This window comes from Parafrankia elaeagni, assembly GCF_000374165.1.
Lineage (GTDB): Bacteria > Actinomycetota > Actinomycetes > Frankiales > Frankiaceae > Parafrankia > Parafrankia elaeagni.
In genome coordinates this window covers 1-42,539 of sequence record NZ_KB893749.1, presented here as the reverse complement: position 1 = coordinate 42,539, position 42,539 = coordinate 1, and the positions used below count along the sequence as shown (strand labels likewise).

Sequence of the window (42,539 nt, the reverse complement as noted above, 5' to 3'; positions counted from 1 at the left end):
TCCACACCTGGACCGTCGCGGACGGCGACAACGCGCTGGCGCTGCTCGGCTTCGTCCTGGTCGCCGGCCTGGTCAGCCGGGTCGTGTCCACCTCCGCCCGGCGTTACGGACAGGCCGTGCGCGCCTCCGCCGAGGCCGCCACCCTCTCCATGCTCGCCGGCAGCGTGCTGCGCGGCGAGGACGCCCTGCCCGCCCTTCTCGGCCGTGCCCAGGAGACCTTCGGGATGACCTCGGTGACGCTGCTCGAACGTGTCGGCGACGAGCAGCCCACGGCCGGCTGGCGTCCGGTGATGACCGTCGGCACCGACCCGTCAGCCACGGGGAGCTCCCCCACCGGCGACCGGGTCACCGACCGGATCGCCGACCGGATCGCCGACCGGGTCGACATTCCCGTGCGCGACAACCTGTGCCTCTCGCTCACCGGGCGGTCGCTGCCCGCCGCGGACCGGCGGATCCTCACCGCGTTCGCCGCCCAGGCCGCCGTCGCCCTCGACCAGCACCGGCTGCGCGAGGCAGCCGCCGAAGCCGCCCCGATCGCCGAGGCCGACAAGGTCCGCACCGCGCTGCTCACCGCCGTCAGCCACGACCTGCGCACCCCGCTCGCCGCGGCCAGGGTCGCCGTCAGCGGGCTCCGTGAACCGGGTATCACCCTCACCGGGGAGGAACAGGCCGAACTCCTCGCCACCGCCGACGAGTCCCTCGACAGACTGACCCGCCTCGTCGAGAACCTGCTCGACATGTCCCGCCTGCAGGCAGGTGCCCTCAGCGTCTTCCCCCGCCCTGTCGGGCTGGACGACATCGTCCAGCCCGCCCTCGACGAGATCGGCCCGCCGGCCAGCCGGATCGACGTGCGGGTACCCGAGGACCTGCCCACCGTCACGGCCGACCCGGCGCTGCTCCAACGGGTCATCGTCAACCTCGTCAGCAACGCCCTGCGGCACGCGCCCGCCGAAACCCCGCCGACCATCACCGCCAGCGCCCTGGGAGGGCGCGTCGAACTGCGGGTGGTCGACCGTGGCCCCGGTATCCCCGCCGCCCGGCACGAGGACGTCTTCCAGCCGTTCCAGCGTCTCGGCGACCGCGACAACACCACCGGGGTCGGGCTGGGCCTGGCCCTGTCCCGGGGTCTCGCCGAGGCCATGGGCGGCACCCTCACCCCCGATGAGACACCCGGCGGCGGCCTGACCATGGTGCTGTCCCTGCCCGCGGCGTGACGGGCGCGCCATCGCCACCGCTTCCAGGTTCGGCCCGGTCAACCATTCGTGGGTCCTGGATGATGTGTGGATGCGCAGGGCAGTGGTCTGGGCGCAGCCCTGTTGCGGACCGCCGCTGCGTGGCTGCTGGCCGGACGTGCGGCCGATCCTCGACAAAGATCACCTGTGCGAACTCTGACCCGGGTGTCATCCACAGCCGAACGAGGCATGGGAGGGCATGTTCGGGGAAACTGACCGGCATGGATGTCCCCAGCCCGCACCGGTTCGCCTACACCGAGGCCTTGGATCGGATCCGCGTCGTGCTCAGCGAGCTGGCCAGCGAGACCCGTCAGATGGTGACCGACGCGACCACCGCCGTGGCCGGTCCCGGCGCCGGCAACACCGACACCGCTCCCCTCCACGCCACGGGGAAGCGGATCCGTGACCGATCCGACGCCCTTGACGACGACCTGGTCATGTTGCTGGCCCTGGAAGCCCCGGTGGCCGGAGATCTCCGCCTGATTCTGGGTGCCCTGCGGATCGCCGCGGCGATCGAACGGATGGCGGGGCTGGCCAGTCACATCGCCGCCGTCGCCGACCGGCGCGCCCCGGCCCCCGCCCTGCCCGCGCCGCTGCATCCCACCATCACCCGTCTCGGCGAGCTGTGCGCCCACCTCGTCGCGCAGCTCGTCACCGCCATCAACAGTCAGGACCCGGCCGCCCCCCAGCGCGTCGAGGACGCCGACGACCCGATCGACGAGACGCACCGGTCGCTCCTCGCCGCCGTGACCAGCCCCGACTGGCCCCACGGCATCGAAGCCGCCATCGACCTGGCCCTGCTCTCCCGCTTCTACGAACGGTTCGGCGACCAGGCCGTCACCGCGGCCCGCCAACTCGCCCGCATCGACAACCCCACCCCGGACGGCGCCTCCGCCACACCCGTGTGAGGACACTGGGCGCATGTTGCCCGACCTCACGGTCGCCGGGGCGGACCTGCCCGTCCGGGCCGCCCTGCCAGCCCTCGTCGCCGCGCTGACTGCCCGCGGCCCGCGCGTGCCGGGCGGGGCGACCAGCACCGCGGTGCTGGTCGCCCCGCCCGGCACAGGCAAGACGACGCTCGTCCCACTCGCGCTCGCCGACCATGTCCCCGGCCGGGTGCTGGTCGTCGAGCCGCGGCGGATCGCCGTCCGCGCCGCGGCCCGGCGGATGGCCAGCCTCGCCGGCGGTGGTGGGGGTGGCGGGAGTGGCGGGAGTGGCGGGAGTGGCGGCGAGGTCGGTGGAGCGGTCGGCTACACGATCCGCGGCGAGCGCAGGGCCGGGCCGTCCACCAGGGTTGAGGTGGTCACGACGGGAGTGCTCGTCCGACGGCTGCAACGCGACCCCGAGCTGCCCGGTGTCGACGCGGTCATCCTCGACGAGTGCCACGAGCGTCACCTCGACGCCGACCTGGCACTCGCGTTCCTGCTCGACGTCCGTGCCGCGCTGCGCCCCGACCTGCTCCTGCTCGCCGCCTCCGCGACAGCCGACACCCGGCGGCTGGCCGCGATGCTCGGCGCGCCCGGCCAGCCCGCGCCGGTCATCGGGACGGACGCCCCGATGTACGACGTCGAGATGGTCTGGGCGCCCCCACCAGGGGTGATCACCCCGGCGCACGGCCTGCGGGTCGACCCGAAGCTGCTCGACCACGTCGCCGCGACCGTCGGACGCGCGCTGCGGGAGACGTCCGGGGATGTGCTCGTCTTCCTGCCCGGGGCCGGTGAGATCGCCGCCGTCGCCGGCCGGCTCGCCGGGCACCGGGACGCGGTCGACGTGCTCACCCTGCACGGCCGCCAGACCGGCGGCGCGCAGGACGCGGTGCTGCGCGCCGGCCCGCGCCGCCGGGTCGTGCTGGCCACCGCGGTCGCGGAGAGCAGCCTCACGGTGCCCGGCGTGCGGGTCGTCGTCGACGCCGGTCTGGCCCGCTCCCCGCGGATGGACCACGCCCGCGGGCTGGGCTCGCTGGTCACCGTGCGGGTGTCGCAGTCGTCCGCCGGGCAGCGCGCGGGCCGGGCCGGCCGGGAGGCGCCGGGCCGGGTGTACCGCTGCTGGTCCGCCGCCGAGCACGACCGGCTTCCCGCCCAGCCGGAACCGGAGATCGCCGTCGCCGACCTCACCGCCTTCGCTCTCGAGCTGGCGGTCTGGGGCCATCCCGGCGGCGTGGGCCTGCCGCTGCCCAGCGAACCTCCTGTCGGTGCGATGGAGGCCGCCGGGGTCTCGCTGCGGGCCCTCGGCGCCGTCGACGAGACCGGCCGGGTCACCCCGCGAGGACGTTCGATCGCCCAGGTCGGAGCCCATCCGCGGCTCGCGCGGGCGCTGCTCGACGGCAGCCGGGCCGTCGGTGCCCGTCGCGCGGCGGAGGTCGTTGCGATGCTCTCCGGAGACGGCCCGGCAGGTGGCCCCGCAGGCGACCTCGTCGCCGCGTGGCGCCGCCTGCGCGACGGCACCGACCGGGCCGCGTCCGCCCGCTGGCGGGAGGAGGCCCGCCGGCTGCGCTCGGCCGCCGAAGCCACACCCGCTGGACCTGGTGAACCTGCTAGGCCTGCTGGGCCTGCTGGGCCTGCTGGGCGGGGAGCGGGTGGGATGACCGACGATCTCGCGGCGGGGCTGGTGGTCGGCCTCGCCTTCCCCGAGCGGCTCGCGCGGGCCCGCGACCCCGGCAGCTCGAACTACCTGATGGCCGGCGGGACCGGCGCCGAGCTCGCCGCGGGCTCGGCGCTGACCGGGGCGGAATGGCTCGCCATCGCGGTCGCCGACCGGGGGCCCGGCCGGACGTCCGCCCGGGTGCGCCTGGCCGTCACCCTCGACGCGGCCACCGCGCGGGAGGCCGGCGCGGCGCTGCTGCGCACCGAGGACGAGATCGCCTGGTCCGGCGGCGACATCGTCGCCCGCCGGCTCGAGCGCCTCGGCGCGATCATCCTCGCCGAACGCCCGGCGGCCAGGCCCGACCCGTCCCTGCTGCGGGCCGCGGTGCTCGACGGGCTGCGCGACGCGGGGCTCCCCGTGCTGCGCTGGAGCGCCGACGCGCTCGCCCTGCGCGACCGGCTCTCGTTCTGCCACCGGCTGCTCGGCGCCCCCTGGCCCGACGTCACCGACGCCGCCCTGCTGGACTCCGCCCCCGACTGGCTCGGGCCGGACCTCGACGGCGTGCGGCGCCGCGCCGACCTCGGGCGCATCGACGCCGGCCGCGCGTTGCGCCGGCTCCTGCCCTGGCCCCAGGCCACCCGGCTGGACGAGCTGGCGCCCGAGCGGGTGGCGGTGCCGAGCGGCTCCCGGGTACGCCTCGACTACAGCGGCACCAGCGGCGCGGCCGGCCCCGTCCTGGCTGTGAAGATCGCCGAGGTGTTCGGGTGGGAGCGGGTACCCGTCGTCGCCGACGGCCGTGCGCCCCTGGTGCTCCACCTGCTGTCGCCGGCGGGCCGCCCGGTGGCGGTGACGAGCGATCTGGCGTCGTTCTGGCGCACCGGCTACCCGCAGGTCCGCGCGGAGCTGCGGGGCCGCTACCCCCGCCACCCCTGGCCGGACGACCCCGCCACAGCCCCGCCGACCCGCCGCGTCGCCCCCCGCACCCGCGGCCGCTGACAGGTGTCGGCTGGCGCCGATGCCGGTCCGACCAGGCTCAGACGAAGCGCTCGACGTGTTCGGCCCGTGACCTCGTTGTAGTAGGTGTGGAGATGCCGAGGGTCGACCGAGATCCCCGACGGTCGGGCGCTGGTCATGGGCTACGTTCGGGGAGAACCCGAATCGGACGCCGCCTTGCGACCCTGCCGCCGCAGCACCGCCAGTGCGATGACGCTCGCCAGCGCAGACGCCACCAGAACCGCCGTCGCCGCGCTTTCCACTGACTCCTCGTCAGGCAGGGCCAACGACGCGATCAGCAGGCTGACGGTGTAGCCGATGCCGGCCAGCAGCCCGACGGGCATCACATCACGCCAGGCCAGACCAGTCGGCAGCCGTGCCAGGCCGACACGGACGGCCAGCCACGAGGCCCCGAGCACGCCAACGAACTTCCCGACGAGAAGACCCACGACGATCCCCTGGGTGATCGGTTCGGTCACCACGTCGCGCAACGCCGCCGGTGCCAACGACACCCCGGCCGCCGACACCGCGAAGATCGGCACCACGACGGCGACCGAGACCGGGTGGAGCCGGTGCTCGAGCCGGATGCCCGGTGCACACTCCTCCTCGGGGTCGGCCCGCACCCGGGTCGCCAGCGCCAGCGCGATCCCGGCGACGGTCGCGTGGACCCCGCTGGCGTGCACGGCGACCCACACCGCGACCGAGAGCGGCACGTAGAGCAGCGGCGACGTCCAGCGCCGCCGCTGCCCCCACGCGTACAGCCCGATCCCCACCGCCGCGACGAGCAGCCAGACGGCCTCGAGACTCGTCGTGAACAGAATCGCGATCAGCGCGATCGCGCCGAGGTCGTCGACGACGGCCAGCCCCAGCAGGAACGCCCGCACCGACGTCGGCACGTGCGCCCCGCCCAACGCCAGCACCCCGAGCGCGAAGGCGATGTCGGTCGCGACCGGAATCGCCCAGCCGTCCGAGGCCCCCGGGGCCCCCCGGGACACCGCCAGATAGATCACCGCCGGTGCCACCATGCCACCCAGCGCGGCCACCACCGGCAGCGTCGCCGAACGGCGGTCGCTGAGTTCACCGACCACCAGCTCGCGTTTGAGTTCGAGCCCCGCCACGAAGAAGAAGATCGCCAGCAGCCCGTCCGCCGCCCACTTGGCGGCAGTCAGCCCGTCCAGGTGCAACCACGACGGGCCGAACCCCAGGTCGGCGTGCCACACGTCGTCGTAGCTGCCACCCGCGACGTTCGCCCACACCAGCGCGAGAACGGTCGCGCCCAGCAGGAACACACCGCCGGTGGTCTCCTGTCGCAGGAACTCGGCGAACTCGTCACGACTGCGCAACGGCACGGGCGTGGTCCGACGCAACCGGGCAGGAACAAGGGCAGACAGTCGCGGCACTCGGGACCCCTTCTGGACATGCATCGACGGATGCCGACCAGACTTCCCGGCTCACCTGACCAGCATCGTCCCAGACATGCCGCACATCTGCAGGCCGCGGCGGCGGTGACCGCCGAGGGCTGCCTCACATCCTCACATCCGGACATCCGGACATCCGGTCACCGCCGGCGATGGCCCGGCGCCGTCAGGCCCAGCCGAGCGCGGAGGCGTCCCGGCTCGACACGGCCGCCGGTTGTCGCCGGCGTCCGCGAACGCCCGCAGAGCACCACCCAGGCTCGCTCGGACCGGCGGGCCGAGGATGGCGACGATCGCCGCGATCTCCGCCCGCCTGCGCGCCGAGACGTCCTCGACCAGACGCCGCCTGCGCCGTGAGCACGACGAGCAGGCGGGACGCGGTCAGCACGGCCTCGGTGACTTCGTCCGCATCCTCACCGGAGACCCGGTCGGCACCGGCGATCCGATCAACGCCGGGCGGGGCGGGCTGCTCCTCGGCCGCGTCCTGCTCGCCCTGCCCCAGATGTGCATCGGCATCGGCATCGGCGGCTCCGGCGGCGTGTTCGCGCCGTCGCTGTTCATCAGCGCCGCCACCGGTGCGTCCTTCGGTGCCCTCGCCCACGATCTCGCCCCGGGCCTCGTCGCCCCGGTCGGGGCCTACGCCCTGGTCGGGGCCTACGCCCTGGTCGGGGCCTACGCCCTGGTCGGCATGGGCGCCGTCTTCGCCGGCGCCGCCCGCGCCCCGATCACCGCCGTCCTCATCTTCTTCGAGCTCACCGGCGAGATCCTCTTCGAGCTCACCGGCGAGTACACGATCATCCTCCCGCTGATGTCCGCCGTGGTCGTGGCCACGCTGGTCAGCCGGGCCCTCAGCCCGGAGACCATCTACACGTTGAAACTGGCCCGCCGGGGCATCGACCTCGGCGCGTCCCACGAGAACCGCCGGCTGCGCGCGATTCCGGTCGCCCGGGCGATGCAACCCGCGCCACCAGCGATCCCGGCCGCCACCAGCGATCCCGGCCGCCACCAGCCTCGCCGAAGCCGCCCGCGCCTTCGCCCGATCCGCGAGTGCGGCCCTGCCTCTCGCCGAGGACCAGGACCGCTACCAGGGCATCGTCACGGCGCACGCCGTCGTCACCGCTCTCGACGGCAACGCGGGGAGCGACGGGATCCCGGCGACGAAGCCGCGTACGGTCGCCGATCTCGCCGTCGCCCCCCCGGCCTTCACCACCGGCACCTCCCTCGCGACCGCCTTGCACGCGCTCACCGGCTCCGGGGCCGACAGCATCCCGTCCTCACGGACGACGGCGAGAGGGCCATCGGCTGGATCACCCACCAGTCGATACACGCAACCACCTACCCGCACCCGGATCGCGTCGCGAGCCCGCCGGCGCGATCGGACTCGCCGCGACCCGAAATCGCGACAAAACCGGCAGTTTACCTGACGAAATCGTAAGGTTGGCGTTTCGCGAAATCCCTCAAGGTTCGCATATGAGGCCCTAAAGTTGCAGCAGATGCCGCGGACTCGCGACGAATGACAGCATGCTCATGCCGCGACGACAAGACGAGGAAGGCCTTCTACAGAACACAGACAACCGCTCGAACGGCTGCCACCAGAGGGGCATTTCACATGGACTTCGATACGACAGGAAAAGTCTGCCTCGACCACATCTACACCGCGCCCGACCCATGCGAATACTACTCGACGCTGGGCAGGCTCGACTACTGCATACCCCAGCTCGCGAAACCATACTTCGAGACTCTGCTCGATCGTTACCGACATTCCACCGGGACTCCGTCGCCGATGGTTCTCGACATTGGCTGCTCGTATGGAGTGAACGCCGCACTCCTCAAGCTCGATCTGTCGCTCGAAGAACTCTACGAACACTACTCCACGGTCACCGGCGCGGGCGGCCCGCGGCGGAACGAGCTGTTGGACCGGGACCGGGCACTGGCCCGTACTCGGCGTGTTCCCACCGGCCCCCGCGTCGTCGGGCTCGACAGTTCGGCGCCGGCCCTCTCCTACGCGGCCGCGGCCGGCTTCCTCGACGGCATCGTGCACGCCGACCTCGAGGCGCACGATCCCAGCCCCGCCCAGCGAACGGCTCTCTCCACCGCGGAAATAGTGATCTCCACCGGCTGCGTCGGCTACGTAACCGACCAGACGATCACCAGAATCATCGACGCGACCGACGGAAGAATGCCGTGGATGGCACATTTCGTGCTCCGGATGTTCCCGTTCGACGCGATCGGCGAGAGTCTGGCCGACCGCGGCTACGAGACGGTCCGGCTCGAGCGGCTGTTCCGTCAGCGCCGGTTCGCCTCGCCGGAGGAGCAGTCCCTCGTGCTCGACACACTGTCGGACATCGGCGTCGACCCGACCGGGACGGAGGACAGCGGCTGGCTCCACGCGGAGCTGTTCCTCTCCCGACCACCGGTCGGCGCGTCCCGCCACCTCGCCGACCTCGGCGCGACGGCCACGCCGTTTCGTGTCCGTTCCGGGTCCGGCGCCGGTTCTCCGCGAGGATGAACCGGCCGGTTCTCCCGGACCAACGTGCCACGCCTGCCTTACGAACGCCTGACGGCACTGGCCTGGCGCTCGCCGCCACCCCGTACGGCCGGTAGACATGTGCCAGCGGTCCGACCCGTGCGTCAGCCTCGCACCGTCCCGGAGGGGGGCGTTGAGGGCACCCCGCGTGCGGGCCGGATCGCTTCCCCAACCCGTCCGTCGTCAACCCCCGTGCGTCGTCAACCCGTGTGCCGTCTCGACGAGCCGAGCCCACTACTGACCGTACCGCCCCCGGGACGACACCTCCCCCAGGAAGACTCAGCTCGGACGGTCGGTTGCCTTCATCGTGATGACGATGTCCCGCGCGTCGCGCCGGACTTTCAGCGTCACCTCGTCGCCCGGCGCAATCTTCCGCAGCCGGCTCAGATACTCCTCGTTGGAGGCGATCGGTGTGCCGTCGAGGGCGCGGATGATGTCGCCGGGCAGGACACCCGCCTTGTCGGCGGGGCCGCTCGGCGCGGTCCGGAGAACAAGGACACCGCTGGTGACCTGGTCGCTGAGCTGCCGGGCGATCTCGGGGGTCATCGTGGTCACCTGGAGACCGAGATAGGCGTGACGCACCTTGCCGGTCCTCAGAAGCTGGTCAGCCGCATCGCTGGCGGTCGCCGAAGGGATCGCGAAGCCGAGGGAGACCGCCCCCTCCGCCGGCGGCACGTAGGCCTCGTTGATCCCGACCACACGTCCCTCGCCGTCCAGCAGCGCGCCGCCGGAATTGCCCGGGCTGATCGCGGCATCTGTCTGGATCACGTCGACTGCCGGGTACTTCTCCTCGCCCTGCTTCTGCTCGCCGGTCACCGGAAGCGTTCGGTTCAGGCCGGAGATGACCCCGACGGTGATGCTGTTCTCGAAGCCCAGCGGGCTGCCGATCGCGATGGCCAGGCTTCCCACCTCAGGAAGCTCCGTCTGGAAGTCGGCTGCCGGCAGGTCATCTCGGGCCACCTTGACGACCGCTATGTCGCTGACCGCATCCGAGGCCTTCACCTGCCCCTCCTCCTGCCGCCCGTCGGCGAAGACGACCTTCACCTTCCCGTCGGAGGCCGAGCGCACGACATGCTCGTTGGTGATGATGATTCCGTCCCGTTTGTAGATGACCCCACTGCCGAGTTGCTCACCGACCAGAATTGTCACGACAGAAGGTTCCACTCTGCGGACGATTCCGGGAACCGCGGGGAGTCCCGCGGGGCTGCTGGCCGCCGCCGCAGCCGCGTCGTGATGCCCACCCGGAAGGTCCGATCCTTTTCCTGGAATGAAGAAGAAAGCAGAGGCCACCATCGCTAGGATTGCTGCTAGGGTGACGACCAGCGCCCGTCCGCGTACCCGGGTGTTCGTGGGCCTCATGGGCTTCCTCCACGGTCACGGTGCTCCTCCGTCTGCCGCCCGGAGATACCCTGCCCGGTGTCCGTGAAAGCCTCGCGGAAACGAGAGGACGCTGCCAGCACGGCGATGACGACGGACATCTGCCGGAAAGCAGCGCTAATTCGGGTTCGCGAGTTCCCTGCCTCGAGGGAGGAAAGCAGCCGGATCGCACCGGCCGGGCCAGGTGCCGCAGGGGACGGCCCTGGGGTGGTCGTCCGGTCCGGCCGGCGACGCGGGCAGCGCCGGGGGCGCGCGGGCGGACCGGAGCCCGTGCTGTCACCCGCCGTAGCGCGGGTGGACGCCTGAACGGACGGGCCCGGCGGATGTCAGGGGGGACAAGGGTTCTGGCGGCGGTGGGCCGGCGCCGCGCTCAAGTTCCAGGCCCGCCGGCCCCAGCGGCCTCTCAGAAACGCCCAGCTCCTCCGACTCCGGCGGTGAGAGCTGGACTGATCAGGGTGACAGGGCGCGGGTCTCGTCCATCCACGTGCACGTCCTTCGCTACCCGCGCTGAACGCCGGCAGCCGAGTTCGGCATGCACCGCTCCCGCGGAAATCATGCACCGCTCCCGCGGATAATGACGTCGCCGTCCCGACACAGAGCCCTCCGATGGCATCCCGCCGATTCCTGTTTCCCTTGCTGTCGGTACGGTACGGTTCGGGGCACTGCCGCCAGCACCAGTTGAGCGGAGCGCGGAGGGCACGGCCGCCGCCAGCACAACGTGCTCGACGCCGTGCGCAAGGTACCAGTCGATGTCCTGGACGAGCTCGTCGTGGTAGGCGGCGACCAGGAGGTTGCCGACCAGGTGGCGCGGGTTGTTTCCGTTCCAGTCGAGCACGACCGTTTTCGGGTTTCCCGCGGCGTCGAGGTCCGCGGCCATGGACGCGTAGGTCGCGCCGCCGTACACCCGCGGCGTCCGGCCGGAGTACCCGACGAACCTGACGCCGCCGCCGTCGACTGGATCCCACAGGGCAGTCACAACGGCTGGCCACCGCCTCGGCCGGGGCGTCCTCTCATCAGCAGTCATCACTTTCGGGCAGACCCTCGAGGCGGACGAGAGCCAGGCGGCGGAGAAGAAGTCCACGGTGTTCCGGGCGGGCGGCCCCGTACAGGTCGAGAAGCATCGAACGCAGCCGACCGAGCACCCGGGGTGACGCAGTGGAATGTCGGTTGATTCCGTCGAAACCGATTCGCAGGAAATCGGCGAGTTCGCGTTCCGGTACGACCAGGCGGAGGCAGCCCGCCGAGTCGCGGTGGAGGCGCCGTTCCAGCGGCGCGGTCACGATCCGATGAAGTGTGTCGTGGATCTGGTCAATCGCCTGGACGGCCGTGGTCTCGTCGTTCATGGACGGTGAGAGGGCACGTTCGGCTATGTCGGCGAGCTGACGGAGACCGAACGCGACGTCCTGGTCCATCGTGCGTTCGACGGAAATACCCACGGCCCGCGTCAGCGCCTTGACGGGAAGATCATTGGCCGCTGGCGCTGTCCTGGATCCAGAACGCGCGGAAACGCCCGCCGGCTCGGCGGCCCCGCGTGCGGGCGGACAGACGTTGAGGAGCGGCGTCCCCTCGGCGACGAAGTCGCCCACCCTGGGCACGAGAACGAGGAGACAACCCGCCTCCCGGGCGGCACGGACTAGCGACTTCTCCCGCACCCAGACCACGTAGCCGCTGCGTGGCGCCCGGATGGTGTCGAGAACCGGCCCGGGAGCGAGAACACCGCGCTGCACCTCGACGGGGCCCGCCGAGCGTCGCTCTATCAGCGACCTTGTCTCGGCACCCACCGAGGCCAGAATGCACGCCACCCGAATCGAATTAGCAATATGATTTATATAGACGATGAAGACGGCGACGCTGAGCAGAACGAACAGAAAGGAGATGGTCACCGCCGTCTGCGGCACGAACTTCCCGCGCCCGGATTCGAGGCCCCGTACCGAGCGCAGAACCGTCAGCGCATAAACAAAGGTGGCGATGAAGACCCCGAGCGCGATCTGGGTCAACCGGTCACGCAGGAAGGTCCGCAGGACACGGGGGGAGAACTGGCTGCTGGTGAGCTGAAGCACGACGATGGTGATGGAGAAGACCAGGGCGGTAAATGTGATCATCGATGACGCTATCGTCGACAGCACCGCGCGTGCGCCGTCCGGCCCACCGCTGAACATCGATGGGAGGAGCCGCGTCAACGCCCACTCGTCCAGCCACGCGAGCAGGATGGCCAAGCCGATCGAACCGACGGCAAACAGTGTCGGTATTATCCAGAAGCTCGCCCATATCGCACCGATCCGTGACCGCCACATGTCTGCACCCGCGTGGAGGTCTGCCCCGCGGTACGCTCCTCAGGCCACACGCTATCCATTCAGGGTGCGTTGACGGGGCGTTCATCGCCGGCCGCCATTGAGTCGGGAAACGGTCTCGACGACATCTCCGATGGCGCTGAAGTTGACTGCCAGGAAGGTGGGACGGCGGTCACGGGCCTGCTCACGCGACCGCACGTGGGCTTCCAGTGACGCCCGCCGGTTGACGATGGTCGCGTCGTACCGGCTTGGCGCGGCGACGGTGACCCAGTGGTTGATGAGCGGCATCGGGGCGGTCGTGGAGCCCCGGTTGGGTTCACAGGCGAAACCGTCCGTGGTAGTCACGTCGTACGGGGTGTCCGAGGCGTAGCGGAACAGCCTTCGGTACCAGCTTCCTACTATGTCCGCCTGCTCGGCGAACACCACCAGCTTCCTGTCCTGCGCGACCATGTCGCCCAGCCGGGGCCAGCTACCGCTCGGGCTGTCGGGCGGGGTCAGGAGGTAACGCTCGAGCCCGGCCTGCCGGAAGGCGTCCATCACCTCACGAGCCGGGACTTCGTCCTGCACGACGAACGTGACGATCGCGGTGGGATTGGCCGCCAGCCAGCCCCGGACACGGGCCAGCTCGCCGGTCAGCTCCCGCCCACCGAGCTGGCAGAGATTGTGGCAGAGCCACAGTCCCGGCCGGGCCGACTGGGGACCCGCGGTGAAGGGCTCCACCGCGGCACGCTGGTCCGCCGGCAGAGAGTCGAGGAAGGCTCTCACCTCGGGCGGTGTCGTCCAGTGATGGACATCGATCAGTAGTGCGCGGATGCCGCTGTTCAGCTGGCCGATCATGTCAAGATCCTGGTCGGCACCCGGGGGACCCGGCATACGACCGGCTCGTGTTCGAGTTCGACGGTGGACTGCCTGGCTACGAACTCCGCTACGTTCCCGAGGTCCGCTCCCCAGGCCGCGGGGCGCCCATCGACCTGCGAGGCGCAGCGTTCGTCGAGGTCAGATTCCGCCCCGCCACGACCCACGACAGCAGCGGCGTCTCGACGCTGCGCACCGCCCGTGACGGCGGAGGCATGCCCGCTCTGTGCGACTACCAGTTCGCCGGCGGCTTCGAGGGCTACGTCCGCTACGGCCTGGGCCTCGAGGGCACCGTTCCCTACCGGGTGACCGAACTCGCGCACCCGTCGCGCATCGCCGTGGACATCGCGGCCTGACCCCGCCCGCCCTCCTGCCGGTGTCCAGCTGCCTGTGTCCAGGCCCGCGGAACGTCAGTAGACCAGGACTTCTGTGCCGATCGCGGCACTGTCGGACGACCAGAGCCAGTCCATCGCCGCGTTGGTCACCCGGACACAGCCGTGGGAGGCCGCACGGGCCGGCACCGACGCGTATCCGTGGATGGCGATGCCATCGGTATGGAAGTACTTCGGCCGGTAGAGATCGCCGAGACTGCCGTGGTCGACTCCGTTGACCTGCCGGAAGATGTGCCAGGCACCCGGCGGGGTGTCGGCCAGGTACTCGACACCGTCGTGCTGGTACACCTCCTCCGTGCCGCTCGAGGTGTTGAAGATGGTTTCGACCTGGCCGTCCCGCACCACCATCAGCAACTGCCGGCCCTTGTCGACCTCCAGGACCAGGCCCTGCGTACTACGTCCCTCCGGCCGTACGCCGCGGTCGATGACGGCGCGGGTCGCCGGCCCGACCAGTCCGTCCAGCCCGATACCGGCGGCTTTCTGCACCGCGAGCACCGCCTGCCGGGTGAGCTGCCCGTACGTCCCATCCGGGCTGCCCAGCCAGTAGCCGGCCGCAGCCAGCCGTCGCTGCAGCTCCTCCACCTGCGGCCCGGTCTCGCCCGGGCGCAGAACGGGCACGCCGCCTGGCGCCGGCCCGGACGGCTGGGACGGCCCGGACGGCCCGGACGGCTGGGAGGGCTGGGAGGGCTCGGACGACGGAACCGGTTCCTCGGTCGCTGAGGCGCTCGGCGTGTCCCGCGGGGAAGGCGGGCCGGCCGAGGTCGACGAGGACGGGAACACCGATGACGGCAGCGGCGGTGCTGCCCGGTCGTCCGCACCGCAGGCCACCAGCAGCACTCCGATCGACAGCGCCAGGAGAACCGGGAGAACCCTCCTCCACGCCGTCCGGGATCCACACGTGACGGACATGTCCACCACCTGCCCCGCGAGCGGCGCAGGCAACCAGATCCGAAACGGGCAGCCCGCGTTCCGGGCGACCCGGGGGATCCGCGGCTCGGCACAGGCCGGGCTGATGCCCGGGCCGAGGCGGCTGCCGCGACACGTGTCTTACGAACACCTGACGGCACGGGCCTGGCGCGTGCCCTCACGCCAGGGGGCCGGTAGACATGTCGAGAGCGATCTGGCCCGTGCGTCAGCCTCGCGATGCCTCGGAGGAGCGCTGAGGGCACCCCCGCGTGCGGGGCGGATCGCTCGCCAACACGTCGACACCAGGATGTGAGAAGAGCGGGAGCCGTAAGCGAAACAGCGGCCGGCGCCGAGATCCGGAAGACCGATACCGGGCAGCGGGCCCCCCGGCGAGGCCCGGGCCACGGTCACGGACCGCGGCGGGCCGCAGCCGCCCTCGGATGCGTCCTGCTCATGATGAGCACGGCGGGATGCGGTGTCCGGGTCAACGACGACGTGCGCCCCCTCCACGAGCCGAGCCCACTGCCGACCACGCCTCCCCCGGTGAGAACCAGTGGCACGATGACCGGGCCGGCCGCCTCCGCACCGGCCAGCCCCTCGTGCGCGCCGACGGAGCTGGCCCCGCCCCGCCTCGCCCCACCGGCATCACCATCCTGGAGCCCGTCAGGATCACCCCGCCCATGCTGACGGGTCGAGACGATCGCAGCCGGGCGGTAAAACCAGCGGCCGGGCTGAACTGAGGACAAGGTGATCTCATGACGGCGGAACTGCTCCTGGTCGAGGACGACAGTCGCATCCGCCAGGCGCTGCGCCTGGCACTGACCGACGAGGGCTACCGGGTTCGCGAGGCGACCGGCGGCGAACACGCCCTCCGGGAGATCACAGCCCGTCACGTCGACGTCGTCCTGCTCGACCTGATGCTGCCCGACCTCGACGGCCTGGAGGTCTGTCGGCGGCTGCGCGCCGGCGGCGATCTGCCGATCATCATCGTCAGTGCCCGGAGCGGCTCCGACGACATCATCGCCGGCCTCGAAGCCGGCGCCGACGACTATGTCACGAAGCCGCTGGTGGCCGCCGAGCTGTCGGCTCGCGTACGAGCCCTGCTGCGGCGTGCCCGCGCCCCTCATGGCGGCGCGTCACGGGTACTGGTCGTGGGTGACCTCGAGATCTTCCCCGAGGAGGGCCTGGTCAGACGCGGTGGAGCGGAGATCGGTCTGACCAGGACCGAGTTCCGTCTGTTCGCCGAGCTCGCGATGGCCGAGGGGCGGGTGGTCACCCGTGAGCAGCTCCTGGAACGGGTCTGGGGCTACGGCTACTTCGGCGACACCCGGCTCCTCGACGTCCACATCCGTCGGCTGCGACGGAAGATCGAACCCGATCCAGGGATGCCGTGCCGTGTCCTCACCGTGCGGGGAGTCGGCTACCGGGTCGGGGAGTGAGCCTCCGGCCGCGTGGCCGAACACGCCTGCGCACACGGATGGCCCGGTTCCCCGGATGGCGTCCCTCCCAGTACAGGCTCCAGACCAGGCTGATGGTGACCTTCAGCCTCATCTCGCTGGCGGTGACGGCGGCGGGCGCGGTCGCGACCTGGTACTTCGCCACCAACTACATGCTCGGCCAACGCGAACGCAGCGCGAACCGCCAGGCCACCGTCAACGCCCGTTTCGTCGAGGGTTCCCTGCGGACGGGGTCGGACGGCCTCGCCCAACTGGTGACCGGGCTGAGTGCCACCTCGGACTCCGCCGTCCTCGTGCTGCGTGACAACGCCTGGCTGACCAGCGGTACCGGCATCAGCCCCGGGCGGATCCCGGCGGAGATCCTCGGGCAGGTCGAGGCGGGGCGCGCCGCCACGCAGCACGTTCGCCTCAACGGGGGCCCCGTTCTGATCGCGGCGCGGCCGCTGCCGACGGTGCAGGCCAGCTACATCGAGGTGTTCCCGCTCCGTGAGCTCGACCGAGCCGTCCGCTTCCTGTCCCTCACCCTGCTGGCCACGACGATCATCAGCTGCCTGTGCGGCGCCGCGCTCGGTCTCCGCGCCAGCAGGCGCGCGCTGCGACCACTCGCCGAGCTGAACGCCGCGGTCCACCGGATCGCCCGCGGCACGCCCGACGTCCGGTTCCCGCCCACCCACGACCCCGATCTGGCAGCCCTGGCCGCGGCCTTCACCACCACAGCCGCGGACCTGCGACGCCGGGAGGAACGCGACGCGCGCTTCGCCGGCGACGTCAGCCACGAACTCCGTTCTCCCCTGACGACCATGGTCAACGCAATGGCCGTGCTGAGGCGCCGCAGGAGCGACATGCCGCCCAGCGCCGGTGAGGCCCTGGACCTTCTCTCCGGCGAGCTTCACCGCTTCGAGCGCCTCGTCGCCGACCTGCTCGAGATCTCCCGCAGCGATCACGGAGATGACACCTGGGAACCGGTTGACCTCGCCGAGCTGATCAGACACGCGGTTCCCAGCGCGAGGGAGGTGATGGAGCCCGCCGACCACACGCCGACGCCAGTGATCAACGGTGACCGGCGGCGACTCGAAAGAGTCATCGTCAACATCACCGACAACGCCCGAAGGCACGGCCAGGGCCTCGTCCGGCTCGCCATCACAGCGCCGGACGAGAAGGTGGTACGAGTCGAGGTCGACGACGCCGGTCCTGGAATTCCGGTGAACGACCGGACACGGGTGTTCGAAAGGTTCGCCCGAGGGTCGACGACTCCCCGGGACGCGGACGACAGCGGCGCGGGGCTCGGGCTCGCGCTCGCCGCGGAACACGTCCGCCGCCACCACGGGCAGATCTGGGTGGAGGAGCGGCCCGGTGGCGGGGCACGTTTCGTCATCGAGCTTCCCAGTGCCAGAGCCTGACCGCACGCCGCGACAGCCTGGTCGGCGGGAGCCGGGGCCGCCAAGCCTCAGCGAGCGAAGCCGGCGAGGACGCCCACGCCGGCTCGAGAACCGCCGGAGCTGGTGTGGCACGAAGCGCCTTCACCACGGCCGCATCCCCCGGCGGAGCCGAGCCCACGGAGCACGAGCGACCGTCCGTGGCACAACACGGCGCTGCACAGCTCCTCCAGCGCCGCGAGCCCGTGCGAATCGAAGAGCCGGGCCCGCTCGAGATCCACCTCCACCGACGGGACGTCGACCGCCAGCGCGGTCTCGAAAACGCTTCGGAGCAGTGGGCCGGTACCACCCACCACATCACCCGCGACTCGCACCACGACGATCGGATGCACCTGCACGATCGCCACCTCCAGATCGCCCCCGATCGGTTCGCCGGCATTCCTGGCCGTCACCAGCGTGCTCTCGGACACTGAACCTCCTCGCCGATAACGCCACACGTGCTCCGCTCGAGGATCCCCCTCCCCTCGGGCACCGACCAGAGAACTCTCTGACGATCTCCTTACCATCGCTTCCGATCATCACGCTGGGAACCTGGAGATTTCTCGGAACTATCTGAAATCGGGCGTCAGCGCCGCGGTGTCAACAAAACCGGGCAGGTCGACGCCAACCACTTTCATCGGGTTCCCGGTCTGACCTGGAATCCAGAGTTAACCGATATTGTCGCGCCCCCGTCGCGCCCCCGTCGCGCCCCCGTCGCCACCGCGGGGATTCCTCCGAAACGACTCGGTCACACATCAGGACCAGCCTCGCCCGCGCCCCCCGACGCTCCCCGGACAAGATCTTCGGCGTGCTGGGCCAGCTTGAGGAAACTCTCGTAGTCCACCGGTTTCGCGAAGTGCGTGACCCGTGGCTCCCCGGAACCAGGAAGATCGACCCCCGAGCGATGTGCGGTCAGGAGGACTATCGGGACCCACCGTAGATCGAGGTCCTTCCGCACGAGCTCCAGGAGTGAGCGGATATCTATGAGCGGGACATGGAGATCGACCACAAGGAGATCCGGGGTCGGGGCAGTGCCATCGCGCAGGTAACGAAATACCTGGTCGCCGTCAGAAATCCGGTGAAGATCAAAATTGTTGCCACGATCACGCAGAGCCTCGCCGAGAAGCGCGGCGTCCGTGACATCGTCGACGACAAGCAGCAGCCGGCGACTGGGAGTCGTTCCACGTCTCTGGGCGGCCGCGTGCACGACACTCCTGGATCCCGGCGCCCTCGCGCATCCCGGACGATGGTCTGAGCTGTGCGGAGACGACCCGAACCCGCCCCCCTGCTCCCCTCACGGCGCCCAGAGAGCTACCTCCGGAACGGAGGGGCCATACCGTGTCCTTTCGGGCGCTCCGAGCGGTGACCGAGCTGTCCGGGTCGGGCCGTCGGACTCAAGGTCTACCACCCTCCCGACGCATGTCGGCACCTCAGGCAGTTTCGTAAGAGGAACGCAAGGAACATCGATCGCACATCGCGCCGTACGCTGCGGCAGGGCACCGCGGCGGCGCCACACACTCCTGTGTCACATGCGCTCCTGTGTCACACGCGCGCCTGCGTCAGTGGCCGGCCGTGAGACTGCCGCTGAGCCTGCTGTGAAGTCGGGCGCTGGGATCGTTGAGGCCGGTGATCTCGACGGTCTTACCTCGTCTGGCGTACTTGTTCTCGATCGCGTCGAGCGCGGCGACGGAGGAGGCGTCCCAGATGTGCGCCGCGGAGAGATCGATGACGACCGTGTCGGGATCCCCCGCGTAGTCGAACTGGCCGACAAGGTCGTTGGACGAGGCGAAGAACAGCTCGCCGGTGACCCGGTAGATCACGGTCGTGCCGTCGGGGTCGTCGACGGGCGTGACCTCGGCGAGGTGAGCGACTCGTTTGGCGAAGATGACCATGGCGGTGATGGAACCGACGACGACGCCGATCGCGAGGTTGTCGGTGGCGACCACGACCACGACAGTGATCACCATGACGGTGATCTCGCCGGCGGGCATCCTCTTCAGGGTCCTCGGGGCGATGGAGTGCCAGTCGAAGGTCGCGAACGACACCATGATCATTACTGCGACGAGTGCGGCCATGGGGATGTCCGAGACGACGGGGCCGAAGGCGATGCACAACAGCATCAGGAAGACACCGGCGAGGAAAGTCGACAGGCGGGTACGGGCACCGGAGACCTTCACGTTGATCATTGTCTGCCCGATCATGGCGCAGCCGCCCATGCCGCCGAAGAAGCCGGTGACGATGTTGGCGATACCCTGCCCGACGGATTCGCGGGTCTTGTTGGACGGGGTGTCGGTGATGTCGTCGACGAGCCTGGCCGTCATCAGCGACTCCATCAGCCCGACCAGCGCCACCGCGAACGCGTAGGGGGCGAGGGTCGTCAGCGCGTCCAGGGTGAACGGAACGTCCGGCACTCCGGGCACGGGCAGCGAGGACGGCAGGGCCCCCTTGTCTCCGACAGTCGGAACGGCGATCCCGGCCGAGACGGTGATGACCGTGAGAATCACGATGGACACCAGTGGAGCGGGAACCACACTCGTGATCTTCGGAAAGAACACCATCAGGGCCAGCCCACCGATGATCATCGGATACACGCCCCAGGGAACGTCGCGCATCTCGGGGACCTGCGCCAGGAAGATCAGGATGGCCAGTGCGTTCACGAAACCGACCATGACCGAGCGGGGGATGAACCGCACGAGCTTCGCGACTCCCAGTGCGCCCAGGATGACCTGGAAAACGCCGGCGAGGACGACGGCGGCAGCGAGATAGCCGAGGCCGTGCTCACGGATGAGAGGCGCGATGACGAGGGCGACGGCACCGGTGGCGGCGGAGATCATCGCCGGGCGGCCGCCCGCGACCGAGATGACGACGGCCATGGTGAAGGAAGCGAACAGGCCGATCTCGGGGTCGACCCCGGCGATGATGGAGAAGGAGATCGCCTCGGGGATGAGTGCGAGCGCGACGACAAGGCCCGCGAGAACCTCGGTCCGCCAGACCTTCGGGTCAGTCAGCCATGCGGGCCTCAGGGGACGCAGGCGTGCGGCCATGGACGTGGTGGTAGCGACAGAAGACAAGAACCCAGCGACCCGTCCTACTCGGGCACGCCCGCCAGGCAGGGCCGGGCGTGCGGAGAGCGCAGAAACGACCGAGACGGCGCCCTGGCCGCGTCACGGGGTGGCTTGCGGCGCGCACCGGCACGGCGGCGGCACAGGGACCATCACACCCGAAACCTACCCTAACGTTAGGGTAGGTTTCGGGTCATCGTCCGATCGTCGGGGCGGGAAGGGCCGCGGATCCGCCGAACAGGTCGAGATAGCGCTGGGCGGCGTCGGGGTTGAGGTCGGGGGTGAGGGCCGACCGCACGTTCTCGACCTCCTGCGCCCCGGCGCTGTAGTACGCCTCGTAGGCGAGGATGTCCCGGTTGGCCACGAACAGTTCGTACATCTTCTCGATGTAGTAGGAGTTGTCTCCGCCGCCGCCTCTCCTGTGATCCATCCCCCATTCCGGCACCGCGAACTGCTTGCCGTGCTCCCGGGCGAACCTGGCGACGGTGCATGCGCCCGAGTCGCTTCTACCGTTACGTAAAGGTTGATCGAGATAGACGGTTGGCGGAACTGATGTGCTGCCCCGATCCACGAACCCGGTGTTCAAGGAACGGTCGATGAGCCGAGCCCAGTCAGCTCCGCCGCCGCAGGGGGCGTCGCGACAGCAGCGCCCGCGTCGTGATGGTCATGGTCGTGATGGTCATGGTCGTGATGGTCATGCCGGCCCGTTTCGTCCGTCCGGACGAGCGCGGCGGCAGACGGCGGAGCACCCGTCGCCTCGCCGCCGCGGAACGGGACATGGGTGCCCGACCGGGCGACTGGGATGGCCGTCCTCTCCGGCCCGGCGGCCAGTCCCAACGCGGCCTCGAGGACGGCCAGCTCCGCCAGCCATCGCGCAGCGAGATCAGTCGAGCCGCGCACGGAGTCGCTCGCCGCCGTGCCGACGCTGACGACGCTGTCGGTGCCGCCCAGGTGGAACGCGAGGCGCTGCCGGGCGAACAGCGACGGAATCGGCACGGCGCAGCGCAGCGAACGACCCGCCACGGTCAGCGGACCCGACGGAGCGAGCACGTTCGAGATCGACAGCGCGGCCGAGCGTGAGTCGAGCCCTCTGGTGAGCACCCGCTGACGCAGCCGAGCCGGCAGTGTGTCGAAAAGAAGCCGCTCCCCCGCTCCCAGCTGGCCGCCTCGCTTCAGGCGTGCCGTATGGGCCGGCATGACGGCCAGCCGCCGCGCGGGAGATTCGAGGGAGCAGGGAAGGACGACACGTGCCCCCGCCACGTAGTTGCCGAGCAGCCCCTGTTCGGCCGGCCGCCTGGTACTCACAGCCATCGTCGCGACGACATCGCCGCTCGGCACGCCGTCGTCCGAGGACCACGACCGCAGGACACCGGCGACAGCCGCCAGGAACACGTCGTTGACAGTCGCGCCGCTCGCGGCGGCCACCGCCTGGAGGCGCAACGGCGAGGTCGACGCCCAGGAGTGAACTACTCCACCGGCGGGCCCGGAGAGGGCTGCGGTGGTCGGCGCCGGCGCCAACCACCGCCCGCCTCGCAGGACCGCGGCGCCCAGCGCTCGCGGTGCGGGCCGCCGCGCCGGACGCCATCGCCGCGGGCCTGTTAGGTGGAACGGCGCCGCGTCGGCGCCGAACAACGCCGAGATCATCAGATTCTTCGCCGCGCCGTCCTGATGCACATGAGTGGCGCGGTACAACACGGCGAAGCCTTGGGTGTCCGGCTCGTGCAGCAACCACAGCCGCCAGGGCAGCGCGGACACAGGAACCGGAGTTCCGACGAGCTCCCGCAGGACTGGACGAAGACCGGTTCCCGCGCCGCCGCCGGCCGGCAGTCCGCGCTCACGAACAAGATCGTCTGCCGTGATGGCGTGATCGACGACCCAGCCCCACCTCGGGCGCCTGCCCGGCAGCCGGACGATGCGTCGTCGCAGAATTTCCGGAAAGACTTCAAGGCGTCGCGCCACGAAGTCCCTCAACTCCCGCAGCGTTGGCGGCGACTCCTCCGAGACAAGGAGCGTACACACGTTTACCGGCATTTTCGGATGTGCGGCCTGATAATCGAGGAGTGCGCGGTCCACCGCACTGAGCGGGAATGTCTGGGTCTTGTTCATATGAGCACGGTCCTCGCTGCCATCAGGAAAACGTGGAGCCGCCGGATGCGGACGGGGCGACGGATCAGAACCTGTCGGGCGATATCGGAGCCCGAGGATCGACCACGGGCGCGGATCGACCAGGCCGCGAACCTGGGCGAGCATCGGCGTTCGGGGCCACTCTTCCCTCGCGTAAGGGTCGAGGGCAGTATCAGGCACCCGGCGGAGCGACGGCAAATCCACGGCAGGCCGGGGGACGAAGTCCGGACATCAGGGCCGCGCGCCCCCCGCGGCGGACCGCGCGTCACGCCGCCATGGTCGTGGCCACGTCACGTTGGCTTTCTTCAACGCCAGCGCGGGGGCTTCGACGAGGTACCAGCTGGCGACGGCGGCGAGGGCCGACACGGCCGTCGAAGCGGCGACGTGGACAGCGACGTTGTCGTCGCCCACACCGGCCTCGAGCAGGACGAGCTGAAGTGGCCAGGAATAGATGTAGATGCCGTAGGAGAGGTCCCGGCGGGTTCCGACCCGCTCGAGGCGTCGACCGGTACCTCCCCACAGGAGAAGATAGGCCAGGGGCACCGGGCCGAGGACCAGGTAGGTCGAGGGCGCCACCAGAGTGATCGCGAACAGGGCGCAGCTTGTGGTGAGCAGCGGCCAGGTGACGGGAATGCGGTCGACGTAGAGGTACATGACCACACCGACAAGGAACACCGAGACATAGCGGATGGTGTAGGACTCGCCGAGCCACTGGGAGCCCGAGATGGTGTCCGCGGCCGCGAGAAACCAGCAGGAGAGAGCGGAGAGAACGACGAGCAGACGGCTCCGACGGAGGAGTCCGACTCCACCAAAAACGCCTATCATCAGGTAACACAGCACCTCGAAGAAAAGCGTGTGCAGAGAACCATCGAGCGGTTCTCCGCCATGGAGATCGCCGATGTTGAACTGGTTCATCCGGAGCAGCGAGTTGGCCATGACGTACGTCACTGCCGATTCGGGCCCCGTCCAGGGATAGCCTGCGAGTGCCTCTCGTTCGAGGCGCCACAGCAGGGGCCCGAACACGACAGCCGTGATCGCGAGACAGACCCAGAATCCGGGAAGGATCCGCAGGAACCGGTGCCACAGGTAGCGCGCGGTCGACGAAGCCTGAAGCCGACTTCGAGTGATCAGGAAGCCACTGATCAGGAAGAAGCCGTCAACGGCGATCGTTCCTGCCGCCGGCCCCCCGGTGAGGTTTTGCAGCGGGTCGTCCCCGTCGTGTACGAACACCCAGGAGTGCGAGACCAGGACGATCAACGCGAGAGCGAGGCGCAGCGCGTTCAGATTGTTGCGTCGAGGGTCGAACCTGTGGCCGAGAGTCAGGGCACCGCAGCGATGTGCACCTGGACCTGGGCCTGATCGTCGAGCACCGGGGCGGGCGAGCGGCGAGTTGTCATGGTCAGCTTCTGTCACGTGCCACTGCCCTCTCCCTCTGCACGGCTCCTGGCGAGGACCTGCCAAGCCATCTCATGACCATCCACTCCTCAGCGATCATGTCCTGTCGCGGGCAACCCAACCCTAACGTAAGGGTAGAGTTGTGGCTCTGTCCGAGCTACGCGGATACTCGGGCTGCGCCCTCAGCCAGCACCGAGCTGGTCTGGATCCAGGCTCACGCGGCGACGGCACGACGGAGACAGCACGACGGAGACAGGTGGCCGGATCAGGAGGGAGCGGAGGTGTGTGGGTGGGTGCGACATGGCGAGGCCGTCGGGTCCCGAGGCACATCCCCTCGGGACCCGACGGCAACCCGGCGCGTCCGCGTCAGAGACGGGCGAGTTCGTCCTCGCTCGAAGCCTGCCTGCTGACGGGAATAATCGGACCGGCCGCCATCTTCTCCAGCTTCTCCACCATTCCCAGAATACGAGTGAGACGCAGCGAGCAGATCCGCCAGCGACCGTCTGCACCTCTTCGGTACTCCTCGCGATAGTGGCCGTATCCGTCCAGTTCCAGATCCCCGTCAGGTCCCGTGAACTTCACATAGTCATACATGGCCCAGATTCCACGAGCCGTGTCGGGCCCGAGGATTTCGATCTCCGGCATGTGACCATGATGGATTGTCGTTGCCGCACCGATCGCCCGCCGAATGAACGAGATGAACACTTCGCGACTGTCGAGGACCTGGTCTGGAACGTCTCCGAGCCAGGCATGAAAATCCTCGGTGAAGACATCGACCCATTCGTCCCACTTCTTCTCGTCCACCAGCCTCAGGTAGCGGGCCTTGAGCTGCTTGATCTCCTCGATATCGCCGATATGACGGGCAGTGTTCACAAATCCCCCTCGTTTGGAGTTGGAAGCGGCGTCTGAAGTTGCCGGGCGTCGGACCTGCGCCAACCATCCCTGGGCCTGACGGGGCGCGCACGGTCCGGGTGCGGCTGTGGAGGTCAACGGCATGCATCGGCGCTGCACCAGTAGCCGGTGGTCGACCGTGGCCTGACCCGTGGTTTGACATGGAGCGGGCGCACGTCGGCACCGTGCGACCCCCGCCGGAAGATCGCCCGTCCGGTTCCTTCAGACGCCACCGTAACCGCTGTCGTGATCGCCATCCAACCCGGCTGTCGCATTACCGGGAGTGCACCGTCTGACCGCTGATGGCCCGCCGATCGAACAACGGGTATTTCGCGGATATTCTTCGAGGCTCAGGTTGCGACCTGCTCGTATCTTCGGCGTGCGCGGCCCGGTGATCTCCATGTAGCGTGCTCCACGTGCGAGTACTGGTCACTGGAGGTACGGGTAAGGTCGGCGGTGCGGTCGTCAGGGCGTCGTTGCGGGCCGGTCACAAGGTGAGAGCTGTCGTACGAGACGTCATCCGGGCCAGGGCCGCCCTTCCCCCGGAAGTCGAAGTTGTTCCCGGAGACGTCACGGACGCACCCTCGCTCACCGAGGCATGCGACGGCTGCGAGATCGTCTACAACGCGATGGGGGTGCCGGAACAATGGCTGGCTGATCCAGCTTTGTTCGTACAGATCAATGTGCAGGGATCGGTGAACATCACTCGTGCCGCCGTGGCGGCGGGGGTGAAGCGCCTGGTCCACACCAGCACCATCGACGTGTTCGCGGCACCCCCGGGCGGTCGCTTCGACGAGACGAACCTCGCAGGCCACGCCAAGGGAACCGCCTATGAGCGGTCGAAACAGCAGGCGGAACAAGCTGTGATCGAGACCGCCGGCACCATGGAGATCGTTTTTGTCAACTTGGCCACGGTTTACGGCCTCGGCCCCACTGGGAATGCATCGCTGGAATCACGGATGTTTCGTCCCGTGCTGCGGGGAACACTGCCTGCCGTTCCTGCGGGAGGATTCGGAGTGGTCTTCACCGAAGGCCAGGCCCTGGGGCATCTTCTCGCCGCCGAACGTGGCCGTCCTGGCGAGCGCTACATCCTCTGCGATGAATATGCGACTTTGATGCACATAGCGCGGACCCTCACCGAGGTCGCAGGTCGTGGTCGTGCTCCGCTCACAACCGTTCCAGCTCCGCTCATGAGTCTCGCGGCGACGGTGGGCGAGCTGACTGCGAAAGTCACTCATCGGCCACCCCCGATCGCCCGTTGCCAGCTTCAATATCTGCGATGGAACGCGGTTCCCGATTCCTCCAAGGCCCAGAAGGAACTCGACTGGCATCCCACACCATTGGCAGCGGGACTCCATCGCATCCTCACGGAGGCCGGGGGCAAGTCCGTTCTGTAGGGTGGCCTGCATGCGCAGGCCGTCCGTCCTGACAGGAGAGACAGCCTCCGGCAGTCCAATGTGATCAGGTCAGACGGGCTCTCCCTGTTCACGCAGCCAGCAGACAAAGCTCTCGGCGACATTCATCTTCTCGCGCATTTTTGCGATTTTCTCCTGCGCCCGTTCGGACCATTTTCGCAGCTGCTCCTGGAGATCTTCCTGCTGACCTTCGACCAGACCATGGCCGCGCGCCGCGTCGCGAAGAGTGAGAATCTCCCGGATTTCTTCCAGAGTAAAACCGAGAGGCTTCACGCTCTTGACCATGTCCAGCCTGTCGACGGCGTCTTCGTCGTAGAGCCGAAACCCGCGGATCGTGCGTCCGACCGGTGCGAGCAGCCCAGCCTCCTCGTAGAAGCGGACGGTGCGTAGCGAAAGACGGGCCCGCTCAGCGAGCTCGCCAATGTACATGAGAGGGGAAGTCGACCTGCCAGCAGCGACATCACAACCAGAATGATCTGTCGTCAACCTACCCCCTACCTGGTACCAGATTCGACTGGATACCATACCTCACTCCGAGAGCAGGCAGGCAGCCCCGGCCGCCCACGGTAAGGACTCGTCGGACTCGGACAACAGTTCCCAACCGGCAGGTTGGTGAGGCGAACAGCATGAAACCTCCCCATTTCCGGTGTTCTCCGCAGGACAGCCGACGTCGAGGTGGTGCCGAGCCCATGGCTCAGGCAGGGGGCGGAACTCGATGAGAAAAGTCCCGCCCCGCCGGGGTCGGCGCCGGTCACGGTGACCTGCACATCTGAGTTCATGAATACTGCCGCGCCGGTGGACCCGCCGACCGCTGGGATCTCGGCCGGGATCTCATATCCCAGTGCTGGCAGCACCCTCCGAACCACGTCGCGGGAACCATGGCTGTCCGTTCGCCAGGCCGACAGGAGCGATCGCGCCCGCGTGGAACAGATTCCCACGGGTAGAGCAGGCCATTGAAGGGCCTCGACGGGGCTCTCCCCTCCTCCCGGAGACACGGAAAGCACGACGACAAAAAGACGAAGACCGGGCACTCTGGCCGAGAACGAGGCGAGGCGATGCGGGTACTCCTGGTCCATCCGAGCGCTCTGATGTATTCCGAAATATTTCTCCGACTTGAGCCGATCGGTCTCGAAAGAGTGGGTGCGGCGCTTCTGCGGCATGGCCACGATGTCCGCATCATCGACCTGCAGACGGACCAGGCGAAGAGCTACCCTGACGCCCTTCGCCGCTTTCGGCCGGAATGTGTCATGTTCGGGCTGAACTACCTGGCCAACGTCCCCGAGGTCATCACCCTCGCAAAGCAGGCCAAGGCGGTGCTGCCCGGCTGCCTGGTGGTCGCCGGCGGCCACAGCGTCTCGTTCATCGCCAGGCACCTGCTCGACACCTGTCAGGAGGCGATCGACGCAGTCGCCCGCGGCGAGGGCGAGACGGTTGCCCCCCGTATCCTCGCCACCGACCGGGACAGCCTGCACGAGGTGCCCGGTGTGGTCACCCGCGCCGGCACAGGGCCGCCCCCGACCATGTTGCCCACGCTCGACGAGCCGCTGCCCGCCCGCCACCTGCTGCCCCACCGCAGCAGGTACTTCATCGGCGAACTCGACCCCTGTGCCTCGGTCGAGTTCACCCGCGGCTGCCCATGGGACTGCTCCTTCTGCAGTGCCTGGACCTTCTATGGCCGCAGCTACCGGCGGATGTCACCGGACGTCGCCGGGCACGAGCTCGCCACCATCCAGGAGCCCAACGTCTTCCTCGTCGACGACGTCGCGTTCATCAAACCCGACCACGGCATGGCCATCGCCGACCAGATCGAACGCCGCCGCATCCGCAAGCGCTACTACCTGGAGACCCGCGCCGACGTCCTGCTGCGCCATCCCGAGGTCTTCCAGCGCTGGCACCGGCTGGGCCTGACCTACATGTTCCTCGGCATGGAGGCACTCGACGCCGAGGGTCTCGACCTGTTCCACAAGCGCATCTCCCCCGACGAGAACATCAAAGCCCTTGAGATCGCCCGGAGGATCGGAATCACCGTCGCGGTGAACCTGATAGCCGACCCCGGCTGGGACACCGAACAGTTCCGGCTCGTGCGGGAGTGGGCTCTGTCGGTCCCGGAGATCGTCCACCTCACCGTCATCACGCCCTACCCGGGCACCGAGATCTGGCACACCCAGGCGCAGCAGCTCACCAGCCTTGATTACAGGCTCTTCGACATCCAGCACGCGGTGACCCCGACCCGGCTGCCCCTCGACGAGTTCTACCGCGAGCTCGTGGCGACCCAGGCGGTGCTCAACCGCAAACATCTCGGCGTACGGGCGCTGGCCGGCACCGCCCGCATCGTCGCCGGGCATCTCGCCCACGGCCAGACGAACTTCGTACGCATGCTCTGGAAGTTCCCTCGCGTCTACAACGCCGAGCGTCTGCACGCCGAGCACAGCCGCCCCGTGACATTCCGCCTGCCCGAGCCGTCCCGAGGACCGGGGCGCCCGCACCGCCGGGAGCTCTACGTGCACCAGCACCAGAACGTGCACCAGCACGACGGCAGCAGCACGCACAGCCACTCGGCCTGACCCGGACGCGGCCCCGCGCTGACGACATGCCGCAGGCGAGGGCCGCACACCTTGCCGATGCCGGGGATCGTTCGTGGTCGTCGGAGTGTGCGGCGTCCGCTGCTCGCTGCGCCGGGTGGTGTCATGGTGGTCGGCCGCCCCGTCCGGGCTGCCGACCATCCCGCGCAGCATGGGGAGGCCGCCGGTACGCACGAACCGGCGTACGAGCAACCCGGCCAGCGCGAGGAAGGCGATGTTCAGGAAGGTCGTGTAGTCCCAGGACAGGTGGGCCGTCGTGACCTGCGCGTCCCGCTGGTGGTGGCGCCGTACCCCGCGTCCGGTGCTCGCCGGCGCCCTGCTGGGCGGAGCGTTCGGCTTCGGACTGGACGGCGCTGTCACCGTCCTACCCGGCTCCGCCCAAGGGTGCCCTCGTGGTGTTCCGCGGGAAGCCGCATGCGCCCCCGTTCCATTTTTGAATGGGAGTCACAGGGATGCCCAACCAGGTTATTTCGATAATGTTCGCCGCGGCCTGGGCCCTGGCCGCCGCATACTTCCTGGCCGAGGTCGCGCGTAAGCGGCCGTTCCGGCATCAGCCGTTCGGGGGGCGAGCATCTCGTTCGCGGTCACTGGCCCTGGCGCTGCTGTTCACCGGCCTGTCTCTGAACCCGACCGCGGCCCTGCTGCGCGACCACCGTGCTCTCTCCATCCTCCATCGCGCTTTCCGCCCTCGGCCTGCTCTGCCTCGCCGCCATGATGGTCGTTTTCGCCGTCCAGGGCTGGAAACGTCCAGGGCTGGAAAACAGCATCGACACCTCGGGGCAGGACTGCTAACCCCGGCCACGGTCCAGTCGCCGGATGTCGTTCCAGGGTCGCGCCTCGAAGGCCTGGCCGACAGGCAGAACAAAAGCCGTTCATGACAGTTCCGCCGGCTCCGCCCCGGTCGACTCCCAGGTCGACTCCCAGGTCAGCCGCGACTGCGCGTTCACCGGCCCCACCGTGCACGCCCGGACGATCCGCGACCGCGACGTGACGTTCTGCGCGGACCTCACCGCCGCGCCCACCCCTGCGGCACATCCCGCTCCTCGCCGTAAAGCGCGATCGGTGCGGCACCCGGACCCGACACAGCCCCAGCCCCAGCCCCAGCCCAGGATCAGCAGGGAAACCTGAGGCCCAGAACATCGGCGCCTCGGTGACTAGCCGGCCTTGCGTTCGCCTTACGAACCAGATCGATGGTCCGTCACACGCCGGAGGGCTGGTAGACCTTAAGTCCGACTTCCCGACCTGTACGGCTTCAGCCAGGAAGATCGAGAAAGAGCGTGACGCGAACCTCACCGGTTCCCGAGGTGGATCTTCGGGACATCGAACAGGGGGACGAGAGGTTCGAGAGGGAGGCGGGACCCGTTCGCGGACAGAACGCGGACACTGATACATCGTGTTAACACGAGAAGCGGCCCAGCAAGCCTTCGGCGAATTCAAGGAAGCCTTGACTCTACTCGATATGGAAACGGCGACCAAACATCATCGCGGCACCAGTGGGGTAAGCAGGGGCCGGCAGGCGGACACGGCGGTCGTGCCCTTTCCCCGCTCGCGGCGGACGGTGCCACCTGTGCTCGCGGAGAGCACGGTCGCGAAGCTGGGAGACCGCGTGGAGAGGCCCGCCTACGACAGGCGCGCACTGACTCCATCCGTCGTTCATCTCAGCGTCGGAAGCTTCGCGCGCGCGCACCCCATCCTGTACTTCGACGACCTTGCCGCCACAGGCGAGACCGGCTGGGGCGTGGTCGGAGTCGGTATGCGCAGTCCGCAGATCGGCGAGGTGCTCCGTGACCAGGACGGGCTCTACACGGTCGTCGAGCGTGACCGTGACGGTGCCCGCGCCCGACTCGTCGGCGCCCTCGTCGACTACCTGTATCTCCCGGAGCAGCCCAAGCAGGTCGCCGACCTGCTGGCGTCCCCGACCACCCGGCTGGTCACGATGACCGTGACCAGTGAGGGCTACCAGGTGCGTTCCGATATCCCAGCGGTCCGTCACGATCTGGCGACTCCGGAAGACCCGGTGACCGCGACCGGGCTGCTCGTCGCCGCCCTGCGCCGGCGCCGGGCGGAGGGCACGGGCCCGTTCACGGTGCTGTCCTGTGACAACCTCGACGACTCGGGTGCCGCGGTTCGGCTTGCCGTTCTCGAGTTCGCGGGACTGCTCGACGCCCAGACCGGCGAGGACCTCACCTCCTGGGTCCGGGAGAACGTGGCTTTCCCCAGCGGCATGGTGGACCGCATCACCCCGACCACCAGCCCCCAGCTGCGCGACCAGATCGAGGGTGAGTTCGGGGTCCCCGACCGCTGGCCGGTGGTCACGGAGACGTTCCGGCAGTGGGTCGTCGAGGACGACTTCTGCGCCGAGCGGCCTCCGCTGGAGCGGGTCGGTGTGCAGGTGGTCGACGACGTCGCACCCTGGAAGTTCATGAAGGGCCGCCTGCTCAACGGCGGGCACTGCGCGCTTGGCTACCTGGGCGTGCTCGCTTCGTTGGAGACCACTGACCAGGCCATGGCCGAGCCTGTGCTGTCGGAGTACATGTCGCGCCTGCTGCGCGAGGAAATCGCCCCGCTGCTCCCGGAGCTGCCCGGCCAGGACACCGACGAGTACGTGACGACGACCCTCGACCGCATCGCGAACCCTGCCATCAGCGACAGTCTGCTGCGGCTGTGCCGGCGAGGATCGACGAAGGTCCCCCACCATCTGTTGTCCTCGCTGGGCGAGGCCCGCGTGGCGGGGAGGCCACACCGGCTGCTGCTGGCGGCGCTGGCGGGGTGGCTGCGCTTCCTGCGCGGTGAAGACCTGGATGGCCGCCCGCTGACCATCGAGGACTCGCGAGCCGAGGATCTCCGGCTCGCCGCGCAGGCCGGTGGCGACGATCCGACGGCGCTGCTGGAGCTTCGCGATATCTTCGGCGATCTGGTCGAGGACACCGACCTGGTCGCGGAGCTCGGCGAACTGCTCACACGCGCGTCCCACGACGGAGTTCGCGGCATGCTCGCGGCTCTGCTCGACTCCAACGAGGAGGTCCGGTGACAACGCTTCCGAAGGCTTCGGGAACCAGTGCTTCGAGAACCGCGGTGCCCGAGGGCCTGGACGCCTCCGCGGTCAGGATCGTGCTCTGCGACGCGGACGACAACCTGTTCCCCTCGGAGGCGCCCGCGTTCACCGCGTCGACCGAGGTCACCAATGACTTCCTGGAACGTATCGGGGTCGGTCACCGCTGGACGCCCGAGGATCTGCGCCGCGCCGCCATGGGCCGCAACTTCCGCTCCGTGGCCCTGCAGGCGGCGGCCGACGCCGGCGTCCCCGTGGAGACTTCGACGGATCCCGTCGAGCCGGTGGAACCGTCCGCGGGAGTCGCCGAGCGTGTGTCGGCCGCCGAGATGGAATGGTGGGTCGCCGAGGAGAAGCGCCGTGTGAGCAACCGGCTCCGCACGGTGCTGCGACCGGACCCCGAGGTGCTGGGCCCGCTCGCCAGCCTGGGTGCGAGATACCGCCTGGCGGCGGTCAGCTCGAGTGCACTGAGCCGCCTGGAGGCGTCTTTCACCGCGGCCGGCCTCACCGGGCTGCTTCCGCCCCAGGTGCGCTACAGCGCTGAGGACACCCCCCCGGTTCCGACCAGCAAGCCCGATCCGACCGTCTACCGGATCGCCTGTGAGCGCGAGGGTGTGGCACCGGCGGAGGCGGTGGCTGTCGAGGACTCCCTGACGGGGGCGACGGCGGCTGTCCGGGCGGGCATTCCCACCGTCGGCAATCTCCAGTTCGTCCTCCCGGCCGAACGCGAGGCACGGATCGCGGCTTTCCGCGAGGTCGGCGTGGCGGCTGTGGTGGAGAACTGGCAGCAGCTGGCATCGCTGCTGCTCGTCGGCGCGACTGCGGGATGAGCCCACATTCGCGGAAGCCGCCGTTCAGGTAGGGCCGGTATCGCGTTCGACTTCGCGTCCACTTCGCGTCCACTTCGCGTCCACCGCGCTGCTCAGCCGCCAGGCGTCACGGTGACTGGCGTGGAGAGCCTCGATTCACCAGAATAGTTGCTCGCGGTCAACCAGAACTCGTAGGTCTGCCCGTTGACCAGCTGCTGTGCGGTGTAACAGGTGCCCTGGATCGGATAGGGCAGCCGCTGTCGGCCCTGCCCGGCCGTCACATCACGGTAGAAAAGCGTGTACGCGTCAGCACCCGGCGACGCCACCCAGCACAGCCGCACCGTCGCATTGCCGGTTTCCGCCCGCAGATCCGAGGGGGCCGGCGGGGCCGACGGCGGCGGAATCTGGGGCGGACTCGTTGACCGATCCGGGGGCGTGGACCGGGCCGGAGCCGACAGCGGCGCCGGAGCCATCGGCTCGACCGCGACCGTGTTGGACGGATCCGATTCGCCGGCGCTGTTGCTGCCGGTGATCCGAAATCCATAGGTACGACCGTTGACCAGCTGCTGCGCGGTGTAACAGGTGCCCTGGATCGCATAGGGCATCCGCACCCAGCCCTGCCCGGCCGTCACATCACGGTAGAAAAGCGTGTACGCGTCAGCACCCGGCGACGCCACCCAGCACAGCCGTGCCGTCGCGTTTCCCGGCTCAGCGCTGAGAGCGGTCGGAGCCACGGGCACGCCGACCGCAGGCGCCCCGACCACGGGTGATTCGACCACAGACGCCCCGACCACGGGTGATTCGACCACAGGCGGTCGGCTGCGGGGTGGCTCCGGGTCGCCCGTGGGCCCGGGGGTCGGGCCGGTAGCCGCCGGCCCGACCACCTCGGAACCGGCCTGCGTGGAAGCAACGTCCCGCTCTTCCTCGGCGGCACCGTCCTGCGCTGTCCAGAGCCCCGCCGCTACCGCGACGAGGACCACAACCAGGCCGGTCAGGCTGGCACGGAGACCCGTGTCGACGGCGGCCCGCAGAAGCCACGCACCGCCGCGAATCCGGGATCTGACCTGGCGCAACGCCCGAACCGAAACGTGCGGCGTAGCCGGACCCGAGGCAGTCTCTTTCGATGCTGCCTGGCCCGGACTGGCCTGCGGGGCATCGACAACCATACTGGTCTCGTTTCTCGGGTCGACGGGACGATGGCACGCCTGACCACGAAAACTTAACACCGTCGGCCTTCGATCGACTCTGGTTCCAGCCGAAGTGGCCGGCGCATGGCGAACCACGGCCCCGATCACGCAAAGACGGTCGCGCCGACCTCCGCCTGACACTAGGATCGTGTTTTCCAGGCTCGGAGCACGCAAAGGGGATTCCGTGGCAGCGGAAACCGATGACGCCGTGGGCACCAGGATCGCCGGGCGGTACCAGCTCATCGAGCAGATAGGCGCCGGCGCCTATGGAACGGTCTGGCGGGCCGTCGACGAGGTCCTCAACGTCACCGTGGCGGCCAAACAGCTGCGAATTCCTGCGACGGTATCGCCGGGCCACACCTCGTTGCTGGTCACCCAGGTCATGCGTGAGGCACGGATGGTGGCGAAACTTCGCGACCATCCCAACGTAGTCACCGTGCTCGACGTGGTCGAGGAGAACAATCTCCCCTGGATCATCATGGAGTACGTGCCATCGGTGTCGTTGGCCGAGGCGATCCGTACCCGTGGCGTGTTCTCGGCCGACGAGGTCATCCGGATCGGCATCTCCATACTGGACGCACTCGTCGCAGCACACCAGCGCGGGATCAACCATCGGGACGTCAAGCCCGCGAACATTCTGATCGGCCACGACGGCCGCGTCATGCTCGTCGATTTCGGGGTCGCCGTCCACGGATCGGATCCCTCGATCAGCGAAGGTCCGATCGGCACCCTGACCTATATCGCTCCGGAACAGTTCGCGGGCATCCGCCGGTCCACGGCAGGCGACCTGTTCTCACTCGGGGCCACGCTGTACTACGCCGCCGAGGGAGCTTCGGCGTTCTCCCGTCCGACCCAGGCCGCAACGATCCAGGCTGTCCTGCACGACCATCCCCGCTTCGTGCGGACGCCCGCGTCGCTGGCGACCGTGATCGAGGGATTTCTCACCAAGGATCCAGCGGACCGCCTGACCGGCAGCGCGGGGCTGGCAGCCCTTCGTGGCGCACTGGCCGCACCGCACCGCGAGGAGCCAGGGCACGCAGGCGAACCGCTGGAGCGCCCGGAAGAACCGCCGAAGCACGTAGGCGAACAGCCGGAACACGCAGCCGAGCCACCCGTCGAACTACGCGAGTCCAGGCTGCGACGGGTGCTGGGGGGGATTCTCGCAGTCGTGGCTCTGGCCGCCGCCGCCGCGCCCTGGAGTGTTGTGTACGTCGGCGATCATCCTGCCTGGATCGGTGCACCGGCGGCCGTGTGGTCGTGCTTCTTCGGTTCCTGGGCTGTCGTCTTCGGCTACCTCTTCTGTCGGCCCGATCTGCTCCTCATCAGTGAGACGGCGCTGCGCTACCGGCGTGACGGCGTGGATCACCTGCTGACCCGCGAGCAGATCGACGGTGCTCGCGTCCGCGCCGGGCGCCTTGAGGTCAGGCTTTCCGACCCGCCCCGCTCGTCGGGCTCACCCGATCCTGCCTGGCTCAGGCGCTACCAGGTTCGGTCCGAGCCCCCTTATCTCGATCCAGGCGGTGTCCTGGTCCTGTGCGCGCTCGGGGATCTCTCCGGTGCGTCCGCCGAGCAGGTCGCGTCCGCGGTACGCCGGTTCGGCAACGAAGAGTTCGCCGGGTCCTCCAGCGCACCCACCGCCCCGACCGCCCCGACCGCGCCGCCGGCCGACAGCGGCGTCACCGCCCTGGCCTGACTGTTTGCTTCCTCCGCTGCGACGTCCGTCCACAACCGGCGCATCGGCCACCGCCGCAAGTTGACACCCATACGACCGGGGCGCCATACGCGGCTCGGCCCGCCCTACCGGTCAGCACGAGAAGAGACAGGGGATGTCTCGGTGGGCGTGGTCCGCCGTGTTCCTTCAGCCTCGACATGCACAACACAGGCAGCTTCTGCTGCCACACTTGCCGGACCGGACCACGGTCCAGGAAAGGCTTGCGGCAAAGGCTGTTCGCCGTGATCCGCGATGCTCTGGGTCGCCATCCAGGAGTCCGCGCCGCTCCATACCGGTGTGGATATTCCACACCGAAGGGGACGGAGTGAAGCGGGTGCCCACCACTGCCACGCCTGTGGAAACAGGGCGGTTCGCTGCGCTGGTGCGGGCCTGTCACCCGGAGCCGACCGCGGCGGTGACACTCTTCGCCACCGCACTGGCGATCTCCAGTGGGCGCTCCGCCTCGGGTGTCGCCGCCGTGGCGGCCGCGGTCGTCACGGGGCAGTTGTCGATTGGCTGGAGCAACGACGTCATCGATCAGGAGCGCGACGCGGCGGGCGGCCGAACGGAGAAGCCGATCGCCGCCGGCGGAGTAGCTCCGAGGCCGGTCACCCTCGCCTGCATGGTCGCGCTGGTCGCGTGCGTTCCGCTCTCCTTCGCCTCGGGTGGCCCGGCGGGCTGGACTCATCTCTGCGCAGTCGCCAGTGCATGGGTCTACAACCTGGGGCTCAAGGGGACCAGGCTGTCCGTCCTCCCGTACGCTCTCTCGTTCGCCCTGCTGCCGGCGTTCGTCGCGCTGGGGCTTCCCGACCATCCAGCACCGCCCTGGTGGCTGCCGTTGGCGGGCGCTCTGCTCGGCTCGGGCGCGCACTTCGCGAACACCCTTCCCGACCTCGCCACCGACGCCCGGACCGGGGTGCGCGGCCTGCCGCACCACCTCGGGGCGGCCGGTTCGCGGCGGTCCGCCGCCCTCCTGCTCGCGACGGGTTCCGCTGTCGCCGTGCTGGGACCGGCGGACCTCAGCCTGTGGCGCGTCGCCATCCTGGTCGCCGTGACGGCGCTGACGGTGCTGGGTCTCCGGCTCAGCGATCGCCATGCCTTCCGGATCGCGATGGCAGTCGCCGCGCTCGACGTTGCGCTCGTTGTCGCCGCCGGCACGTACCTGACCTGACCTGATGAAAGATGATCGACGAAAGGTCCATGGCCGGACGAGAAAGTTTTCCGACATGTGATTTTCGTACCGATTTCATGGAAACGGGCTGCCCCTAAAGATCCGCATTATCTCCGGAACATCTCATTTGGATTCTGCCACTATTCCTTCGGGGAGAAACGTGAACAGGTTGCCGCGTCGGCGCCGCAACGATCCCGCGCAGTACGACGACCTCGCCGACCAGTGGTGGCCCACTCACGGGCGGTTCGCGGCGTTGCACTGGCTCGCCGAGGCGCGCGCCCGCCTCATCCCGGCCCCACCTCACCCCGGCGCCCCGCTGCTCGACCTTGCCTGCGGTGGCGGCCTGCTCGCGCGGGTGCTGACCGGCAGGCTCGCGGGATGGCGGCACATCGGTGTCGATCTGTCCTCAATGGCGCTCCGCCAGGCCAGTGACCACGGCGTCGAGGCGGTCCAGGCCGACGTGACGCGCCTGCCGTTCCCCGACGACAGGTTCTCCTGCGTCGTCGCCGGCGAGATGTTCGAGCATCTCGAGGATCTCGACGCGGCCTGCACGGCGATCGGGCGAGTCCTCGCTCCGGGCGGAACGTTGGTGATCGACACGCTCGCCGACACGCTGTTCTGCCGGATCGGTCTGGTGCGCCTCGCCGAGCGCCTGCCGGGTGGCCCGCCGCCTCGAATACACGATCCGCGCCTGCTGGTGTCGCCCGACCGGCTGGGCGCGGCGCTGGATCGGTGCGGCATCGAGATGACTGTCGTCGGCGGCCTTCGCCCCTCGCTTCCTGACTACGTCCGTTGGCTCGTCCGGCAGGCCGACTCGGTGCGCATGGTGCCGACCGACTCCACCGCGGGTGTCTACCAGGCCGTCGGGACAAGAAGGGAACTTCGATGAGCGTTGAACGGTCTGCAGATGCGCGGGGTCCGGCGCGGGATCCGGCGCGGGATCCGGCGCAGGCACCGCGCGCCGACGGGGCGGAACTCGCCCACAGCGTCGTCGCAGCGATCGCCGGGCGCGCCGGCCACGCGGATCGCTGTGGGGAGCTGCCCGCGGCCGACCTCGACGATCTGCGCCAGGCGGGTCTGCTGGGGCTGCTCGTACCCCGGCGGTTCGGTGGTCACGGCGGCGGTTTCGCGCAGTGGGCCAATGCCGCGCGGGTACTCGCCGAAGCCAGTGGCTCGACCGCCCTGGCCCTGAACATGCACACCTCGGTCCTGGGCGCGCTGGCCGGGACTCCGGACGAGCTCGCCCGCGCGATGGGGGCGCCGGAGTCCTATTTCTCCGCGCGCGACCGGCTGTTGGCACAGGCCGCCGGCGGCTCGTTCATCGCCGTCGCCATGAGCGAACGGGGCGCCGGCTCGCGCCTGTCCGCACTGCGGACCTCCTACCGCCGTGAGGGCGACGGCTACCGGATCACCGGCCTCAAGTCCTTCTGCTCGGGTGCGTCGCACGCGGACGTCTACTTCGTCGCCGCGCGCGCAGCCGACGCAGCCGACGCAGCCGACGCAGCCGAGGAGCATGTCGAAGGTGAACGGCCGGACGAAGACCACCCGGTGGCTGCGGCGGGCCCGGCGACGAGGGTCAGCCACTTTCTTGTTCCAGCCGGGAACGGGGTGACCGTCGAGCCCAACTGGGACACCCTCGGCATGCGGGGTACCGGCAGCCACGACCTGCGCCTGGACGTGTGGGTTCCGGCGGACGCGCTGGTAGGCGGGCTGGAGGGGCTGAGCCTGCTGATCGCGCAGATCATGCCGCAGTGGTTGGTGGCCTCCTACGCCGCTGTCTACGCCGGGGTCGGCCGAGCCACCTTCAACGCGGGAGTCGAACACGCGCGAGGCCAGACGGCAGCGGGGATACCGAAGGGCCTGGTCGGCCTTCCCGCCGTGCGGGCCCGTTTCGGTCACGCGGACGTCGCCCTCGCAGCGCTCGACGTCGTGATCGACGAGTGCGCCCGGCGAGTGGAGGCCGATCCCGGATCAGCGGAGACGAACCGGTGGGTCTGGCGAGCGAAACTGCTCGCCGGGCAGACCGCGCAGGATGTGGCGGCCTCCGTCATCGAGGCGTGCGGGACCACGGTCACCCGCCGCGGCCACCCACTGGAACGGCTGTACCGGGACGCCCGGTGCGGATCTCTCCAACCCGCGACCACGGACGTGTGCGCGGACTGGTTGGGCCTCGCGGCGCTGGGAGGCGACCCGGACGCGGACGCGGACGTGGTCCGATGGTGAGGGGGGCACAGACTCCCGACACGAGCAGGGATCCCGCGAACAGTGCCGGGGCGCAGCCGGGCACGACAGCCGTGATCACCGGGATCGGGACAGCGTTTCCTGGGGTTTTCGACCAGCAGAGCCTGTGGGACGAGGTCTTCGACCGACGGTACCGAGGCGACCGGATGGCTCGCCGGATCTTCCTGGGCTGCGGAGTCCGGACCCGGCACGGGGTGGTGGATCCGCGACGCGAGGACATCAGCGGCTGGTCGACAGCCACCCGGATGCTGCGCTATGTCGAGGACGCGCGCCCCCTTGGACTACAGGCCGCCAGAGCCGCCCTGACGGACGCCGGACTGGACGCCGCCGACGTCGGGCTGTTCGTCGTCGTGTCGTGCACCGGTTACAGCACACCGGGTCTGGACATCCAGCTCGCCCGTGAGCTCGGTATGTCAGCGCAGGTACGGCGGCTGCTGATCGGCCACATGGGCTGCTACGCGGCGATCCCGGGGCTGGGAACCGCCGCCGACTTCGTCCGGGCCCGCCGGCAACCCGCCCTCGTACTCTGCGTGGAACTCACCTCCCTGCACATCCAGCCGGACACTCCTGAACGAGACCTGGAACAGGTGGTCGCGCATGCCCTGTTCGGCGACGCCGCCGCGGCGATCGTGCTCCAGCCCGACGCCGAGCGTGGTCTCGACGTCATCGACACCACGGCCGTAACCGCTCCAGCCAGCGAAGAACTGATGACCTGGCACGTCACTGACCACGGTTTCCGGATGGGGCTGTCTGCCAAGGTCCCCGTCGTCCTGGCGAACCACGTCGAAGAGGCGACCGCGGCACTGCTCGACCCCCTCGAACTCAAGCGGGCCGACGTCCAGGGGTGGGCCGTGCACCCCGGCGGGCCACGCATCGTCGACGTCGTGGAGGAGCGACTGGGTCTGGACAGGGCGCAGACCGCCGCGACCCGCCAGATCCTCGACTCCCGAGGTAACTGTTCGTCGGCGACCGTGCTGCTCGTCGTCGAACAACTGCGCGACGGACTCGACATCGGCGGCACAGCAGTCGCGATGGCGTTCGGTCCAGGTCTGACACTCTGTCTGGCCCTACTACGGCGCAGATAACCTTCGTTCACAACATCCGCCGCGGACACTACGAACTCGGACTCGGCACCTGCTCCGACCCGCTGCTGCGGGTATCAGGCGATCGAGAACATCCCGTCCGATCGCCACTGTCACACAGGAACTCGGCATAGTGGAGGAAACTCTCGGAAGCTGGGTCGCCACCTACCGGCGCGCCCACGCCGGCGCGCCACCGCCACCGACCGCCGACGAAAGCACCCGGCTACGCGAACTCGAACGGCAGAACCGTGAGCTGCTCACGGAAAACCAATTCCCGAAAAAAGCCGCAGCGTACTTCGCGCCAAGGATCATCGGTGAGCGACACGTTCGAGTTCATCGATGCGGAGTACGCCACCCGCACCACCGCGAACCAACCCGGCCACAGCACTAGCGTCGCCGGCCGACCTGGAACCCGAGTACGCTGCCTGGGGCCCAGCCAGGTACATGGGCGGAACGGCAAGCCAGCCGCCAGGGCGTAATACGTCGTGTTACGATGGCGGCATGCCGAATATCCGGTTCACGATCTCGACAGCCTCAGATGTCCAGGCCGCGATCAGGATGCACGCGGAGGCGGCAGGTATGGACGTCTCCGCCTACATGATCGCGGCGGCCGTCGCCCAGATGGCACGTGACGACGCCGCCACGACGGCCTTCGCGGCACTGGATGCACGCAACCAGGCCGCCTTGGAGCAGACCGCCGACCTCCCCGAGGCGGACCTGCCCTCGTTGGACGCCCTGACCACGGACGAGCAGGCCCTCGTCCACCGGGTCCTGACCAGCGCACTCGGAACGGATACCGCGAGCGTCGCGTGATCACCCGTACCGTCGTCTACGACACCGGGATGCTCGTAGCGCTCCTGCGTGAGAACCCCACGGCACGACTACTCCACCACGGCCTACGCGCGGCGCCACACCGGCCGGTTCTCATCGGCCCGGTCCTCGCCCAAGCGTGGCGACCGGACCCGAAAACGGTCCACGCCTTCAGCCAATACCTGAAGGACTGCACCGTTCCACAAACCCGGGAAAGCACGCCACCCATCCGCGGCGCGGCGAACATCCCCGCCGGCTGCGTCGCCTGCGCGAGAACTTTCACCCTCGACTCATACAAACGGGCAGGGGCCATGCTCGCCGATGCCAAGCTTCCCCCGAAGAAGCGGCCGGACGTCATCGACGCCCTGGTCGTCATCACCGCCGCACTGCACGCCCCCGCCCAGATCCTCACCAGCGACCCAGACGACCTGACCGCCTACACCGCCACACTCGACCGCGCCGACATCCTCGTCGAGCCGATCTGACTGTCGCCGACGCTGTCAGCCGTCGGCCATCTGCCTGATGGTGCGGGTGAGCGCCTCTTGCAGCAATGCCGTTTAGGGCTTGCAGATAATTAACACGCCGGTTTGGGCTTTGGCGTCAGGTCGATGCCGTGCGCTTGGGCGTGTGCGGTCAGGTCCGCGAGGGTCGCGAGACGGGTCGGGTCGGGCGCGACGGTGTGGCCGCCCTGGTCGAGCAGCGGGCGGATCTCCCGCTCTGCTTTGGTGATGGGGCCGATGGAGACGCCGAAGAGTTCGGCGAGGACCGGTTGCGGTGTTCGGAAACGCAGCCGTAGGACGGTCACGAGGGTCTGCTCGGCGAGGGTGAGGGCGGGTGGGTGGCCGCCGGCGGGTCTGCGGGTGGGTGGGCCGCCCCTTCGGGCGAACAGCTCGTTGTCGCGTTGGATCCTGTGCGGGACGGTGAGCGAGGCGGTCAGCTCGTCCCAGGCCGTGGTGCTCATGCCGGTCATGGCCGGGTGCGCCCAGTCGGCGCGTTCGGGGGCGCGTGACGGCTCGGGCGGTGGCGGCGGTGGGGCTGGTGGTTCCGGGCGCAGGGTGTAGTTCCAGTCGCCGTGCCAGTCGTGGCGGTCCAGCGGGAGGCAGTCGATCTGTGTGTCGCTGACCTTGGCCCCCGCGGGGTAGGCGGCGGTGTCGAGTTCGGCGTGCACGCGCAGCCCGGTGTGGGTGGTCGTCGCGGCGATCGAGTTGACGATGACCTCGTGGCTGGTCAGCGGCCGGCCGCGCCAGTTCATCGTGATGTGCGAGAACAGCCGGTGCTGCCGGGTAGCCAGGGGCATTTCAGCCCCTGGCCCCCACAGATCACGGACGTGAATCTCTCGATTCATCCGGCTCCTGCTGCACATCACGAGCGGTGCTCGCCTGGCCGCCTGTGGCTTTGCTCATCCCGCAGAGGTTGGCGAGTCCGTAGGTAGCCGCACCGCTCTACGAGGCGTTCAGTACCGCAATTCCCAGTGCGCAAACAGGCCAGGGGACCGTTCCCGGACTCCCCTGAGCCACGCCCGCGCCCTACGGTCACTGCGTTTCAGCCGCTTGTATTTCCCTTC

Annotated in this window: 37 protein-coding genes and 2 pseudogenes; 22 read left to right on the top strand and 17 right to left on the bottom strand. The window is 69.3% G+C overall.

Going from position 1 to position 42,539, the window contains the following annotated elements; all coding sequences use genetic code 11:
- The 3 genes from B207_RS35185 to hrpB form a co-directional block, all read left to right on the top strand.
- On the top strand, nucleotides 1-1,214 hold a 1,214-nt coding region (locus tag B207_RS35185; protein WP_018639013.1), incomplete at its 5' end, for a sensor histidine kinase.
- A gap of 239 nt (nucleotides 1,215-1,453) precedes the next feature.
- Nucleotides 1,454-2,140, top strand: coding sequence for a phosphate signaling complex PhoU family protein (locus B207_RS0123290; RefSeq protein WP_018639012.1), 687 nt, complete (start codon nucleotides 1,454-1,456; stop codon nucleotides 2,138-2,140).
- Between the two features lie 13 nt (nucleotides 2,141-2,153).
- Nucleotides 2,154-4,811, top strand: coding sequence for an ATP-dependent helicase HrpB (hrpB, locus tag B207_RS0123285; protein ID WP_018639011.1), 2,658 nt, complete (start codon nucleotides 2,154-2,156; stop codon nucleotides 4,809-4,811).
- Nucleotides 4,812-4,951: 140 nt separating this feature from the next.
- Here hrpB and nhaA read toward each other — a convergent pair whose 3' ends face one another.
- Nucleotides 4,952-6,157, bottom strand: coding sequence for a Na+/H+ antiporter NhaA (gene nhaA, locus B207_RS0123280; RefSeq protein ID WP_018639010.1), 1,206 nt, complete (start codon nucleotides 6,155-6,157; stop codon nucleotides 4,952-4,954).
- Between the two features lie 349 nt (nucleotides 6,158-6,506).
- On the opposite strand from nhaA, the pseudogene B207_RS42610 reads away from it, so the two are divergent.
- The 3 genes and pseudogenes from B207_RS42610 to B207_RS35175 form a co-directional block, all read left to right on the top strand.
- A pseudogene (locus B207_RS42610) lies at nucleotides 6,507-7,007 on the top strand (chloride channel protein); the annotation flags it as partial.
- A 208-nt stretch (nucleotides 7,008-7,215) separates the two neighbouring features.
- A complete protein-coding gene (locus B207_RS42605; protein WP_326828862.1) occupies nucleotides 7,216-7,647 on the top strand; it encodes a hypothetical protein in 432 nt (143 codons plus the stop codon).
- Nucleotides 7,648-7,832: 185 nt separating this feature from the next.
- Entirely contained in the window at nucleotides 7,833-8,732 is a 900-nt protein-coding gene (locus tag B207_RS35175) for a methyltransferase type 12 (RefSeq protein WP_084692282.1), read from the top strand.
- Nucleotides 8,733-9,029: 297 nt separating this feature from the next.
- On the opposite strand, the gene B207_RS0123265 is transcribed toward B207_RS35175, so the two are convergent.
- The 4 genes from B207_RS0123265 to B207_RS0123250 all read right to left on the bottom strand — a co-directional run bounded on the left by B207_RS0123265 (nucleotide 9,030) and on the right by B207_RS0123250 (nucleotide 13,255).
- Nucleotides 9,030-9,899, bottom strand: coding sequence for a S1C family serine protease (locus B207_RS0123265; RefSeq protein ID WP_018639008.1), 870 nt, complete (start codon nucleotides 9,897-9,899; stop codon nucleotides 9,030-9,032).
- 631 nt (nucleotides 9,900-10,530) lie between these two features.
- Nucleotides 10,531-11,103: a hypothetical protein gene (locus B207_RS37205; protein WP_018639007.1), complete on the bottom strand. Its 573-nt coding sequence runs from the start codon at nucleotides 11,101-11,103 to the stop codon at nucleotides 10,531-10,533.
- A 37-nt stretch (nucleotides 11,104-11,140) separates the two neighbouring features.
- Nucleotides 11,141-12,421 carry a DUF2254 domain-containing protein gene (locus B207_RS35165; RefSeq protein ID WP_084692280.1) on the bottom strand — a complete coding sequence of 427 codons (1,281 nt, stop codon included), beginning with the start codon at nucleotides 12,419-12,421 and terminating at the stop codon, nucleotides 11,141-11,143.
- A gap of 81 nt (nucleotides 12,422-12,502) precedes the next feature.
- Entirely contained in the window at nucleotides 12,503-13,255 is a 753-nt protein-coding gene (locus B207_RS0123250; RefSeq protein WP_018639005.1) for a PI-PLC domain-containing protein, read from the bottom strand.
- Between B207_RS0123250 and B207_RS35160 the strand changes: the two genes are divergently transcribed.
- A complete protein-coding gene (locus tag B207_RS35160; protein WP_456095352.1) occupies nucleotides 13,192-13,629 on the top strand; it encodes an AMIN-like domain-containing (lipo)protein in 438 nt (145 codons plus the stop codon). The two genes, B207_RS0123250 and B207_RS35160, sit on opposite strands and share 64 nt — an antisense overlap.
- A 54-nt stretch (nucleotides 13,630-13,683) precedes the next feature.
- On the opposite strand, the gene B207_RS0123240 is transcribed toward B207_RS35160, so the two are convergent.
- Nucleotides 13,684-14,574: a L,D-transpeptidase family protein gene (locus B207_RS0123240; protein WP_063820962.1), complete on the bottom strand. Its 891-nt coding sequence runs from the start codon at nucleotides 14,572-14,574 to the stop codon at nucleotides 13,684-13,686.
- 752 nt (nucleotides 14,575-15,326) lie between these two features.
- On the opposite strand from B207_RS0123240, the gene B207_RS0123235 reads away from it, so the two are divergent.
- Both B207_RS0123235 and B207_RS0123230 read left to right on the top strand, forming a co-directional pair.
- The gene (locus B207_RS0123235) at nucleotides 15,327-16,010 is read left to right on the top strand and encodes a response regulator transcription factor (RefSeq protein ID WP_018639002.1); all 684 of its coding nucleotides are present in this window, start codon (nucleotides 15,327-15,329) and stop codon (nucleotides 16,008-16,010) included.
- A 92-nt stretch (nucleotides 16,011-16,102) separates the two neighbouring features.
- A complete protein-coding gene (locus tag B207_RS0123230; protein WP_154675571.1) occupies nucleotides 16,103-17,428 on the top strand; it encodes a sensor histidine kinase in 1,326 nt (441 codons plus the stop codon).
- A 47-nt stretch (nucleotides 17,429-17,475) separates the two neighbouring features.
- Here the strand turns inward: B207_RS0123230 and B207_RS0123225 are convergent, their stop codons facing one another.
- The 7 genes from B207_RS0123225 to B207_RS0123195 form a co-directional block, all read right to left on the bottom strand.
- Entirely contained in the window at nucleotides 17,476-17,874 is a 399-nt protein-coding gene (locus B207_RS0123225; RefSeq protein WP_018639000.1) for an STAS domain-containing protein, read from the bottom strand.
- A gap of 317 nt (nucleotides 17,875-18,191) precedes the next feature.
- Entirely contained in the window at nucleotides 18,192-18,650 is a 459-nt protein-coding gene (locus tag B207_RS40060) for a response regulator (protein WP_154675570.1), read from the bottom strand.
- A 352-nt stretch (nucleotides 18,651-19,002) separates the two neighbouring features.
- Nucleotides 19,003-20,487: a SulP family inorganic anion transporter gene (locus B207_RS0123215; RefSeq protein WP_018638998.1), complete on the bottom strand. Its 1,485-nt coding sequence runs from the start codon at nucleotides 20,485-20,487 to the stop codon at nucleotides 19,003-19,005.
- 211 nt (nucleotides 20,488-20,698) lie between these two features.
- Nucleotides 20,699-20,935 carry a hypothetical protein gene (locus B207_RS0123210; RefSeq protein ID WP_018638997.1) on the bottom strand — a complete coding sequence of 79 codons (237 nt, stop codon included), beginning with the start codon at nucleotides 20,933-20,935 and terminating at the stop codon, nucleotides 20,699-20,701.
- 152 nt (nucleotides 20,936-21,087) lie between these two features.
- Nucleotides 21,088-22,611, bottom strand: coding sequence for a WS/DGAT domain-containing protein (locus B207_RS35155; RefSeq protein ID WP_084692279.1), 1,524 nt, complete (start codon nucleotides 22,609-22,611; stop codon nucleotides 21,088-21,090).
- Nucleotides 22,612-22,860: 249 nt separating this feature from the next.
- The gene (locus tag B207_RS35150) at nucleotides 22,861-24,042 is read right to left on the bottom strand and encodes an acyltransferase family protein (protein ID WP_154675569.1); all 1,182 of its coding nucleotides are present in this window, start codon (nucleotides 24,040-24,042) and stop codon (nucleotides 22,861-22,863) included.
- Nucleotides 24,043-24,390: 348 nt separating this feature from the next.
- Nucleotides 24,391-24,897, bottom strand: a complete 507-nt coding sequence (locus tag B207_RS0123195; protein ID WP_018638994.1) for a nuclear transport factor 2 family protein — start codon at nucleotides 24,895-24,897, stop codon at nucleotides 24,391-24,393.
- Between the two features lie 425 nt (nucleotides 24,898-25,322).
- Here B207_RS0123195 and B207_RS38835 point away from each other — a divergent pair, with 425 nt between their 5' ends.
- Nucleotides 25,323-26,312 carry an NAD-dependent epimerase/dehydratase family protein gene (locus B207_RS38835; RefSeq protein ID WP_326828851.1) on the top strand — a complete coding sequence of 330 codons (990 nt, stop codon included), beginning with the start codon at nucleotides 25,323-25,325 and terminating at the stop codon, nucleotides 26,310-26,312.
- Between the two features lie 69 nt (nucleotides 26,313-26,381).
- Here B207_RS38835 and B207_RS0123190 read toward each other — a convergent pair whose 3' ends face one another.
- Nucleotides 26,382-26,759, bottom strand: a complete 378-nt coding sequence (locus B207_RS0123190) for a MerR family transcriptional regulator (RefSeq protein WP_018638993.1) — start codon at nucleotides 26,757-26,759, stop codon at nucleotides 26,382-26,384.
- Nucleotides 26,760-27,385: 626 nt separating this feature from the next.
- On the opposite strand from B207_RS0123190, the gene hpnR reads away from it, so the two are divergent.
- Both hpnR and B207_RS40055 read left to right on the top strand, forming a co-directional pair.
- A complete protein-coding gene (gene hpnR, locus B207_RS35145) occupies nucleotides 27,386-28,894 on the top strand; it encodes a hopanoid C-3 methylase HpnR (RefSeq protein ID WP_051102633.1) in 1,509 nt (502 codons plus the stop codon).
- Nucleotides 28,895-28,967: 73 nt separating this feature from the next.
- Nucleotides 28,968-29,147 (top strand): hypothetical protein, encoded by a 180-nt coding sequence (locus B207_RS40055; protein ID WP_154675567.1) that lies wholly within the window; start codon nucleotides 28,968-28,970, stop codon nucleotides 29,145-29,147.
- A gap of 637 nt (nucleotides 29,148-29,784) precedes the next feature.
- Here B207_RS40055 and B207_RS40050 read toward each other — a convergent pair.
- Nucleotides 29,785-29,922 carry a hypothetical protein gene (locus tag B207_RS40050; protein WP_154675566.1) on the bottom strand — a complete coding sequence of 46 codons (138 nt, stop codon included), beginning with the start codon at nucleotides 29,920-29,922 and terminating at the stop codon, nucleotides 29,785-29,787.
- Between the two features lie 557 nt (nucleotides 29,923-30,479).
- On the opposite strand from B207_RS40050, the gene B207_RS0123170 reads away from it, so the two are divergent.
- Together B207_RS0123170 and B207_RS0123165 are read left to right on the top strand one after the other, a co-directional pair.
- A complete protein-coding gene (locus tag B207_RS0123170) occupies nucleotides 30,480-31,943 on the top strand; it encodes a mannitol dehydrogenase family protein (protein WP_018638989.1) in 1,464 nt (487 codons plus the stop codon).
- Nucleotides 31,940-32,794, top strand: a complete 855-nt coding sequence (locus tag B207_RS0123165; RefSeq protein WP_230205179.1) for an HAD family hydrolase — start codon at nucleotides 31,940-31,942, stop codon at nucleotides 32,792-32,794. Before B207_RS0123170 ends, B207_RS0123165 begins: the two co-directional genes overlap by 4 nt.
- A 92-nt stretch (nucleotides 32,795-32,886) precedes the next feature.
- Here B207_RS0123165 and B207_RS37200 read toward each other — a convergent pair whose 3' ends face one another.
- A complete protein-coding gene (locus tag B207_RS37200; RefSeq protein WP_154675565.1) occupies nucleotides 32,887-34,068 on the bottom strand; it encodes a fibronectin type III domain-containing protein in 1,182 nt (393 codons plus the stop codon).
- 76 nt (nucleotides 34,069-34,144) lie between these two features.
- On the opposite strand from B207_RS37200, the gene B207_RS37195 reads away from it, so the two are divergent.
- The 8 genes from B207_RS37195 (at nucleotide 34,145) to B207_RS0123125 (ending at nucleotide 41,460) form a co-directional block, all read left to right on the top strand.
- The gene (locus tag B207_RS37195) at nucleotides 34,145-35,653 is read left to right on the top strand and encodes a serine/threonine-protein kinase (protein WP_063820961.1); all 1,509 of its coding nucleotides are present in this window, start codon (nucleotides 34,145-34,147) and stop codon (nucleotides 35,651-35,653) included.
- 352 nt (nucleotides 35,654-36,005) lie between these two features.
- Nucleotides 36,006-36,842: a UbiA family prenyltransferase gene (locus B207_RS0123150; protein ID WP_230205178.1), complete on the top strand. Its 837-nt coding sequence runs from the start codon at nucleotides 36,006-36,008 to the stop codon at nucleotides 36,840-36,842.
- Nucleotides 36,843-37,011: 169 nt separating this feature from the next.
- Entirely contained in the window at nucleotides 37,012-37,731 is a 720-nt protein-coding gene (locus B207_RS0123145; protein ID WP_018638985.1) for a methyltransferase domain-containing protein, read from the top strand.
- A complete protein-coding gene (locus tag B207_RS0123140) occupies nucleotides 37,728-39,065 on the top strand; it encodes an acyl-CoA dehydrogenase family protein (RefSeq protein ID WP_018638984.1) in 1,338 nt (445 codons plus the stop codon). Before B207_RS0123145 ends, B207_RS0123140 begins: the two co-directional genes overlap by 4 nt.
- Nucleotides 39,062-40,168 (top strand): type III polyketide synthase, encoded by a 1,107-nt coding sequence (locus B207_RS0123135; protein ID WP_154675574.1) that lies wholly within the window; start codon nucleotides 39,062-39,064, stop codon nucleotides 40,166-40,168. Before B207_RS0123140 ends, B207_RS0123135 begins: the two co-directional genes overlap by 4 nt.
- A gap of 130 nt (nucleotides 40,169-40,298) precedes the next feature.
- Nucleotides 40,299-40,556: a transposase gene (locus B207_RS43000; protein WP_407671454.1), complete on the top strand. Its 258-nt coding sequence runs from the start codon at nucleotides 40,299-40,301 to the stop codon at nucleotides 40,554-40,556.
- A 110-nt stretch (nucleotides 40,557-40,666) separates the two neighbouring features.
- A complete protein-coding gene (locus B207_RS35125) occupies nucleotides 40,667-40,978 on the top strand; it encodes a hypothetical protein (protein WP_026311359.1) in 312 nt (103 codons plus the stop codon).
- Nucleotides 40,975-41,460 carry a hypothetical protein gene (locus tag B207_RS0123125; protein WP_018638980.1) on the top strand — a complete coding sequence of 162 codons (486 nt, stop codon included), beginning with the start codon at nucleotides 40,975-40,977 and terminating at the stop codon, nucleotides 41,458-41,460. Before B207_RS35125 ends, B207_RS0123125 begins: the two co-directional genes overlap by 4 nt.
- Before the next feature lie 554 nt (nucleotides 41,461-42,014).
- Here the strand turns inward: B207_RS0123125 and B207_RS41810 are convergent.
- Nucleotides 42,015-42,254, bottom strand: a pseudogene (locus tag B207_RS41810) (ISAzo13-like element transposase-related protein); the annotation flags it as partial.
- Nucleotides 42,255-42,539 lie beyond the last annotated feature (285 nt).

What these genes read in the sequence shown, in the direction of transcription:
- B207_RS35165 (WP_084692280.1), bottom strand. Translation starts at nt 12,421, where the DNA reads ATGTGGCGGTCACGGATCGGTGCGATATGGGCGAGCTTCTGGATAATA.
- B207_RS0123140 (WP_018638984.1), top strand. Translation starts at nt 37,728, where the DNA reads ATGAGCGTTGAACGGTCTGCAGATGCGCGGGGTCCGGCGCGGGATCCG.
- B207_RS0123250 (WP_018639005.1), bottom strand. Translation starts at nt 13,255, where the DNA reads ATGATCGGCCAGCTGAACAGCGGCATCCGCGCACTACTGATCGATGTC.
- B207_RS0123215 (WP_018638998.1), bottom strand. Translation starts at nt 20,487, where the DNA reads ATGGCCGCACGCCTGCGTCCCCTGAGGCCCGCATGGCTGACTGACCCG.
- B207_RS35175 (WP_084692282.1), top strand. Translation starts at nt 7,833, where the DNA reads ATGGACTTCGATACGACAGGAAAAGTCTGCCTCGACCACATCTACACC.
- hrpB (WP_018639011.1), top strand. Translation starts at nt 2,154, where the DNA reads ATGTTGCCCGACCTCACGGTCGCCGGGGCGGACCTGCCCGTCCGGGCC.
- B207_RS0123190 (WP_018638993.1), bottom strand. Translation starts at nt 26,759, where the DNA reads ATGTACATTGGCGAGCTCGCTGAGCGGGCCCGTCTTTCGCTACGCACC.
- B207_RS0123210 (WP_018638997.1), bottom strand. Translation starts at nt 20,935, where the DNA reads ATGGATCACAGGAGAGGCGGCGGCGGAGACAACTCCTACTACATCGAG.
- B207_RS35125 (WP_026311359.1), top strand. Translation starts at nt 40,667, where the DNA reads ATGCCGAATATCCGGTTCACGATCTCGACAGCCTCAGATGTCCAGGCC.
- B207_RS0123235 (WP_018639002.1), top strand. Translation starts at nt 15,327, where the DNA reads ATGACGGCGGAACTGCTCCTGGTCGAGGACGACAGTCGCATCCGCCAG.
- B207_RS0123290 (WP_018639012.1), top strand. Translation starts at nt 1,454, where the DNA reads ATGGATGTCCCCAGCCCGCACCGGTTCGCCTACACCGAGGCCTTGGAT.
- B207_RS35155 (WP_084692279.1), bottom strand. Translation starts at nt 22,611, where the DNA reads ATGAACAAGACCCAGACATTCCCGCTCAGTGCGGTGGACCGCGCACTC.
- B207_RS0123240 (WP_063820962.1), bottom strand. Translation starts at nt 14,574, where the DNA reads ATGTCCGTCACGTGTGGATCCCGGACGGCGTGGAGGAGGGTTCTCCCG.
- B207_RS0123230 (WP_154675571.1), top strand. Translation starts at nt 16,103, where the DNA reads ATGGTGACCTTCAGCCTCATCTCGCTGGCGGTGACGGCGGCGGGCGCG.
- hpnR (WP_051102633.1), top strand. Translation starts at nt 27,386, where the DNA reads ATGCGGGTACTCCTGGTCCATCCGAGCGCTCTGATGTATTCCGAAATA.